This window comes from Nonomuraea sp. NPDC048916, from assembly GCF_040649575.1.
In the GTDB taxonomy this organism is placed as follows: domain Bacteria; phylum Actinomycetota; class Actinomycetes; order Streptosporangiales; family Streptosporangiaceae; genus Nonomuraea.
Genome location: NZ_JBEZFS010000004.1, coordinates 113,621 through 168,562 on the forward strand (window position 1 = coordinate 113,621; position 54,942 = coordinate 168,562).

Annotated in this window: 56 protein-coding genes, 1 pseudogene and 1 riboswitch (2 of these 58 only partly in view); of the genes and pseudogenes, 31 read left to right on the forward strand and 26 right to left on the reverse strand. The window is 71.9% G+C overall.

The features are described from left to right. Both AB0C16_RS05050 and AB0C16_RS05055 read left to right on the forward strand, forming a co-directional pair. Window positions 1-916, forward strand: partial view of a Ppx/GppA phosphatase family protein gene (locus AB0C16_RS05050; protein ID WP_357679006.1) — the 3' portion only. It extends 35 nt beyond the left edge of the window; only the last 916 of its 951 coding nucleotides appear in the window; its start codon lies beyond the left edge, outside the window; it ends in the stop codon at window positions 914-916. A gap of 56 nt (window positions 917-972) precedes the next feature. Further along, window positions 973-1,128, forward strand: coding sequence for a hypothetical protein (locus AB0C16_RS05055; RefSeq protein ID WP_357679008.1), 156 nt, complete (start codon window positions 973-975; stop codon window positions 1,126-1,128). Here the strand turns inward: AB0C16_RS05055 and AB0C16_RS05060 are convergent. Together AB0C16_RS05060 and AB0C16_RS05065 are read right to left on the reverse strand one after the other, a co-directional pair. Further along, on the reverse strand, window positions 1,103-1,546 hold the full coding sequence (locus AB0C16_RS05060; RefSeq protein ID WP_357679010.1) for an ATP-binding protein: 444 nt from the start codon (window positions 1,544-1,546) through the stop codon (window positions 1,103-1,105). The two genes, AB0C16_RS05055 and AB0C16_RS05060, sit on opposite strands and share 26 nt — an antisense overlap. A gap of 63 nt (window positions 1,547-1,609) precedes the next feature. Beyond that, entirely contained in the window at window positions 1,610-2,155 is a 546-nt protein-coding gene (locus AB0C16_RS05065; RefSeq protein WP_357679012.1) for a helix-turn-helix domain-containing protein, read from the reverse strand. Window positions 2,156-2,492: 337 nt separating this feature from the next. Here AB0C16_RS05065 and AB0C16_RS05070 point away from each other — a divergent pair, with 337 nt between their 5' ends. After that, window positions 2,493-2,843, forward strand: a complete 351-nt coding sequence (locus AB0C16_RS05070; protein WP_357679014.1) for an MFS transporter — start codon at window positions 2,493-2,495, stop codon at window positions 2,841-2,843. Here AB0C16_RS05070 and AB0C16_RS05075 read toward each other — a convergent pair. Beyond that, window positions 2,803-3,123 (reverse strand): STAS domain-containing protein, encoded by a 321-nt coding sequence (locus AB0C16_RS05075; RefSeq protein ID WP_357679016.1) that lies wholly within the window; start codon window positions 3,121-3,123, stop codon window positions 2,803-2,805. The genes AB0C16_RS05070 and AB0C16_RS05075 overlap by 41 nt on opposite strands. 68 nt (window positions 3,124-3,191) lie before the next feature. Here AB0C16_RS05075 and AB0C16_RS05080 point away from each other — a divergent pair, with 68 nt between their 5' ends. Next, on the forward strand, window positions 3,192-4,130 hold the full coding sequence (locus AB0C16_RS05080) for a GNAT family N-acetyltransferase (protein WP_357679018.1): 939 nt from the start codon (window positions 3,192-3,194) through the stop codon (window positions 4,128-4,130). A gap of 54 nt (window positions 4,131-4,184) precedes the next feature. Here AB0C16_RS05080 and AB0C16_RS05085 read toward each other — a convergent pair whose 3' ends face one another. The 6 genes from AB0C16_RS05085 to AB0C16_RS05110 all read right to left on the reverse strand — a co-directional run bounded on the left by AB0C16_RS05085 (window position 4,185) and on the right by AB0C16_RS05110 (window position 10,715). After that, entirely contained in the window at window positions 4,185-5,207 is a 1,023-nt protein-coding gene (locus tag AB0C16_RS05085) for a hypothetical protein (protein WP_357679020.1), read from the reverse strand. Between the two features lie 121 nt (window positions 5,208-5,328). Further along, on the reverse strand, window positions 5,329-6,630 hold the full coding sequence (locus tag AB0C16_RS05090; protein WP_357679022.1) for an AAA family ATPase: 1,302 nt from the start codon (window positions 6,628-6,630) through the stop codon (window positions 5,329-5,331). After that, the gene (locus tag AB0C16_RS05095; RefSeq protein ID WP_357679024.1) at window positions 6,627-8,054 is read right to left on the reverse strand and encodes a hypothetical protein; all 1,428 of its coding nucleotides are present in this window, start codon (window positions 8,052-8,054) and stop codon (window positions 6,627-6,629) included. The genes AB0C16_RS05090 and AB0C16_RS05095 overlap by 4 nt, the downstream gene beginning before the upstream one ends. A gap of 64 nt (window positions 8,055-8,118) precedes the next feature. Next, the gene (locus AB0C16_RS05100; RefSeq protein ID WP_357679026.1) at window positions 8,119-9,219 is read right to left on the reverse strand and encodes a hypothetical protein; all 1,101 of its coding nucleotides are present in this window, start codon (window positions 9,217-9,219) and stop codon (window positions 8,119-8,121) included. Beyond that, a complete protein-coding gene (locus AB0C16_RS05105) occupies window positions 9,216-10,022 on the reverse strand; it encodes a hypothetical protein (protein WP_357679027.1) in 807 nt (268 codons plus the stop codon). The genes AB0C16_RS05100 and AB0C16_RS05105 overlap by 4 nt, the downstream gene beginning before the upstream one ends. 84 nt (window positions 10,023-10,106) lie before the next feature. Then, complete coding sequence (locus tag AB0C16_RS05110) at window positions 10,107-10,715, reverse strand: class I SAM-dependent methyltransferase (RefSeq protein WP_357679028.1); 609 nt, start codon at window positions 10,713-10,715, stop codon at window positions 10,107-10,109. 172 nt (window positions 10,716-10,887) lie between these two features. Between AB0C16_RS05110 and AB0C16_RS05115 the strand changes: the two genes are divergently transcribed. Next, window positions 10,888-11,316 (forward strand): hypothetical protein, encoded by a 429-nt coding sequence (locus AB0C16_RS05115; RefSeq protein ID WP_357679030.1) that lies wholly within the window; start codon window positions 10,888-10,890, stop codon window positions 11,314-11,316. A 132-nt stretch (window positions 11,317-11,448) separates the two neighbouring features. On the opposite strand, the gene AB0C16_RS05120 is transcribed toward AB0C16_RS05115, so the two are convergent. Together AB0C16_RS05120 and AB0C16_RS05125 are read right to left on the reverse strand one after the other, a co-directional pair. Then, window positions 11,449-12,495 carry a phosphotransferase family protein gene (locus tag AB0C16_RS05120; RefSeq protein ID WP_357679032.1) on the reverse strand — a complete coding sequence of 349 codons (1,047 nt, stop codon included), beginning with the start codon at window positions 12,493-12,495 and terminating at the stop codon, window positions 11,449-11,451. Next, window positions 12,492-13,682 (reverse strand): acyl-CoA dehydrogenase family protein, encoded by a 1,191-nt coding sequence (locus tag AB0C16_RS05125; RefSeq protein WP_357679034.1) that lies wholly within the window; start codon window positions 13,680-13,682, stop codon window positions 12,492-12,494. Before AB0C16_RS05125 ends, AB0C16_RS05120 begins: the two co-directional genes overlap by 4 nt. A gap of 52 nt (window positions 13,683-13,734) precedes the next feature. Between AB0C16_RS05125 and AB0C16_RS05130 the strand changes: the two genes are divergently transcribed. Beyond that, a complete protein-coding gene (locus AB0C16_RS05130; RefSeq protein ID WP_357679036.1) occupies window positions 13,735-14,115 on the forward strand; it encodes a DUF6285 domain-containing protein in 381 nt (126 codons plus the stop codon). Here AB0C16_RS05130 and AB0C16_RS05135 read toward each other — a convergent pair. Continuing rightward, the gene (locus tag AB0C16_RS05135) at window positions 14,085-14,744 is read right to left on the reverse strand and encodes a carboxymuconolactone decarboxylase family protein (protein ID WP_357679038.1); all 660 of its coding nucleotides are present in this window, start codon (window positions 14,742-14,744) and stop codon (window positions 14,085-14,087) included. The two genes, AB0C16_RS05130 and AB0C16_RS05135, sit on opposite strands and share 31 nt — an antisense overlap. After that, complete coding sequence (locus tag AB0C16_RS05140; protein ID WP_357679040.1) at window positions 14,744-15,292, reverse strand: VOC family protein; 549 nt, start codon at window positions 15,290-15,292, stop codon at window positions 14,744-14,746. Before AB0C16_RS05140 ends, AB0C16_RS05135 begins: the two co-directional genes overlap by 1 nt. Window positions 15,293-15,370: 78 nt before the next feature. On the opposite strand from AB0C16_RS05140, the gene AB0C16_RS05145 reads away from it, so the two are divergent. After that, window positions 15,371-16,288, forward strand: coding sequence for an SDR family oxidoreductase (locus AB0C16_RS05145; RefSeq protein ID WP_357679042.1), 918 nt, complete (start codon window positions 15,371-15,373; stop codon window positions 16,286-16,288). Here AB0C16_RS05145 and AB0C16_RS05150 read toward each other — a convergent pair. Next, window positions 16,236-16,856 carry a WYL domain-containing protein gene (locus AB0C16_RS05150; protein ID WP_357679291.1) on the reverse strand — a complete coding sequence of 207 codons (621 nt, stop codon included), beginning with the start codon at window positions 16,854-16,856 and terminating at the stop codon, window positions 16,236-16,238. The two genes, AB0C16_RS05145 and AB0C16_RS05150, sit on opposite strands and share 53 nt — an antisense overlap. Between AB0C16_RS05150 and AB0C16_RS05155 the strand changes: the two genes are divergently transcribed. Continuing rightward, the gene (locus AB0C16_RS05155; RefSeq protein WP_357679292.1) at window positions 16,822-17,097 is read left to right on the forward strand and encodes a twin-arginine translocation signal domain-containing protein; all 276 of its coding nucleotides are present in this window, start codon (window positions 16,822-16,824) and stop codon (window positions 17,095-17,097) included. The genes AB0C16_RS05150 and AB0C16_RS05155 overlap by 35 nt on opposite strands. Before the next feature lie 71 nt (window positions 17,098-17,168). Here AB0C16_RS05155 and AB0C16_RS05160 read toward each other — a convergent pair. From AB0C16_RS05160 to AB0C16_RS05170, 3 genes and pseudogenes are all read right to left on the reverse strand, one after another. Further along, window positions 17,169-17,270 (reverse strand): annotated as a pseudogene (locus AB0C16_RS05160) (helix-turn-helix domain-containing protein); the annotation flags it as partial. Then, window positions 17,270-18,859, reverse strand: coding sequence for a CocE/NonD family hydrolase (locus AB0C16_RS05165; protein WP_357679044.1), 1,590 nt, complete (start codon window positions 18,857-18,859; stop codon window positions 17,270-17,272). The pseudogene AB0C16_RS05160 and the gene AB0C16_RS05165, both read right to left, overlap by 1 nt. A 48-nt stretch (window positions 18,860-18,907) precedes the next feature. Continuing rightward, the gene (locus AB0C16_RS05170) at window positions 18,908-20,344 is read right to left on the reverse strand and encodes a glycosyltransferase family 39 protein (RefSeq protein WP_357679046.1); all 1,437 of its coding nucleotides are present in this window, start codon (window positions 20,342-20,344) and stop codon (window positions 18,908-18,910) included. 237 nt (window positions 20,345-20,581) lie between these two features. Between AB0C16_RS05170 and AB0C16_RS05175 the strand changes: the two genes are divergently transcribed. The 5 genes from AB0C16_RS05175 (at window position 20,582) to thyX (ending at window position 26,509) form a co-directional block, all read left to right on the forward strand. Then, the gene (locus AB0C16_RS05175) at window positions 20,582-22,720 is read left to right on the forward strand and encodes an anthranilate synthase component I (RefSeq protein WP_357679294.1); all 2,139 of its coding nucleotides are present in this window, start codon (window positions 20,582-20,584) and stop codon (window positions 22,718-22,720) included. A 41-nt stretch (window positions 22,721-22,761) separates the two neighbouring features. After that, window positions 22,762-23,907 carry an amidohydrolase family protein gene (locus AB0C16_RS05180; protein WP_357679048.1) on the forward strand — a complete coding sequence of 382 codons (1,146 nt, stop codon included), beginning with the start codon at window positions 22,762-22,764 and terminating at the stop codon, window positions 23,905-23,907. A gap of 55 nt (window positions 23,908-23,962) precedes the next feature. Continuing rightward, on the forward strand, window positions 23,963-24,856 hold the full coding sequence (locus tag AB0C16_RS05185; protein ID WP_357679050.1) for an ATP-binding cassette domain-containing protein: 894 nt from the start codon (window positions 23,963-23,965) through the stop codon (window positions 24,854-24,856). Then, entirely contained in the window at window positions 24,856-25,638 is a 783-nt protein-coding gene (locus AB0C16_RS05190) for an ABC transporter permease (RefSeq protein ID WP_357679052.1), read from the forward strand. The genes AB0C16_RS05185 and AB0C16_RS05190 overlap by 1 nt, the downstream gene beginning before the upstream one ends. Before the next feature lie 103 nt (window positions 25,639-25,741). Then, window positions 25,742-26,509 carry an FAD-dependent thymidylate synthase gene (thyX, locus tag AB0C16_RS05195; protein WP_357679054.1) on the forward strand — a complete coding sequence of 256 codons (768 nt, stop codon included), beginning with the start codon at window positions 25,742-25,744 and terminating at the stop codon, window positions 26,507-26,509. 130 nt (window positions 26,510-26,639) lie between these two features. Here the strand turns inward: thyX and AB0C16_RS05200 are convergent, their stop codons facing one another. Continuing rightward, window positions 26,640-26,948 (reverse strand): hypothetical protein, encoded by a 309-nt coding sequence (locus AB0C16_RS05200; RefSeq protein ID WP_357679056.1) that lies wholly within the window; start codon window positions 26,946-26,948, stop codon window positions 26,640-26,642. Between the two features lie 3 nt (window positions 26,949-26,951). Then, on the reverse strand, window positions 26,952-28,031 hold the full coding sequence (locus AB0C16_RS05205; RefSeq protein ID WP_357679058.1) for an exo-alpha-sialidase: 1,080 nt from the start codon (window positions 28,029-28,031) through the stop codon (window positions 26,952-26,954). A gap of 142 nt (window positions 28,032-28,173) precedes the next feature. On the opposite strand from AB0C16_RS05205, the gene AB0C16_RS05210 reads away from it, so the two are divergent. Then, complete coding sequence (locus AB0C16_RS05210; protein WP_357679060.1) at window positions 28,174-28,965, forward strand: helix-turn-helix transcriptional regulator; 792 nt, start codon at window positions 28,174-28,176, stop codon at window positions 28,963-28,965. A 124-nt stretch (window positions 28,966-29,089) separates the two neighbouring features. Further along, entirely contained in the window at window positions 29,090-29,956 is an 867-nt protein-coding gene (locus tag AB0C16_RS05215; protein WP_357679062.1) for an alpha/beta hydrolase, read from the forward strand. 169 nt (window positions 29,957-30,125) lie between these two features. Here the strand turns inward: AB0C16_RS05215 and AB0C16_RS05220 are convergent, their stop codons facing one another. The 5 genes from AB0C16_RS05220 to chvE all read right to left on the reverse strand — a co-directional run bounded on the left by AB0C16_RS05220 (window position 30,126) and on the right by chvE (window position 36,266). Further along, window positions 30,126-31,244: a globin domain-containing protein gene (locus tag AB0C16_RS05220; protein WP_357679064.1), complete on the reverse strand. Its 1,119-nt coding sequence runs from the start codon at window positions 31,242-31,244 to the stop codon at window positions 30,126-30,128. 290 nt (window positions 31,245-31,534) lie between these two features. Next, window positions 31,535-32,302: a GNAT family N-acetyltransferase gene (locus tag AB0C16_RS05225; protein WP_357679066.1), complete on the reverse strand. Its 768-nt coding sequence runs from the start codon at window positions 32,300-32,302 to the stop codon at window positions 31,535-31,537. Window positions 32,303-32,341: 39 nt separating this feature from the next. Then, on the reverse strand, window positions 32,342-33,589 hold the full coding sequence (gene mmsB / locus AB0C16_RS05230; protein WP_357679068.1) for a multiple monosaccharide ABC transporter permease: 1,248 nt from the start codon (window positions 33,587-33,589) through the stop codon (window positions 32,342-32,344). Between the two features lie 6 nt (window positions 33,590-33,595). Next, window positions 33,596-35,125, reverse strand: a complete 1,530-nt coding sequence (gene mmsA, locus AB0C16_RS05235) for a multiple monosaccharide ABC transporter ATP-binding protein (protein WP_357679070.1) — start codon at window positions 35,123-35,125, stop codon at window positions 33,596-33,598. 13 nt (window positions 35,126-35,138) lie between these two features. Next, complete coding sequence (gene chvE, locus AB0C16_RS05240) at window positions 35,139-36,266, reverse strand: multiple monosaccharide ABC transporter substrate-binding protein (RefSeq protein ID WP_357679072.1); 1,128 nt, start codon at window positions 36,264-36,266, stop codon at window positions 35,139-35,141. Between the two features lie 402 nt (window positions 36,267-36,668). On the opposite strand from chvE, the gene AB0C16_RS05245 reads away from it, so the two are divergent. Genes AB0C16_RS05245 through AB0C16_RS05255 form a run of 3 tightly spaced genes read left to right on the forward strand, consistent with a single transcriptional unit; the run spans window position 36,669 to window position 39,070 of the window. Beyond that, on the forward strand, window positions 36,669-37,355 hold the full coding sequence (locus tag AB0C16_RS05245; protein WP_357679074.1) for a gamma-glutamyl-gamma-aminobutyrate hydrolase family protein: 687 nt from the start codon (window positions 36,669-36,671) through the stop codon (window positions 37,353-37,355). Between the two features lie 9 nt (window positions 37,356-37,364). Continuing rightward, window positions 37,365-38,294 (forward strand): alpha/beta hydrolase, encoded by a 930-nt coding sequence (locus AB0C16_RS05250; RefSeq protein WP_357679076.1) that lies wholly within the window; start codon window positions 37,365-37,367, stop codon window positions 38,292-38,294. After that, on the forward strand, window positions 38,291-39,070 hold the full coding sequence (locus tag AB0C16_RS05255) for an enoyl-CoA hydratase/isomerase family protein (protein WP_357679078.1): 780 nt from the start codon (window positions 38,291-38,293) through the stop codon (window positions 39,068-39,070). Before AB0C16_RS05250 ends, AB0C16_RS05255 begins: the two co-directional genes overlap by 4 nt. Window positions 39,071-39,422: 352 nt before the next feature. On the opposite strand, the gene AB0C16_RS05260 is transcribed toward AB0C16_RS05255, so the two are convergent. Both AB0C16_RS05260 and AB0C16_RS05265 read right to left on the reverse strand, forming a co-directional pair. Next, window positions 39,423-40,604 carry an acyl-CoA dehydrogenase family protein gene (locus tag AB0C16_RS05260; RefSeq protein ID WP_357679080.1) on the reverse strand — a complete coding sequence of 394 codons (1,182 nt, stop codon included), beginning with the start codon at window positions 40,602-40,604 and terminating at the stop codon, window positions 39,423-39,425. A 26-nt stretch (window positions 40,605-40,630) separates the two neighbouring features. Continuing rightward, window positions 40,631-41,221 carry an SAM-dependent methyltransferase gene (locus tag AB0C16_RS05265; RefSeq protein ID WP_357679082.1) on the reverse strand — a complete coding sequence of 197 codons (591 nt, stop codon included), beginning with the start codon at window positions 41,219-41,221 and terminating at the stop codon, window positions 40,631-40,633. 130 nt (window positions 41,222-41,351) lie between these two features. Here AB0C16_RS05265 and AB0C16_RS05270 point away from each other — a divergent pair, with 130 nt between their 5' ends. The 13 genes from AB0C16_RS05270 to AB0C16_RS05330 all read left to right on the forward strand — a co-directional run. Then, window positions 41,352-42,962 carry a histidine kinase gene (locus AB0C16_RS05270; RefSeq protein WP_357679084.1) on the forward strand — a complete coding sequence of 537 codons (1,611 nt, stop codon included), beginning with the start codon at window positions 41,352-41,354 and terminating at the stop codon, window positions 42,960-42,962. Beyond that, window positions 42,959-43,657, forward strand: a complete 699-nt coding sequence (locus AB0C16_RS05275; protein WP_357679086.1) for a response regulator transcription factor — start codon at window positions 42,959-42,961, stop codon at window positions 43,655-43,657. The genes AB0C16_RS05270 and AB0C16_RS05275 overlap by 4 nt, the downstream gene beginning before the upstream one ends. Before the next feature lie 63 nt (window positions 43,658-43,720). Next, window positions 43,721-44,146 carry a hypothetical protein gene (locus tag AB0C16_RS05280; RefSeq protein WP_357679087.1) on the forward strand — a complete coding sequence of 142 codons (426 nt, stop codon included), beginning with the start codon at window positions 43,721-43,723 and terminating at the stop codon, window positions 44,144-44,146. A 10-nt stretch (window positions 44,147-44,156) separates the two neighbouring features. Then, the gene (locus tag AB0C16_RS05285; protein WP_357679089.1) at window positions 44,157-44,750 is read left to right on the forward strand and encodes a phosphoribosylanthranilate isomerase; all 594 of its coding nucleotides are present in this window, start codon (window positions 44,157-44,159) and stop codon (window positions 44,748-44,750) included. Window positions 44,751-44,933: 183 nt separating this feature from the next. Beyond that, complete coding sequence (locus tag AB0C16_RS05290; RefSeq protein ID WP_357679091.1) at window positions 44,934-45,515, forward strand: CDP-alcohol phosphatidyltransferase family protein; 582 nt, start codon at window positions 44,934-44,936, stop codon at window positions 45,513-45,515. A 4-nt stretch (window positions 45,516-45,519) separates the two neighbouring features. Further along, complete coding sequence (locus tag AB0C16_RS05295) at window positions 45,520-48,024, forward strand: mannose-1-phosphate guanyltransferase (protein WP_357679093.1); 2,505 nt, start codon at window positions 45,520-45,522, stop codon at window positions 48,022-48,024. A gap of 258 nt (window positions 48,025-48,282) precedes the next feature. Then, on the forward strand, window positions 48,283-48,795 hold the full coding sequence (locus AB0C16_RS05300; RefSeq protein ID WP_357679095.1) for an FHA domain-containing protein: 513 nt from the start codon (window positions 48,283-48,285) through the stop codon (window positions 48,793-48,795). A 23-nt stretch (window positions 48,796-48,818) separates the two neighbouring features. Beyond that, on the forward strand, window positions 48,819-49,445 hold the full coding sequence (locus AB0C16_RS05305) for a MerR family transcriptional regulator (RefSeq protein WP_357679097.1): 627 nt from the start codon (window positions 48,819-48,821) through the stop codon (window positions 49,443-49,445). Between the two features lie 108 nt (window positions 49,446-49,553). After that, a complete protein-coding gene (locus AB0C16_RS05310; protein ID WP_090771501.1) occupies window positions 49,554-50,024 on the forward strand; it encodes a bifunctional nuclease family protein in 471 nt (156 codons plus the stop codon). 147 nt (window positions 50,025-50,171) lie between these two features. After that, window positions 50,172-50,792: a MerR family transcriptional regulator gene (locus AB0C16_RS05315; RefSeq protein WP_357679099.1), complete on the forward strand. Its 621-nt coding sequence runs from the start codon at window positions 50,172-50,174 to the stop codon at window positions 50,790-50,792. A gap of 18 nt (window positions 50,793-50,810) precedes the next feature. Beyond that, a riboswitch (glycine riboswitch) is annotated at window positions 50,811-50,901 on the forward strand. A gap of 152 nt (window positions 50,902-51,053) precedes the next feature. After that, on the forward strand, window positions 51,054-53,924 hold the full coding sequence (gene gcvP / locus AB0C16_RS05320) for an aminomethyl-transferring glycine dehydrogenase (RefSeq protein ID WP_357679100.1): 2,871 nt from the start codon (window positions 51,054-51,056) through the stop codon (window positions 53,922-53,924). Window positions 53,925-54,060: 136 nt separating this feature from the next. Further along, window positions 54,061-54,858, forward strand: a complete 798-nt coding sequence (locus AB0C16_RS05325; RefSeq protein WP_357679102.1) for a tetratricopeptide repeat protein — start codon at window positions 54,061-54,063, stop codon at window positions 54,856-54,858. Window positions 54,859-54,899: 41 nt separating this feature from the next. Beyond that, window positions 54,900-54,942, forward strand: partial view of a hypothetical protein gene (locus AB0C16_RS05330; protein ID WP_357679104.1) — the 5' end (the start) only. 104 nt of this gene lie beyond the right edge of the window; 43 of the gene's 147 nt are visible here — the first part of the coding sequence; its start codon is at window positions 54,900-54,902; its stop codon lies off the right edge, out of view.

The window sequence follows — 54,942 nt, forward strand, 5'->3', positions numbered from 1 at the left end:
CGTCCATCTCCTCGTCGTCGACGCCCACCGCGGTGCCCGGCCCATCCCCGCCTACTCCCACAAGGAGGAGATGCGGCTGACCGAGCACCTCGACGAGGCCAACGAGCTGTCCGCCGAGGGCATCGACCTGCTCGGCGCGTTCGTCGAGGAGGCGCTGGGCATCGCCGAGGACAAGGGCGTCGAGGACTTCCTGGCCTTCGCCACCTCCGCCGTCCGCGAATCCGCCAACGGCGAGCACGTGCTGGCCCGGATCGACGACCGCTGCGGCGTCAACATCGAGGTCCTGTCGGGCCGTGACGAGGCCAGGCTGACGTTCCTGGCCGTGCGCCGCTGGTTCGGCTGGTCGGCGGGGCGGCTGCTCGCCTTCGACATAGGGGGCGGCTCGCTGGAGATCGCGGCGGGGTTCGACGAGGAGCCCGACGTGGCCGTGTCGCTGCCGCTGGGCGCCGGCCGGCTGACCCGCGACTGGTTCACCACCGACCCGCCCTCGCCCGGCGAGGTGCGCGGCCTGCGCCGCCACGTACGCGCCGAGATCGCCCGCAAGGTCGGCGACGTGGTGCGCTTCGGCGAGCCCACCCGGGCCGTGGCCACGTCCAAGACCTTCAAGCAGCTCGCCAGGATCGCCGGAGCGGCCCCGTCCGGCGACGGCCACTACGTCTCGCGTTCGCTGTCGCGCCAGGACATGGCCGACTGGGCGGTCAAGCTCCCCACGATGACAACGGCTGAGCGGGCCGGGCTGCCGGGAGTGTCGGACGGGCGGGCAGAGCAGCTGGCGGCCGGGGCCCTGGTCGCCGACGCGGCCATGGATCTGTTCGAGGTCCACCGGCTGGAGGTGTGCCCGTGGGCGCTGCGTGAGGGCGTCATCCTGCGCCGCCTGGACCTGCTGCCGAGCCGTCTCGACCTCGCCCCTCGGTAACCGTGACGTACCCTCAAAAGAGGTATAAGTCCTGGTTGTCCGGAAATAGTGGGCTGATGTTGGCCATCCTCGGCATGATCGCTTCGCTGGCGATCGCCTTCTCCCTGATGCTCGTGGCCCTCTTCGTCGTCTCGGTCGTCGTGCTGATCACGCTCGCGCTGGTGGCGGGGGCGACCCGCCAGAACGTCATGCGGGGTGGTCGCTCGTCATAAGGGGCGGTCCCGCGGCGCCCGGCACGAACGTCAGCCGCTTCTCCAGGCACACCATCGCCCCCTGCTCGGGCCTGCTGGTGAAGCGGACGTCGTCGGCCAGCGCGCGCATGATCTGCAGCCCCCGGCCGTGCTCGGACCCGGCCGGCGCCTCGCGCACCTTGCCGGGGTCGAATCCGCTCCCGGTGTCGATGACCCTGATCACGCACAGATCGTCATAGACTCCCGCGGTCACGGTGTATTCGTCACTGTGTGCGGCGTGCCTGATCACGTTGGCGCACGCCTCGGTGAGCATGAGCTCGATGTCGTCGCGGACCGGCGGATCGACGCCCAGGGTGCGCAGGGCGCCTTCGAAGATCTGCCTGATCAGCGGGACACTCGCCGCATCCCTGGGCAACCGGAGCGCTATCGTCGTCTCCACCGCGTCTCCTCCCGTTCGGATGCGTGGAGCAACCTGCCCACGATCGGCGATCCCAATCACCGGCTACGCCTCCAGCAGCCGGAGCGCCACCTCCACGGAGGCGTCGGTGATCTCGTCCTCCGACAGCGTCTCGTCGTGGGCCATCCACTTGCCCGCGTGCAGCGTGAACAGCGCCATCGACCGGCTGATGCGCGTGGCGAGCGGATCACCGGGCTCGCTCATCCGCGTGGTCAGCTCCAGCATCACCTCCCGCATCCGCAGGAGCTTCGGATGCTCGCGCAGCGCGGTCTGGTTGCGCTCCAGGAAACGGGCGATCTCCATGTAGCGGCTCCGCTTCAGCTGGTCCGCGTAGCGCAGGACCAGCTGACGTCGCGCCTCCGGCGTGCGGGGCTGCGCCCTGAACCAGGCCAGCAGCTCCTCGATCTCCGCCACACGCAGGTCGACCAGGCCGGCGACGATGTCGTCCTTGGTCTTGAAGTGGTAGTAGAGCGCGGCCTTGGTCACGCCGAGCTCCTCGGCGATCTCCCGCAGGGAGGTCGCCTCGTAGCCCTGCTCGGTGAAGAGCCTGAGCGCGATCTCCTGGATTCGGGTCCGCGTGTCTTCCCGCACTGTGCACCTATTTCGACTTGACGGCCGGCAAGTAAGTATGCAGTTTATCGTATGCTTGCCGGTCGGCAAGTAAGCAAGATCGCAAATAGGGGGTGCCCATGGATGAAGCAGCCAGACGCCGTCGCGAGGTCATGGTGGTCCTGCCCGGGCTGATGCTCGCGATGATCCTGGCGATGCTGGACAACATGGTCGTGGGCACGGCCATGCCGCGCATCGTCGGAGAGCTCGGCGGGCTGTCGCACCTGTCCTGGGTCGTCACGGCGTACGTGCTGGGCACGACCGTCTCCACCCCATCTGGGGCAAGATCGGCGACCTCTACGGCCGCAAGACCATCTTCATGGTCTCCATCGTCATCCTCATGGCGGGCTCCGCGCTCTGCGGCATGGCGGGCTCGGCCTTGTTAGGCGGCCCCGAGGGCGGCATGGCCGAGCTGATCGGCTTCCGGGCCCTGCAGGGCCTCGGCGCCGGCGGGCTGATCGTCAACGTCATGGCCATCATCGGCGACCTGGTCCCGCCCCGCGAGCGCGGCCAGTACCAGGGCATCATGGCGGCGGTCATGTCGCTGCGCCGAGGAGGCGGAGAGGACGGCCGGCGGCGGCGGCCGGATGGACCCGGCCGCGCTGGCGCAGCTGGCGCCGCCGGTCCGGTCAGAGCGGCGGCAGCACCAGCAACTGGTCGAGCGCGGTGATCCGCAACATGCTGCGCAGGTGGGGCGTCAGCGCCACCACGTGCAGGGCCGCGTCGGCGAGCTCGGCCTGCTGGTGCAGCCGGATCAGCGCCGCCAGGCTGGAGGAGTCGATGAACGACAGCTCCGACAGGTCGACCTCGAGCACGCGGTAGCCGGCGGCGGGCGCCAGCGCCGCCAGTTGCGCGACCGTGTCATAGGCGAGGTCGCCCCGCAGCGCGAGCCGGACGGTCGCCTGGTCCGGCGTCGCGATCTCGATCTGGAGCGGCCTCTTGTCAAGCACACACCCAGCCTAACGAGCGGCCGGAAAACCAGCGGCGCTCCGGTCGAGGGTTGTGCAAAATCCCCACCATGGAATCAATCAGACGGCCACGGGCCGAGGACGCCTCCGTCATCCACCAACTCGTGACCGCTTCTGACATCGACGTCATCGGCCAGGCCGACTCGACCCTCGACGACATCGCCGACCAGCTCGCCGAGCCCGGCTTCGACCTCGAGCGGGACGCCTGGCTGAGCCACGACGACGACGGCCGGCCCAACGCCTGGGCCTGGGCGTGCCGCAACGGCGACAGCGACCTGGTCGACATCGAGGTGATCGTCCGGCCGGGCGCCGACCCGTCCGGCGACCTGGCCGGCCGGCTGTGGCGGACGGTGCTCGGGCGGGCCGGCGAGCTGGCGCGCGAACGCGGCCACGACGGCGCCACCGTCGACATCGGCATCTACCGGGCCGACGAGGCCAGGCAGGCGCTGGCCCGACAGCACGGGTTCGAGCCCGGCACCAGCTACCACCGGCTCCGCATCGACCACGACGGCCCGCTCGACCCGCCCGCCCCACTGCCCGGCCTGACCCTGCACACCGGCGAGACCGACGACGTGCGCCGCGAGGCCCACCGGATCCACCAGGAGGGGTTCGCCGAGCACTTCGGCTTCGTCCCGGTCGACTACGAGCAGTGGCACGAGCGCAGGCAGGCGCAGAGCGTCACCGACTGGAGCCGGCTGACCGTCGCCAGGATCGACGGCCGCCCGGCCGCGGTCGCGATCGGCAACGACCAGTTCGTGAGCGACGAGGGCTGCGGCTACGTCGCCACGCTGGCCGTGCTGCCCGCCTTCCGGGGGCGCGGCCTGGGCCGCTTCCTGCTGCGGCACGCCTTCGCCGCCGACGCCGCGCGCGGCCGCAAGGGCACGATCCTGCACGTCGACTCCAACAACGCCACCCCCGCGCTCGACCTCTACCTGTCGGCGGGCATGCGCCTGGTCCTCGTCATCGACATCTGGCGCCGCCGGATCTAGTCCGCCGGATCCGGCGACCGTGCGACCTCGCGGCCCCCGCGACCGTTGGTCGCGTCAGCCGCGGCGGACGAAGTTCACGCGCTCGAGATGCGGCTCGTACTCCGCGGGGCCGGCGATCAGCCTCTCCTTGATCAGGTCGAGGTCGGCCCCACCGGACAGGGAGACCCGCTGGTAGACGACCTGCCCGCGGGAGCGCTTTCGCTGCACGATCAGGTGCGTGTCGTCGTACCAGCCGGCGATGGCGTGGATGTCGTCACCGATCCGGCGGACGATCCTCCCGGTCGACGCCTCGACGACGGCGATCCGGCCTCCGTCGTCACCCCCGCGGACGAACGTGGCGAACAGCTTGCCCGACGGCGAGAACGGGGTGACGGTGTGCCATTCGTCCAGGGCGCCGACGCCCGTGTAGAACCTGCGCCGTTCCCCGCGCAGGTCGTAGACGGCGATGCGGAGCCCGCCCGGAGCCACGCCGGGTTCGTCGTGCATGGCCATCACCCGGCCGGCGTCGCCGGCGAAGTAGAAGCGGTGGGCGCGGCCGATGTCCCAGAAGGCGACCCGATGCCGGGGCCCCGTCCTGACCAGCCGGGGAACGCGGTCGGCCACGTTCAGGGTGACGAACCCGATGATCGTCAGGCTGCCGTCGGAATGCGGCCGGTACGCGGTCAGCAGCAGGGTGCGGCCGTCCGAGGACCACTCCGGAGAGGTCACGGGGGCGGGCAGGCGAACCTTGTACGTGCGGCCGCTCCCGCGGTCCATCAGGTCGATGGTCTTCACCGGGACCCACAGGCGGTTGTCCGGGATCCCCGCGACCCACCTCTCACCCGGTGCCACCAGCGCCTCGCGATAGCGCGTCTTGACGAACCGGCCTCCCTCGCGCAGATACCCGTAATGCCCCTGACCCGCGTCGAAGACCAGTGAGTACGAAGCCAGCACCGGCCCCCGAGCCGTGTCCCGGACCTCGCCCGAGGTGCCGGCGAGCTTGACCCGAGGCTCTGACGCGGCCGGGTGCGCGGCGGGTGCGCCGGCGACGGCGACCACCATGGCCGCTAACGCGGCGACGACGGATTTGACGAACATATGCCCCTCCTTATCCCACTGATCAGACACGCGTCCGGGGCGTTCGGTTCGACGTCGCCCCCTTCCGTGTTCGAATTCGGTGGGACGAACGGGGACGTCTGAGAAGCCGCGCCGACACCGGCTAGACCCGGTGGGCGGACAGGTGGTCGAGCACCGACTGGTTGGCCTCCCAGCCGTCGGGGAACTTCACCGGCACGCCCAGCTGCACGGTCTCGGCCGACGGGTGGGCGTCGAGCAGCTCGGCGATGCCCGCCCTGGCCACCACCACGCAGGCGTGCCGGTGCCGCGAGGCCAGCACGCACAGCCGCCCCGACTCCAGGTGGAACGCCGTGGCGTCGCGCCGCCCCGACAGCGGATGCAGCACGATCGTCACGTCGTACTCGCGTCCCTGCAGCCGGTTGGCGGTGTCGACGGTGATCTCCGGCGGCAGCCCGGCGGCCCTGATCGCCGCCACCTGGTCGCGGTGCGCGGCGCCGACCGCGATCCGGTCAGCCGTCACCGGCCGCTCGCCCTGCTCCGAGCCAGCCACCGCGCCGCGCTGCAGCAGCCGCGCGGCCAGCAGCGCCACGGCCCGCACGGCCTCGCCGTCGGTCCGCACCGTGTGCCGGTCGGGCAGCTCCAGCAGCGCCCACCCGGAGCGTGCCGCCTCCTCCAGCGCCCGGTCGTGCACGGTGCCCATGCCGCCCGTGGACAGCTCCAGCCGCCGATCGCCCGGCCCGGTGCCGGACCGGAACCCGGTGAACGGGTAGAACGCCCGCGACACCACCGGGGCCGCCGAGGCCGGCAGCCGCCACGACACCGGCAGCCGGTGCACCGGCAGATCCGGGTTGTGGCGCAGCAGCACCGACACCGCGCTCTGCAGCGGATCCCACGACAGCCCGGACCAGCGGTCGCCGTCGACGACGGAGAACGGGTCGAGCTGGCCCGGATCGCCCACGAACAGCGCCCGCTCGAACAGCCCGGCGATGCGCAGCAGCTTGTCGGACCGCATCTGGTAGGCCTCGTCCACGATCGCCCACGGCCAGGTGCGGCCGGAGATCCACGCCCACTTGTCGGCGGTCGCGATGACGATGTCGGGATCGCCCAGGTCCTGGACACGGGTGCCGACGGTGACGCCGGGCAACTCCAGCAACCGCGCCGGCGGCACGTAGCCGCTCGCCGACAGCCGCCCCACGGTCAGCCGGGGGTGCCCGGCCGAGATCCGGGAGATGAGGTCGTCGACCTGCTCGTTGGTCTGCGCCACGATCATCAGCGGCTCGCCGGTCGCGGCCAGGTGCGCCGCCGCCCGCACCACCAGCGTGGACTTGCCCGCCCCCGGCGGCGAGTCGACGACCACGCCGCGATGCCGGGGCAGGTCGGCGAGCACGTCCCGGATCACCTGCTCGGGACTCCTGGGAGCCTCCTCGGCCGGCTCGGCGGTCACGACCACTCCTCCAGGGCGTCCTCGTCGGTCGGAACGTACTCGCGTGGCGGCCCGCCGTGCGTCCACGGCGTCGCCTCCGCCTCGGGCAGGCCGGGCGAGCCCTTGAAGTCGTCGGTCAGCGAGGTGTAGCAGACCCGCTCGCCCACCTCGGGCACCGACCCCGGAGCGGGTGTCTTCGACCGGCCCATGCCCTTGGTGATCTTCAAGGTGACCCGGCCGTCGCGGGCCGACACCAGCTCGGCGCCCTGCTCGCGTCGCTGAGGGGTGCCGAGCGCGGTGCCCGGCGCGAGTCGTACGGGATCGTCGGTCTTGATCACCACGAGCGGGCGGAGCTTGCGGGAGCGGCCCTCGCCCTCGACCCGGCCGGGGTCGGACTCGACCACCTCGCCGGCGAACGCCTCGCCGGTCAGCCGGTATTCGGCCATCACCAGCGGGTCGTCGTAGGCGCGCTGCACGTCGTAGGCGGCCTGGGCGCGTTCCATGCGGGCCAGCCGGGAGGCGGCGGCGATCGCGCCGTCGCGCCGGGCCTGCGGCGGCGCCCCCTCGGCGATCTGCGCGGCCATGCCGCTGAACGAGCCGCGGTCCTGCTCCCACCGCTGCGCGACGCCCGCGCCCGCGGGCAGACCGCCGAGCAGGTCGATCGCCTGCCACATGAGCCGCCAGGTGGGTTCGAGCTGGCCGCGGAGCGCCTCGGTGACGCGTTCGGCCGACCCGCTCTCGATCGCCGGTGCCAGCACCTCGGCGTCGAACCCGGGATCGGTGGCCGGACCGGCCGGCGGCCAGATCAGCGGGTCCTCCGCGTCGTCGCTCGGCCCCTCGGTGATCCAGCCGGTCAGCGCGGCCAGGTTGGCGTCCTCCAGCCCGCTCTGCCCGCTCGCCCAGTGCCTGCCGAGCTCCTCGGTCGCGGCCAGCGTGAGCGACGATCCCGGATAGGCGGCCCGCTCGGCGAAGTAGGTGAGCCAGCGGCCGAGCATCGGCACCCCCTCGGGCACCGGATAGGGGCCGTCGGGGCGGCGGAAGCGCGTGGACCGGCCGAGCAGCCGGGTGAACGCCACGCCCGCGGGGTTCGGCACGACCAGTTGCGGCGCGTCCAGCACCCGCTCGTAGGGGTCGGCGTTTCTGCGCTCCACCGTCTCCGTGCCGCTCAGGAACCCCTCGATGTACGGCAGGAGCAGCCCGGCCAGCTCGGCGGCCCAGGCGAACCGCAGGTCGCGGTTGCGCGGCTGGGTCACGACGAGCAGGTGAGGCGTGGCGCGCTCGGTGCCGAGCATGGCGGCGAGCGGCGCGGCGGCCTCACCGGACAGCTTCAGCGGGATGAACACCATCGGCCGCGCGGACAGGTGGCAGTGCCGGACGGTCGCGATGGGCTGCGCGATGCCCTCGTCGATGGCCCGCAGCCGGGCGAGGGAGGTGAGCAGGCTCACGGGCGCTCCCGGACGCCCCGCGCGGGGGGCGAGTCGGGCCGGCCGGCTCCCGGCGGCGCGGAGGTCATGCGAGGCACTCCTGGCGCAGCCGCTCGGCGTTGCGGAGCAGGCGGGCGATCTCCTCCTGCCCTTCGGCGGGATCCCGGGTGCCGTCGGCCAGCCCGAGCGCCTCGGCGACGGAGGCGACGCCGCCCAGCTCGTCGCGGACCTGGCGGCCCAGCAGGTCGGAGGCGCCCTCCTGGCGGGCCTCGTCGCGGCAGAAGAAGCACAGGTCGCAGGCGGACAGGCAGTCGGGCGCGTAGCGGGCGGTGGCCCGGCGCAGCGCGTCGGCCAGCTCGGCCGGCGGCCGGGTCGGCAGCCCGTCCTCGCCCGGCAGCAGGTCGAACGACAGGTCGGCGGGCAGGTCGGCCACCAGGCTGTCGAGCCCGGTCATCCGGGACAGCTGCCGCTGGAGCACGGCCAGTTGCCTGCGCACGTCGACCAGCGTCGCGACGGGCCGGTTGGCGAAGTTCTCCGGGCAGACCAGCACCACGTCGTGCGCCACCCGCAGCGGGTCGTGGCCCAGCTCCTGCAGCAGCCGCCGCAGGGCCAGCACGTAGACGGCCGCCTGCCGGGCCGCGGCCGCCACCGCCGCCGGGTCGGCCTGCCCGTCGATCACCGCGAACGACTTGATCTCCACGATGTGGAACCTGCCGCCCACCTGGAAGGCGACCACGTCGGGCTCCAGGTAGGCGGTGTGCCCGGCGATCTCCAGGCTGAGCAGCGGGTGGTCGTAGACCGTGCCCGCGTCGAGCCCGTCGCGGGCCGCCCGGTCGAACAGCGCCCGCGTGTGGGCGTGGCGCAGGTGGGCGCCGACGTTCTCCACGTCGTGGTAGGCCACCTCGGCGACCGGCAGGCCGAGCAGCTCACGCAGCATCCGCAGCAGCTCGGCGCATCCGTCGGCCTTGACCAGCGACTCGAACACGTTGCCCCGGGTGATCGCGAACGGCGACTGGCCGAACGGCGCGGGGAAGCCCAGGTGCCGGGCGGCGGCGTCCTTGTCGATTCCGGCGCCGTCCATCAGCGCCCTGCGCGTGCAGCCGGGGTTGGCCGCGAGCGCGGCTATCGCCCGGGCGTCGTGCGGCTTCTGCTGCGTCGTGCCCCGCAACGCGTCGAGCCGGTTCATCGGCCGCCTTTCGTGGTCGTGTCCCTGGCGAGGGTGCTCAGCGTAGCGGCGCCGAACAGCCGCGCCGCGTCACCGAGCTGCGATGTCGCGCGTTTCGCCAGCGTGTCGCGGTCACGCGTGTCGCGCTCGGCGTGCACGGCCAGCTCCGCGGCCGCCGCCTCGATCACCTGGCCGGGGTCGGGCGGGCCGAGGTCGCTCCGGCTGCCGCCGGGGATGTTCCGCGCCATCCTGGCCAGCAGCCGGGCCGCCCGCGGATCGTCGGTCAGGTGCCGCGCCACCGCGATGGCGCAGGTCAGGAAGTCGACGCGGGGGCTGAGCGGGCCCACCATCCTGCGTGCCAGCGGCCACGTGCTGACCGAGAGCAGGCCGCGGGCGGGGGAGAGGCGGTCGGTCAGCGCCGCGCACAGGTAGTAGGGCCTGCCGTACGGGGAGGCGCGGAACGAACGCTCCTCGTCGCGCCGCGTGCTGGTCAGCTGGTTGCCCCGGAGCGTGCCGCCGAAGAACGCCTCGCCCACGGCGACGATCAGCCTCGGCTGGGCGGGGGCGCCGAGCAGGGTGAGCGCCTGGTGCACCTGCTCGCGCACGGTGACGAGCCGCGGCGCCGGCTCCCTGACGGCACGTGGGACGGGCTCCGGGCCGGGCTCGCCGCCGTCGCTCACGAGGGCGTCCCAGGTGCGCTCGGCCCCGCGCAGCTCGGCACGCAGCACCCGCGCCGTGGCGGTGTCCCTGACCCGCATCGCTCCGCGCACGCCGGCTCGGAGCTCGTCGATCCGCCTCTCGAGCTCGTCCAGCCGGTCACTCATGGCCGCGAGCGTAACAGGAGTTCCAGTATTTACCAGTAATCCGGCAAAGAGCTGGAGGTGATCTACAACGTAAAGGGCGTGGGTCTAGCCGGTCGGCACGGCCAGCACCCAGGTGCGATCCCCGGTGAGGAACCGCTCCAGCCGCAGGCCAGACTCCGCCAGGGCGTCGGAGAGCTCCTCGTCCGTCAAACGCCGGGAGGCGAACGACTGGGTCCACACCTTCGCGCCGTACGTGCAGCGCATGGTCGCGTTGAACAGGCCGGGGGAGACCTCCTCCACCGCCGCCAGCTCGATGGTCAGGTCGCCCTCGGTCCGGCCCTGGCCGGCGTGCCAGGTGTCGTGCCGCTCCGGCGGCAACCACTGGATCAGCACCGAACCGCCCGGGGCCACGTGCCTGGCGCAGGCGTCCAGCAGCCCTCGCCGGTCCTGCTCGCCGGCCGTCTGCACGAGCTGGGAGGCCAGCATGACGGCGTCGAAGCGGCGGTCGAGCCGCACGTCCTGGATCCGGGCCCGGATGGTCTCCGCCCCGCGCACGCAGGCCAGCATCTCGGCCGACTCGTCCACCGCCACCACCTGGTAGCCGCGTTCGACCAGCGGGTGCGTGACCCGGCCCACCCCCGAGCCGAACTCCAGGATCGAACCGCCCGCCGGCACCACCCCGGCCACGATCTCGGGCTCGCCGTTGGGTCTCATGAGCCGGTAGAACTCCACTGAAGAGCCATCACGGGTGATGGCGCCGGAACCTGTGCCGCTGTTCGATGTGATCCCCATGAATCGACACCTATCATCCTCGCGTCGTGGCGGCATCCGGATCAGGTCCCCGGATCGTGACACGCGAGGGGCCGGCAGGGTGGACGATGCTGCCGTGTCCCGTGAGATGCGCCATCTGATCGGCGTCGTGGCAGGTCTGGCCGCGCTGCCTCTCGTCTACTACCTGACCGAGGCCGGCGCCAGAGGGCTGCGCGCCGCCAACGCCGCGTTCAGCCCGGGGCCGTCGGGGCTCGGCTACCTGATGGTGGTGGCGGCCATCGTCTCCGTGCTCGCCGTCTGGCCGTGGCTGTCGCCCCTCGCGGCGCTGACCTGCGGGCTGCCGCTGGCCCTCGCGGGCTGCCTGTTCGCGCTCGACCTCGACGCCGCGACGGGCCTGGCGGCCACCCTGCCCCGGCTGGCGCAGTCCGCCGGCGAGCCGCCGGGCACGCTGGCCGGGGCGACCGGGCTGTACGCCGTCATCGGCGTGTCGCTGGTGCTCTCGGCGCTCGCCCCGCATCGCCTGAGATCGATCCGCGGCCGGTGAGCGGCCGGACTGCCGTAGTCCAGGGTGAGACAGCTCGCGGACGCCCATCATCGGCCGTCTTCACCAGGCCGGACGCCCGCGGAACGGTCACCGGAGCAGCGTCCGAGCGAGCGCCTCCGAGCGCAACGGGTTTCAGCCGAGCAACTCCAGCAGGTCCCACTCGTTCTCGCACACCCTGCGCCCGATCGCCGCCAGCTCCACCGACCCGGCGCCGCCGCGCAGGTGCCGCATGGTCTGCATGACGCAGATGACGCCCCACTTGAGCACGCCGAACGCCTCCCACCAGCGCAGCGCCTCGCGGTCCACGGGCTGCCCGCTCGCCTTCTCGTACGCGCTGACGAGGTCGTCGTAGCCGCCGAACCCGCCGACCGGCAGCGGCGAGCCGAACCGCCACGCCTTGACGCACAGCCAGCCGAGGTCCTCGAGCGGGTCGCCGGCGTGGGCCAGCTCCCAGTCCAGCACCGCCCTGATGCCCTCCGGGCCGACGATCAGGTTGCCGTTGCGGAAGTCGCCGTGCACCACCGTCCGCCGCCCGCCCGGCGGCCGGGTCGCCGCCAGCCGCCGCAGGGCCAGCTCGAACACCGGATGCGGCTCGCCCGTCAGGTCGAGCAGATCCCGCCACTGCCGCAGCGGATCGTCGTCCCGCGCCAGACCGTCCACCACGGCGCCCCCACCCTCATCGGCTCCGGCCCGTGCCGGCGGGTCGGCTGCGGCCCGTGCCGGCGGGTCGGCCGTGACCTGCGGCAGCGCCGACAGCGGCATGCGGTGGATCGCGGCGAGCGCCTGCCCGCACTGCGCGGCCAGCCTCGGCCGGGCCTCGGCGTACGCCTCGTCCCGCAGGATCCTGCGCGGGATGGTCTCACCCGCGACGCGGGTCATCAGGATGTAGGGCCCCGCGGACGCGACGATCCGCGGCACCGGCACCCCCGCGTCGTGGGCGGCCCGCATCAGCGTCGCCTCGGCGGCCAGCGGGGAGCCCGCGTCGAGCGTCGCGCCGGGGGAGTCGAGGCGCAGGATCAGCTCGTGCCGCTCGCCGTCCGGCGTGGCCGCGTCGAGCGCCCATGTCTCGCGCGACGCCCCGCCGGGCAGCCGGGCGCTGAACGCGATCGTCGCCCCCGCTCCGAACACCTCGCGCACCAGCGCCTCGGCGTCGAAGGGGTGAGCGTGTGCGGTGGTCATCGCAGGCCGAACTCCCAGTTGCCGCCCGCCGCGTAGACGCCGAGGATCCGCCGGCCCACCGAGTCGATGTGCACCTCGTCCGGCCCGTCGTAGATCCGCCCGGCGCGCGCGTGCCGGTACATCCGGTCGAGCGGCGTGTCGCCGGTCAGCCCCATGGCGCCGTACACCTGGATGGCCCGGTCGATCACGTTGTGCAGCGTGCGCGCGCCCACCACCTTGATGGCGCCGATCTCGACGCGGGCGTCGGAGCCGGCGTCGACGGCCCGCGCGGCGTTGAGAGTGAGCAGCCGGGCCGCCTGGATCTCGGCGTAGGAGTCGAAGACGTGCTGGCGCATGAGCTGCTTCCTGGCCAGCGGCTCGCCGAAGGCGGTGCGTTCGTGCAGCCTGCGGCACATCAGGTCGAACGCCCGCTGCGCCTGACCGAGCCAGCGCATGCAGTGGAAGATCCGGCCGGGGCCGAGCCGCTTCTGGGCGATGACGAAGCCCTGCCCGCGCGGGCCGAGCAGGTTGGCCGCGGGCACCCGGACGTCGTCGTAGCGGACCTCGCAGTGGGCGCCGTCGAGGCCGAGCACCGGGGTGTCGCGCACGATGGTGTAGCCCGGGGTGTCGGTCGGGACCAGGATCATGGAGAACGCCAGGTGCGGCGGCGCGTCCTGCTCGGTGCGGCACATCACGGTCGTGTACGCGGCCTGTGACGCGCCGGTGGTGAACCACTTGTGCCCGTTGATCACCCATTCGTCGCCGTCGAGCACGGCGGCCGTCCGCAGCTGGGTGGGGTCGCTGCTCGACACGCTCGGCTCGGTCATCGCGAAGCTCGGCCAGATGTCGCCCCGCACCAGCGGCTCCAGGTAGCGCTCGCGCTGTCCGGGGGTGGCGTGCTCGTGCAGCATCAGCGAGTCCTGCAGGGTGAACGTGCCGAGGGCGAGCTGGCCGAACTCGCTGCGGCCCTGCACCTCGTTGACGTACACGTAGTCGAGGAACGGCAGCCCGCCCCCGCCGAGCTCGCGCGGGTGGCCGAGCGCCCACAGGCCCTCCTTCTTCGCCTCCCGCCGCAGTTCGTCGAGTGCCGAGGCGGCGGCGGGGCCGCCGCCGTGCAGCACGGCCTCCGCCGGCTCCACCCGCTCGGTCATGAAGGCGTGGACGGCGTCGCGGATCGGGCGGACGCTGTCGGGGACGGCGAAGCTCATGAGAGGATCTCAGCCGAAAATCGTTGCCGGGTCAACGGATAAGGGGTCCCTTATGTCACAGGACGCGCAGCCGGCGATCCCCGCGCCGCACGACGTGCCCACGGCCGCGCAACTCGTGGCCGCGGTGCGCGACTTCCTGGCCGCCGACGTGCTGCCGGCCGTGGACGGCCGGGTGCGCTTCCACACCCGGGTGGCGATCAACGTGCTGGGCATGGTCGAGCGCGAGCTCGAACTCGGCCCCGCCCAGGCGCGGGAGCACGCCGTCCGCCTGGCGCGGCTCGGCGTGTCCTCGGACGCGGAGCTGGCCGCCGCGATCCGCGAGGGGCGCCTCGACGGCGACGGCGCTCTCGGCCCGCTCCTGGCGCAGGCGGTCCGCGCCAAGCTGGAGGTCGCCAACCCCGGCTACCTCGGCCCGGACCTCCCGGGCGGCTGAGGCCCCGGGCCGCCGGTCAGGTCGTCGGCGATGTCGCGGGCGCCGTACCCGTCGGGCGCCGGGACCTCCACGATCGGGTCGGGCCGGTCGTCGAACTCCAGCCGCAGGGCCCGCGCCATCGTCGCGTGCATCTCGTACAGGCAGGTGATGTAGGTCAGCTCCAGGATCTGCTCGTCCGGCAGGTGCCGTTTGAGCACCGCGAACACCTCGTCGTGCACCCGCCCGCCGTCGAGCACGAGCGCGTCGGTGTAGGCGAGCACGGCCCGTTCCAGCTCGTCGAACAGGTCGCTGACGCCCCAGTGGGCGATCGCCGCCACCTTCTCCTCGGGCACGCCGAGGGCCCGCAGCTGCTTGCAGTGCTGGGAGTAGACGAACTGGCTCTGCCGCGCCCACCCGGCCCTGGTCTGGCCGAGCTCGCGCAGCACCGGGTCGAGCCGGGAGTCGCGGTAGAGCTGGAAGCCCTTGACGCAGTGCCGGAAGATCGCGGGGTCGAGCGCGAACACCGTCCACCAGTCGCCGGGCGAGCCGGTCGCCGTGCCCTGCCTGCCGGGCTCGAACAGCCGGTCGTTGAAGAAGGTGACCACCGGGTCGGTCATCTCCTCGCGCGGCACCTGCCGCAGCCTCGGCATCAGACCGTCCTGTCGGCGGCGGTCTTCGGCTCGTGCCGCACGTCGCCCGGCTGCCCGACGGGGCGGGTCCAGGCGGCGAACTCGACCAGCACGCCGTCGGGGTCCTTGAAGTAGATGGACCGGACGAACACCCCGTCGTGCATCTTCGGCGCCACGCCGAACTCGCTGTCGTCGTGGTTGAGCAGCACGCCCACGTCGATGCCCTTGGCGACGAGGCGGTCGCGGTACTCCTCGATCCGCTCGGGCGGCACGTCGAAGGCGATGTGGTTCATCGATCCCACCGCCGACAGCATCTCGCCCCGGTCGGGCAGGTTCTTCGGCGCGGACACGCCCGGCACGCCCTCCGGCGCGTCGGGGAACCAGAAGAACGCCAGCGCGTTGCCGCCGCCGCAGTCGAAGAAGAAGTGCTGGCCCCAGCCCATCGGCAGCTCGATCGTCTTGATCAGCGGCATGCCCAGGACGCCGGAGTAGAAGTCGACGGTCTGCTTCATGTCCGAGCAGACCAGAGCGATGTGGTTGACCCCGTGGAGCTCGAATTCGCTGTTCATAGTAACTAAGTGCTTATCACAGGCGTCCGGCAAAAAACATGACATGAGATGTCCTCTTTACCGGGCAGGATCACCCGCATGATTGCACTGGTAGCGGGGGCGACCCGCGGAACCGGACGGGGCATAGCGCGCGAGCTGGGCGCGATCGGCGCGACCGTCTACTGCACCGGCAGGACCACCCGCGAGCGGCGTTCGGAGATGAACCGGTCCGAGACGATCGAGGAGACGGCCGAGCTGGTCACCGCGGCCGGCGGCACCGGCATCGCGGTCCAGGTGGACCACCTCGAGAGCGACCAGGTCAAGGCGCTGGCCGACCGGATCGAGAGCGAGCAGGGCCGCCTGGACGTCCTGGTCAACGACGTCTGGGGAGCCGACGCCCTGTGGAACTGGAACACGCCGGTCTGGGAGCAGGACCTGGACAAGGGGTTGCGGCTGCTCAGGCTGGGGATCGACACCCACATCATCACCAGCCACCACCTGCTGCCGCTGCTGATCAAGGGCGGTGACGGCCTGGTCGTGGAGGTGACCGACGGCACCTGGGACTTCAACGTCAGCCGCTACCGCGAGTCGCTCGTCTACGACCTGGCCAAGATGGCGGTCAACCGGCTCGCGTTCGCGCAGGCCCACGAGCTGCGCCCGCACGGCTGCACCGCGGTGGCGATCACGCCCGGCTTCCTGCGCTCCGAGGCGATGCTGGAGCACTTCGGCGTCACCGAGGACACCTGGCGCGACGCGGTCGCCAAGGGGGCCGACGCCGCGTTCGCGGTCTCCGAGACCCCCGCCTACACCGGCCGGGCGGTCGCCGCCCTGGCCGCCGACCCCGATCGGCGGCGCTGGTCGGGCCGGTCGGTCTCCAGCGAGGAGCTGGCCCTGGCGTACGGGTTCACCGACGTGGACGGCAGCAGGCCCCAGGTGTGGAGGTACCTCACGGACGTCGGCTACCTCACGGACGCCGCGGAGACGGGCGCCGCCCCCGACCCGGAGGACTACCGATGAGGCCGGACCGGCCCGGCGACCCGGACGACCACCGCCAGCCGGCCGTGCGGGCCTGACCGGTCCCGTACAGGCCGGACATCCGGGCGGCGGCCTCGGCGGCCAGCGCCCGGAGCTGCGGCGGCCCGAGCACCTCGGCCTCCGGCCCGAACCTCAGCACCTGCCCGTAGGCCACCTCGACCGACTCGACCGCGAGCCGTACGGTGCCGTCGGGCCGGAGCGAGCCGAGCGCACCGGCCAGGGCGGCCGGGTCGGCGATGTGGCGGAGCAGGCGCACCCCGCGCGGGCTGAGCCGCAGCGTGATCTCGGTCCGCAGCAGCGACCGGGTGAACCAGGCCGACTGCTCGGCCCAGAACGCGGCCAGGTCGAAGCCGGAGTCCCGGTCGAAGCCGGCCTCGCCGACCTCGACCGGGCCGAACCGGTCCACCCGGAAGATCAGGAACCTCGAACGCGAGCGGGCCGCCAGATACCAGGCGCCCGCCTTCAGCACGAGCCCGTACGGCTCCAGCGTCCGAAGCCGCTCCTTGTAGGCGGCGGTGACCAGGCGGTCGTTCCACACGGCCCTGGCCAGCGGTGCGAGCGCGGCGGGCGGTGGGTCGTCGCCGGCGAACCAGCCGGGGGCGTCGAGGTGGAAGCGCTGCGCGGCGGTCGCCGGGGCGTCGCGCAGACCGGGGGAGAGCGCGGCGGCGGCCTTCAGCCGGGCGGTCGCCGCCACCTCGTGCAGCCCCATCTCGCGCAGCGCCGCGGGCACCCCCGACAGGAACAACGCCTCGGCCTCGGCCCGGTCCAGGCCGGTCAGCCGGGTCCGGTAGCCGTCGAGCAGCCGGTAACCACCGCCGCGTCCCCGGTCGGCGTAGACCGGCACACCCGCCTCCGACAGCGCCAGCACGTCGCGGTGCACGGTCCGCTCCGACACCTCCAGCTCCCTGGCCAGCTCGGCCGCCGTCATCCCGCCCCGGCCCTGCAGCAGCAGGACCAGCGACATCAGCCGCGCGGCGCGCACAGCGGCAGCAGCACGGCGGACGGGCGGGCGGGGGAGTGGAAGACCTCCACGTCGGCGGGCACCATCGGGCCGCCGGCGGCGAAGTGGTGGCCGGTGCCGGGATTGCGGGCGATCGTCGGATAGGCGCCCGCGGCCACCTGCACCCGGATCCGGTGGCCGCGCCCGAACCGGTGCCCGATCGGCCACAGGTCCACCGCCACCCGGCGCACGCCGTCGGCGTCGGCGGTGTCGCCGGGCCCCAGCCGCCGCACGCCCTCGGCCAGGTTGAGCGACCTGCCGTCCGGGTGCACGTCGCACAGGCGCACCACCACGTCCACGTACGGCGTGCTGGACCGGACGAACAGCTCGGCCGAGACCGGCCCGATCATCTCCAGCTCCGAGGCCAGCGCGGGAGAGCTGTAGACCAGCACGTCGCGCCGGGCCTCCAGGCGCCGCTGGTCGCGCGGCCGGGAGTCGGCCAGCAGCACCGGCCCGCCGATCACCGGCGTCGGATGCTCGGGGTGGTAGCGGAACCGGTCGGGCTCCGACTCGGCGGGGACATCCGTGCCCAGCCCGAACCCCGGCCGCAGGTGCCAGCGCTGAGTCCGCGTGCCGGGCACCGGCCAGTCGGGGTAGTCGCGCCACTCGCGCGCCCCCGTCACGTACAGCCGCACCGGCTGCTCGCGCAGCCCGGAGTCGTCGCCCAGCAGGTGGGCCCGGAACCACGCCAGCGACTCGGCCATCGACGGCCGCCCGTGCCGGGTGTCCACGTGGTACCACGGGCCGATCGTCAGGTAGGGCCGGTGCCCGGCGGCCCGCATCGCCAGGTAGTCCTTCAGCTGCCACGGCAGGAACACGTCGTACCAGCCGCCCAGCATGGTGACCGCCGCTTTCACCTCACCCACCCTGGGCGAGAAGTCACGCTTGTTCCAGTACGGCGCGGCCGGGTCGGCGTGGTGGGCCAGCAGGTCCCGGTAGAAGCGCAGCGGCCGGCCGGCCGACACCAGGTCCAGCTCCGACACCGGCCGCCCCGACAGCACGGCCCGCCGGGTCAGCCGGGGCGCGGTCAGCACGGCCGTGCCGCCGAACCGGCGCGACATGGCGTCGGTCAGCGTGGTCCAGCTCAGCGCCGACTCCAGCGCGAACGCGCCGCCCACGTAGGCGGCGTCCCTGAACTGCGAGGCGGTGATCTGGGTGGCCATCGCCTTCAGCTCGGGCCCGGCCTCGGCGGCGACGGCCCACTGCGTGTAACCGAGGTAGGAGGGGCCGAACATGGCGAACGACCCGCCGTACCAGGGCTGCTCGCGCAGCCACGCGATGGTGGCCAGGCCGTCGTCGCGCTCGTCGCCCAGCGGGTCGAGCAGCCCGCCGGAGCCGAAACCGCCCCGGCAGCTCTGGATCACGACCTGGAACCCGTGGCGCGCGAACCCCCGGCCGTACATCCACCCGAACAGCCCGCGCCTGCCGTAGGGGGAGCGGATCAGGATGGCCGGGGGCCGGTCCGACCCGGCCGGGGCGTAGCGGTCGGCCAGCAGGGTCACGCCGTCGGGCATCGGCACAGGCAGGTCACGCTGGAGCCGGACGTGTCGCATGACCTACCAGTAACAGATGCCGCCCGGAATGTGGTAGCCCGGGGGTGTTCAGTTCCAATGCTGGAAATCTGGCCAGGTGGTGCTCCACGGCCGCCGGAGCCCCCGGCACAGCCACACCGTCATGCCCTGCTCCTCGTTGTCGATCCCGGCGCCGTTGTCCACCCGCGCCCGGGGCTCGCAGGTGTCGAAATCCTCGCGACGGCCGGTGTTCACCAGGATGGCGACGGTGCCCGACTCGGGCGGCGGGCCGTACTCCCACAGCTGGTTGTGACCGGAGTAGACACGCGGCAGGCCCGCCCGCGCGAGCGAGCCGTGCTCGCCGTAGTTGCCGGTCACGATCACCGCCCTGGCCTGTTCGCCGGGCGGCAGCGAGCGCAGCACCCCGGTCACCGCGGCGTCGAACTCCGGCCAGCCGACCGACTCGCGCGCCACCTCGTTGATCGCGGGCACGGGGGTGGCGGCCAGGACGGCGACCGGGATCAGCGGCAGCGCGATCACCGCCGAGCCCAGGCCGTTGAACACCAGGGACACCCGCGCCTGACGTGCCCTGCCGAGCCCGGCCTCCTGCGCGCTCACGCACCCCGCCGCGAACAGCAGCAGGATGAGGCCCGCCGTGTAGTCGAAGCGCCCCCCGCTGACCAGCGTCGCCACAGCGGTGACGGGGTAGGCCACGGCCAGCGCCCGCACCCGGCGGTCGCGCCACAGCCGCCACCAGCCGAAGGCGCCGATCACCGACACCACCGGCCCGAACAGGATCAGCTGCATGGGCGCGAACATCAGCCGCATCTCGCCGCCCTTGTCCTCGCCGAGCGCCTCCGCCATCGTCAGCTGCGGCCAGTCATGGGTGGCCTGGTAGATCAGGTTGGGGGCGGCGAGCGCCAGCGCGATCGCGGCCCCCGCCCACAGCCAGGGGCTGATCAGCACCCTGCGCGGCCCCGCCAGCAGCAACCCGGCGGCCAGCCCCAGCACCAGCATCGCGATCAGGTACTTGTTGTACGTGGCCAGACCCAGGACCAGGCCGACGGCCGCCCACCACCGGGGCTGCCCGCGCAGCAGCGCCTTGACCGCGAACAGGATGCCCGCGGCCCAGAACGGCAGGTCGAAGCTCGCCGTCAGCACGGTGTGGCCCACGATGAGGGTGTACGCGCCGGTGGCGGTGCCGAACGCGGCCAGGGTCTGGGCCGTGCCCCCGCCGCCGAGCTCGCGCGCGATGAGCGCGACCAGCACCACCAGGATCCCGGCGGCCAGCGCGGGCAGCAGCCGGAACGCGACCAGCGAGTCGCCGAACAGCGCGTCGGACAGCCTCACCAGCAGCGGGGTCAGCGGCGGCTGGTCGACGTACCCCCAGGCGGGATGGTCGGACAGGAAGAGGAAGTAGAGCTCGTCACGGTGGTAGCCGTAACGGCCGCTGACGGAGATCAGGATCGCGACCAGGGCGACCGCGATGGACGTGACCGGCCGCCAGGCCGGTGGGGGGCGTTCCATGCCCGAGAAGCTAGCCGACCTTCGTGAGCCGTGACCGCGAGCGTGCCGCGTTGCGTGATCTTGTGTGTGGCGGCTACCCTGGGGGGCATGCGAAGTCGCGCCGAGCTCCAGTGGTGGCGCCGCTCCTAGGCGGCGCGATACTCGCATTTCAACGGACGGCCGCCCCGGATGGCGGCTTTTTTCGTGTCCGCCCCCGGGGCTCATCATTTGACGGCTCACATCGACAAGGGGCAGTACGTGGAGACGAGCGGATATACCAGCGGATATGTCACGGCCGGCGGCATCGGCGTCGAGCGCGAGACGCGCGAGGTGTCGGAAGAGGCGCTCGAGGAGATCGTGACGGCCCTGGGCGAGAGGCGCGGCGGCGCGTTCTCCTCCGGCATGGACTATCCCGGCCGCTACAGCCGATGGGCGTTCGGCTACGTCGACCCCTGCCTGGAGCTGGTCGCCAGGGGCCGCACCATCTCCGCCAGGGCGCTCAACGCGCGCGGCAGGGTGATCCTCCCCGCCGTGGTGTCCTGCCTGCTGGCCGCGGGCAAGCCGGTCGAGGAGCCGACGAAGGACCGGGTCGAGGTCCACGTGCCGGAGTCGGAGGACCTGCTGCCCGAGGAGATGCGCAGCCGCAGGCCCACGGTGTTCACCGCGATCCGCGAGGTCATCGCCGCCTTCCGGGGCGACGACCCGCACCTCGGCCTCTACGGCGCCTTCGGCTACGACCTGGCCTTCCAGTTCGAGCCGATCCGGCAGGAGCTCGTCCGGCCCGACGACCAGCGCGACCTCGTGCTGCACCTGCCCGACCGGCTCATCGTGATCGACCGGCAGCGCGAGACCTGCCTGGAGCACCGCTACGAGTTCACCGCCGACGGCGCCACCACCCGTGGGCTGGAAAGGACCGGCGACGTCACCCCGCCCACCGCCCCCGCCGAGATCCCGGCCGACCCGGTGAAGGGCGCCTACGCCAAGGTCGTGGCCGCCGCCAAGGAGAAGTTCAAGCGCGGCGACCTGTTCGAGGTCGTCCCCGGCCAGGTCTTCCACGCCTCCTGCGCCGACCCGGCCGCCTTCTACCGCGGCCTGCGCCACAGCAACCCGGCCCCCTACGAGTTCATCATCAGCCTCGGCGAGGGCGAGCACCTGGTCGGCGCCTCGCCCGAGATGTACGTACGGGTCACCGGCGACCGCGTCGAGACCTGCCCCATCTCCGGCACGATCGCCCGCGGCAGCAACCCGGTCGAGGACGCCGAGGCCATCCGCACCCTCCTGTCCAGCGTCAAGGAGGAGTCGGAGCTGACCATGTGCACCGACGTCGACCGCAACGACAAGTCGCGCGTCTGCGTGCCCGGCTCCGTCCAGGTCATCGGCCGCCGCCAGATCGAGCTCTACTCCCGCCTGATCCACACCGTCGACCACATCGAGGGCCGGCTGCGCCCCGAGTTCGACGCCCTCGACGCCTTCCTCACCCACATGTGGGCCGTCACGGTGACCGGCGCGCCCAAGACCTGGGCCATGCAGTTCATCGAGGACCACGAGGCGACCACCCGCAGGTGGTACGGCGGGGCGATCGGTTTCATCGGCTTCGACGGCTCCATGAACACCGGCCTGACCCTGCGCACCGCGCAGATCAGGAACGGCGTCGCCACCGTCAGGGCCGGGGCCACCCTGCTCTTCGACTCCGACCCCGCCGCCGAGGAGCGCGAGACCGAGCTCAAGGCCAGCGCCCTGCTCGGCGCGCTCGCCGCCGTCAACGAGCCGCACGCGGCGCCCGTCCCGCCGGTCAGGGAGCAGCCCGGCCAGGGCATGAAGGTGCTGCTCGTCGACCACGAGGACTCCTTCGTCAACACGCTGGCCGACTACTTCCGCCAGGAGGGGGCCGAGGTGGTGACGCTGCGCCACGGGTTCCCCGCCGAGACGATCGACGAGCTCGCGCCCGACCTGGTGGTGCTCTCACCCGGCCCCGGCTGGCCGTCCGACTTCGGCATGTCGGCGCTGATCGGCCAGATCTACGCCCGCGACCTGCCGGTCTTCGGCGTCTGCCTCGGCCTGCAGGCCATGGTCGAGCAGGCGGGCGGCTCGCTGGAGCTGCTCGACCACCCCGAGCACGGCAAACGCGGCCAGGTGACGCGGCTCGGCGACAGCGCGCTGCTCGACGGGCTGCCCGCCGAGTTCACCGCGGCCCGCTACCACTCGCTGCACGCCAAGCGGCCCGGCGTCGTCGGCTTCACCGCCACCGCCCTCACGCCCGACGGCAACGTGATGGCGATCGAGGACACCCGCAACCGCCGCTTCGCCGTGCAGTTCCACCCCGAGTCGATCCTCACGGCCGAGGGCGGCGCGGGCGCGAAGGTCATCGCGAACGTGCTGCGGCTCTCGCGTCGGTAAAACCACCCCGGGAGCATGCGGCGACCCCCTAGAGTCTCCGCATGCTCCCCGTAGACCTTCCCGACACGGTGCGTGAGGCCCTGCTCGCCCCGCTCGTCGACCACCACTGCCACGGGGTGCGCCGCGACGACCTGTCCAGAGCCCCCTTCGAGCTGCTGATCAGCGCAGGCGGAGGGCCCGCGCCGCCCGGCACCACCCACTTCGACACCCCGATCGGCGTCGCGATCCGCCGCTGGTGCGCTCCCGTGCTCGACCTGGAGCCGCACGTCGCCCCCACCGTCTACCTCGCCCGGCGGGCCGAGCTCGGCGCCGACGAGGTCAACCGGCGGCTCCTGCGGGCGGCCGGGGTGCTGGCGTTCCTGGTCGACACCGGGGTGGAGGGCGGCGAGCTGCTGTCGGCCGCCGAGCTGGGCCGGCTCGGCTCCGCCGTGGCCGACGAGATCATCCGGATCGAGCAGATCGAGCAGGACGTGGCGGAGGTGGCCGAGGTCGCCCTCGACTACATGGACAGCCTCGCCGAGGAGCTCGCCGCCCGGGCCGTCAGGGCCGTCGGGATGAAGACGGTCATCGCCCACCGGTGCGGCCTCGGCTTCGACCCGTCCAGGCCGAGCCGCGGCTCGGTGCTCGCCGCGGCCAACCGGCGGCTGTCCGACCCCAAGGAGCTGCTGACCGACCCGATCCTGCTGCGCCACCTGCTCTGGACCGCGGTCGACGTGGCCAGGGAGCGCGGGCTGCCCCTGCAGTTTCACACCGGCCTCGGCGACACCGGCGTCGGCCAGCACCTGGCCGACCCTGCGCGGATGACCGGCTTCATCAGGGCGCTGCAGCCGCTCGGGGTGCCGGTGATCCTGCTCCACTGCTACCCCTACCACCGCCAGGCCGCCCATCTGGCCAACGTCCACCCGCACGTGCACGTCGACGTGGGGCCCGCCCTCACCCGCAGCGCGGCCGGGGCGTGGCGGGTGATGGACGAGCTCCTGGAGCTGGCGCCGTTCCACAAGCAGATGTTCGGCTCCGACTGCGCCGGCGTGGCCGAGACCTGTCACCTGGGCGCGCTCCACTTCCGGCGCTCGCTGGGCGGGGCGCTCAAGGCGCGGCTCGACGCGGGTGAGTGGAGCGCCGCCGACGCGGCCCGCGTGGCCCACATGGTCGGCTCCGGCAACGCCCGCCGCGTCTACCGGTTGTGATTTCCTCCTCCGGGAGGAGGTGCGGCTCGTCCAGACTTCGCCATAATCGCCCACGATGAGTGCGATCGAGATTCGAGACCTGGGCAAGTCATTCGGAGCCGTGCGCGCGGTCGACGGCGTGTCGTTCACGGTCGAGCCGGGCACGATCACCGGCTATCTGGGGCCCAACGGCGCCGGCAAGACCACCACGCTGCGCTGCCTGCTGGGGTTGGTCACCGCCGACTCCGGGACGGCGCTGGTCAACGACCGGCGCTACGTCGAGCTGCCGCACCCGCTCAGCGAGGTGGGCGCGGTGCTCGAAGCCACCAACTTCCATCCGGGCCGCACGGCCCTCAACCATCTGCGGATCATCTGCACCGCGGCCGGGCTGCCTCTCGCGCGCGCTGACGAGGCGCTCGAACAGGTCGGTCTGGCCGACGTCGCCGGCAAGCGGGTGATGGGCTTCTCGCTCGGCATGCGGCAGCGGCTGGCGCTGGCCACCGCCCTGGTCGGCCACCCCCGCGTGTTCATCCTCGACGAGCCCGCCAACGGGCTCGACCCGGCCGGCATCCAGTGGCTGCGCGGCTTCCTGCGTCACCTGGCCCACGAGCGGGGCGCCGCGGTCCTGGTCTCCAGCCACGTGCTGGCCGAGGTCGAGCAGACCGTCGACAACGTGGTGATCATCGCCAAGGGCCGTCTTGTCCGCCAGGGGAGCCTGGCCGAACTCGTCTCCAACGGCGACGCGGCCATCCGGGTGCGCACGGCCACCCCCGGGGAGCTGGTCCCCGCCCTCGAACGGGCCGGCGCCACGGTCACGCAGGCCGACGGTTTCCTGCGGGTGACCGGGCTCGACGCCGAGCGCATCGGCCAGATCGCGTTGGACGAACGGGTCGTGCTCACCGAGGTCGGCCAGGAGCGCAGCGACCTGCAACACGTCTTCCTGGAGCTGACCGGGGAAGGGGAGAGCTGATGAGGCTGATCCGCGCGGAGCTCCAGAAGCTCACCACCACCCGCCTGTGGTGGGTGATGCTGGCCGTCACGGTCGCCTACGCGCTGCTGCAGCTGGGGCTCACCATCGGCTTCGCGGGAGTGACCGGTGACCAGCCCGGCGCCCCCGCGATCCCCGGCCGCGACACCCGGGAGTTCCAGGATCTCCTGTGGGGGCTCGGCGCGGGCGGCGCGGTCTTCCCGATGGTCCTCGGGGTCGTCATGATGACCTCCGAATACCGCTACCAGACCATCACCAGCACGTTCCTGACCACGCCCAGGCGGGCGCGGGTGGTGGTCGGCAAGCTCGGCGCGGGCGTCGTCGTGGGCCTGGCGTTCGGGCTGGTCGTGCTGGCGCTGACCGCGGTCGCGGTGGTGGTCACGGTGTCGATCGCCGGTGGCGAACTGGCCTTCACCGGGGCGACCGCCAGGATCGTCGTGGGCACGCTGGCCGTGCTGATGCTCTACACGCTGTTCGGCATCGGGCTCGGCGCGCTGATCCGCAACCAGCTGGGCGCCATCATCGCGGCCGTCGCCTGGGTCTTCGTCATCGAGGCCGTCGTCAGCGCGATCCCCGCGCTGCAGCCGGTGGGCAAGTGGACGCCCGGCGGCGCCGCCGCCGCGCTCACCAGCAGCGGCGTGGACCTCGGCCTCGGCACCGACTGGCTGCTGCCGGCCTGGGCCGGTGGCGTGGTGCTGCTCGGCTACGCGCTGGTCTTCGCGGCGGTGGCCTCGACCACCACGCTGCGCCGCGACATCACCTGAGCCGCGAGCCCCGAGCCCCGAGCTCTCGGGCCCGAGACCTGTGGAATCCCGGGCCCGAGACCTGAGGCCGGAGTCGCGTGCGAGCTCCTGACCTGGTTTGCTGGTGGCCGTCACATCAACCGAGTGGGGGCTCCGCATGCACGCCGTCGAACCGGAGATCGAGATCAAGTTTCGTAGCGACATGGACGTGGAGTTGGTCAAGTCCGCCGCGTCCGATGTCGACGTGTTGTGGGCCGCACGCGTCTCCACCAAGGGGGAGAGCTCGCTGGCCGAGGTCGAAGCCGACCCCGAGCGGTCCAAGGGCCTGATCAACTTCCTGATGAGGGACCGGCACGGCACGCCGTTCGAGCACTCGTCGATGACCTTCTACGTCAGCGCGCCGATCTTCGTGTTCCGTGAGTTCATGCGGCACCGGACTTTTTCCTACAACGAGGAGTCCGGCAGATATCGGCAGCTGGTCCCGGTCTTCTATGTGCCAGGGCCCGATCGCAAGCTGGTCCAAGAAGGCAGGCCCGGCAAATATGTCTATACCAGCGGCACTCCCGAGCAGCACAAGCTGGTCACCGAGGTGACCCAGGAGAGCTACCGGCAGGCCTACCACGCCTATCTGGAGATGCTCGAGGCAGGAGTGGCCCGGGAGGTGGCCCGCACCGTGCTCCCGGTCGGCCTCTATTCGTCGATGTACGCCACGTGCAACGCCCGCGCTCTGATGAACTTCCTGTCACTGCGTGTCAAGCGCGAGGACTCCGCGTTCCCCTCGTTCCCGCAGCGCGAGATCGAGATGGTCGCCGAGCAGATGGAGGAGCTGTGGGCGGGGCTCATGCCCCTGACCCACGCGGCCTTCGAAGCCAACGGCCGCGTCTGTCCCTGACACCTGACGATCCTCACGAACCACCGGTGGCGGGTGATCTCTCGATCGTGGTGACCGGGCCGGTGGGGGCGCCTGACGGTGGCCTGCCGAAAGGGCGCTGAGGCAGGACCCGCCTGCCCCAGCGCCGGGTTCAGGCGAGCGTCGGCATCACGTAGACCTCGGCGCCCGGCGGCAGCGCGCAGTCGAGGCTGCCGAGGCCGCGGGCGTCCTCGCCTGAGATGATCATGCTGATATGCCGGCGGATGCGGCCGTACTCGTCGCGCAGCCGTTCCTCCAGCAGCGGGTGGGTGCGCCGGAGCGTGTCGAGCGCCGAGCCCAGCGTGGGCGGGGTCTCGGTGTCGGCGCCCACGGCGAAGACCTTGACCTCGCTCCGGCCGCTCACCCAGCGCCGCAGCGAGCCGGGCAGCACGAACACGACCATCGTCACGGGCTTGGCCATCGGCTACAGCACCGCCGCGCGCACCGAGAGCACGTCGGGCAGGTGCCGGGCCACCAGCGACCAGCTGTCGCCGTCGTCGCGCGAGGCGTAGACCTCGCCGTCGCGGGTGCCGAAGTAGACGCCCGCGTCGGAGGCGGTCATCGCGTCGCGCAGCACGGCCGCGTGCACCGGCGGCTCGGGCAGCCCCCGGCCGGACGCCCGCCAGGTCGCGCCCGCGTCATCGGTGCGGTAGACCCGCAGGCGGTGGTCGACGGGGGTGCGGTCGATGTCGGCCCGCAGCGGCAGCACGTACGCGGTGTCGGGCCGCGAGGGGTGCACCACGATCGGGAAGCCGAAGTCGGACGGCAGCGACGCGCCGATGTCGTGCCAGGAGCCGCCGAAGTCGTCGCTGCGGTAGACGCCGAAGTGGTGCTGCAGGAACAACCGGTCGGGGCGCGACGGGTGCATGCCCACCTTGTGCACGCACTGCCCGAACTCGGGATACTGCTGCCCCTCGGGCAGGAAGGGCGCCCGGATCCCCTGGTTGGCCGCCTCCCAGGACAGCCCGCCGTCGACGGTGCGGTAGAAGCCGGCCGCCGACACCGCGATGCCCATGATCTTGGGGTCGGACGGGTGCGGGATGATCGTGTGCAGGCAGAGCCCGCCGCCGCCCGGATGCCAGTGTTCCCGGTGGGGGTGCTCCCACAGGCCCTCGACGAACTCGTAGGTGGCCCCGCGGTCCTCGGAGCGGAAGAGCGCGGCCGGCTCCGCGCCCGCCCACACCACGTCGGGCTCCGCCGGCGACGGCGTCAGCTGCCACACCCGGGTGAGCGTGGCACCCGTCTTCTCAGGGAAGGCGACGGGTGGTCGCGGCGCCTCCTGCCAGGTCGCGCCGAGGTCGTCGGAGTAGGTCACCGAGGGCCCGAAGTGGCCGTACTCGATCCCGGCGAGCAGCCGGGGGACGGCGCCGCGCGTGTCGATCGCCACCGAGGTGACACCGACCGTGGAGAACCGGATCGGCTCGACCTCGAACGCGCCGCCGTTGGCCGAGCGGGCCAGGAACAGGCCCTTGCGGGTGCCGATCGCGAGCATCACATCACTCATGCCAAGCTCCCATCGCTCCTGTGTTCGCTTTCCGGCCATCGTGTCACGCCATCGCGGAGGCCGCCGAGAGCTGGGAGATTTGCCGCCGGATTACCCGCCAGGTAATCGTGGCGCTTCCCTCCCTGTCCTACTGTTTTGCGGTATGGGAGCGCTTGCCGTACAAGATGAGGCTTTTGGTGATTTGTTGCGATCGTGGCGGCAGCGCCGCCGCGTGAGCCAGCTGGATCTGGCGATCGAGGCCGACGTGTCGTCCCGGCACCTCAGCTTCCTGGAGACCGGGCGGGCCCGGCCGAGCCGCGAGATGGTGATGAGGCTGGCCGAGGAGCTGGAGGTGCCATTGCGGCACCGCAACCGGCTGCTGGTCGCGGCGGGGTTCGCGCCGGTGTTCCCCGAGCGCGAGGTGCGCGCCCCCGAGATGCGCACCGTACGGCAGGCGCTGGACAAGATCCTCGCCGGGCACGAGCCGTACCCGGCCCTGGTGGTGGACGCGGCCTGGAACCTGGTGGCGGCCAACCGGGCGGCCGGGCTGTTCATGGAGGGCGTGCCCGCCGAACTCCTGAAGGAGCCGGTCAACGCGATGCGGCTGTCGCTGCACCCCGACGCGATGGGCGGCCGGCTGGTGAACCTGGCGGAGGTGCGCGCGCACCTGCTGCACCGGCTGCGCAGGCAGGCGGAGGTGTCCGGCGACGGGCGGCTGGCCGAGCTGCACGACGAGCTGGCCGCCTACACCTATCCGGGGGTGGACCTGAACGTGGCGCTCGTGCCCGGGCCCGCCGACATCCTGGTGCCGCTGCGGATCAGGCACGGCGACCGGATCCTGTCGATGTTCACCACGATCGCGACCTTCGGCACGCCGGTGGACGTGACGGTGTCGGAGCTGGCCATCGAGACGTTCTGGCCCAACGACGAGGAGACCGCCGCGGCCTTCCGCTGACCGGAAGACAGCCGGCCGCGGTCGCGGATCGGCGATGCTGGACGTCCCCATCAAAAACCGACCGGCCGACGAGTTTCGCCGGCTCCCGGTGTCTACATCACAGGCATTGGAAAGGAGCACGCACATGAGCGAGCCCAAGACCCACACCCTTGAGGTGCCCGGCGGCATCCTCCACTACGACGTGCGGGAGGCCGAGGCGGGCGGCGCGCCGGCCCTGCTGATGATCGGATCGCCGATGGACGCCAGCGGCTTCGCCGCCCTGGCCGGGCACTTCCGGGACCGTACGGTGGTGACCTATGACCCGCGCGGGATCGGGCGGAGCGAGCGGACCGACGGCGCCGGCGAGTCGACACCCGAGCAGCACGCCGACGACCTGCACCGGCTGATCACCGCGCTCGGCGGCGGGCCGGTGGACATCTTCGCCAGCAGCGGGGGCGCCGTCAACGCCCTGGTGCTGGTGGCCCGGCATCCGGAGCAGGTGCGCACGCTCGTGGCGCACGAGCCTCCGGCCGCCCAGGCCCTGCCGGACCGCGAGCACGCGCTGGCCGCGGTGGCCGACATCCGCCGGACGTACGAGCGGGACGGCTTCGGGCCGGCCATGGCCAAATTCATCGCGGTCAGCAGCCTGCGGGGCGAGATCCCGGCCGATCTCGCCGATCGGCCCGCTCCGGGCCCGGCCGATTTCGGACTGCCGACCGAAGACGACGGTTCCCGCGACGACGTGCTGTTCAGGCAGAACCTCATCACCTGTACGCACCACGAGCACGACTTCGACGCGCTGCGCGCGTCGTCGACCCGCGTCGTCATCGGCGTCGGAGCCGAGTCGGAGGGGGAGATGGCCCACCGCGCGGGCGTGGCGGTCGCCGAACGGCTGGGCACGGCGCCCGTGACCTTCCCCAGCCACCACGGCGGTTTTCTCGACGGCGACTTCGGCATGAAGGGTGACCCGGACGCCTTCGCCGTCACGCTCCGCCAGGTCCTGGCCGAGTAGGGTCTGGGGCCGATCGCCAGCCGCCGCGTTGCGCCCTTCGCCTGGCGACACACGGCGCATCACGCCGCCCATCACGACCTGGGCTGCGGAAGAGCGACAGGTCCAGCATGGGACCGCCTCGCCGGTGGCCTCGACGCGAAACCAGCGCCGAGCCGCCGGCGCCGGGCGCCTACCGCTCGCCGTGCACGATGTCACGGTGGATGCGCGACAGGGGCACGCCGTCCGTCTGCAGCCGCCGGACCGTCTCGTTGACCATGGAGGACGGCCCGCACACGTACACCTCGTGCTCGGTCCAGGAGTGGAAGCGCCGCGTGACCTCCGGCAGGGTTCCGCGCATCCCCTCGTAGCCCGGCTCGTCCGACACCACGGGCACCACGCGCAGCCACGGGAAGGACGACTCCATCCGGATCAGGTCGGGCAGGTCGTACAGCTCCTCCGCCGTGCGCGCGCCGTACAGCAGGTGGATGTTGGGCCGGCGGCCCGACTTGATGACCTGCTCGATGATGGCCTTCAGCGGCGCCAGCCCGGTGCCGCCCGCCACGCAGAGCAGGTCGCGTGTGCCGCGTTCCGGCGGCGCCATCGTGCCCATCGGCGGCCCGGCCATGACGGTGTCGCCGATGCGGGTGTCGCGGATCAGCGTGGTCGAGACCCAGCCGCCCGGGATCGAGCGCACGTGCAGCCGGATCGTGTTGTCCACGCGTGGCGCGTTGGCGATGGAGAAGGTCCGCCACACGCGCGGCCAGCGCGCGGTCTGCACGTTGATGTACTGGCCCGCGGTGTAGGGCAGGCGCTGGGTGGGCCGCAGCGTGATGACCGCGATGTCGCGGGCCCGCCGTTCGTGGTCGACGACCTCGGCCAGCCACCACGCGGGCGACACCCCGGCGTCGGAGTCGGCCGCCTCGATCATCAGGTTGGCCGCAGAGCGGTAGGCGGCCACCCAGGCGGCCTCGATCTCGCTGGTCCAGATGTCGGCGGCGAACCTCCTGACCGTCGCCAGCAGGGCGTTGCCGACCGCGGTGTAGTGCTCGGCGACCACGCCGTACTTGCGATGGTCGCGCCCCAGTTGGCCGAGGAAGCAGGCGAGGCTGTCGGGGCTGTCGAGGCTCCACACGATGCGGGTCAGGGCGCCGAAGAGCCGGTCGCGCTGGACGTCCATGGCCGGCGGGAACATGCTCCGCAGCGGCGGGCTCTCGGCGAACAGCCGGCCGTAGAAGTAGGCGGCGGCCTTGTCCGCCACCGGCTCGATGACGGAGAAACTCTCCTTTACCAGGCGCGGATTCAACGACATGTGCCTAATCAACCCCACCCTATTGACCGGAATCATATTCCGGTCGCGTTGTTCCACCTCCCTGACGGCTCCGGGTGTCGAGCGTCCGGCGGGCCCCGGCTCATCCGAGCGCTCGAAATCGAGTCTTACACCACTACCTGGGCGTCACAACCGTTTCACCCCAATAGGGGGTAAGCAGAGCTATGTGTAACGGTAGCGTTATTTTCGGTGACGGATGTTCCGCTCATTTCGGATGCGATAAGTGAATGTTTGTCGTATTCGTATTTACGGCCATTTATCCAGGAAAATGACTATGGCCGGTATATGTACGGAGTCGTAGTGGTCAGCGGTGTGAACCCGAGGCGGCGCAGGATCGGGCGGCTCTGGTCGGCGGCGTCCACCTGGAGGTAGCCGTAGCCGCGCTCGGCGGCGACGCGGACCCGGTAGGCGACGAGGGCCTGATAGATCCCGCGCCCCCGCCAGGCCGCCACGGTGCCCCCACCCCACAGGCCGGCGAACTCGGTGCCGGGGGTCAGGTCGATCCGAGCCCCGCTCACCGGCCGGTCACCGGCCAGCGCGACCACCGCGACCATCGTGTCCGGCTCCCGCGTCAGCCGGTCGAGCAGTTGCCGCCCCAGCTCGGGCCGGGCCTCGCCGAACGCCTGGTCGTGCGCCTCCATCAGCAGCTCCACCCCGGCCGCGTCGGTGACCGGCACCAGGCGGACGCCGTCCGGCGGCCGGACGTCCGCGGACAGGCCGGAGACCGGGGCGACCATCAGCGTCTCGGCCGGGTCGGGCACGAACCCGGCCGCCCGCAGCCGCCGCCCGAGGTCGGCCGGCCGGTCGTGCCCGTAGAGCTTCCACTCGAACTCGAGGCCCAGCGCGCTGAAGTGGCGCACCTGGGCGGCGATCGCCGTGTCCGCGCCGGCCTCGTCGAGATCGGACCAGACGACCGTGTTCGACTCGCCGGTCTGCCGCACCACGCCGTCCACGCGCTCGACGCGGACGCCGGGGCCGTCGGGCCGCGCCTCCCGCCGCATCTGCCGGTCGAACAGGGCCAGCACCACATCAAGATCCATCCGGCCATCCCAGCACCAGGATGGGATCCGGGCAACCCGTTAACGGGCCGCGCCCGCCCGCCGCTTGGTCCACACGTCGAAGGCGACCGCGGCGAGCAGCACGATGCCCTTGACCAGCATGACCCGCTCGCTGGGGGAGCCGATCAGCGACATGCCGTTGTTGATCACGCCCATGATGAGGCCGCCGGTGATCGCCCCGACCACCTTGCCGACACCGCCCTGGACCGCCGCCCCGCCGATGAAGGCGGCCGCGATCGCGTCCAGCTCGAAGGAGTTGCCCGCGGTCGGCCCGGCCTGGTTGAGCCGCCCGGCGAAGATGATCCCCGCCAGGGAGGCCAGCACCCCCATGTTGACGAAGATCCAGAACACCATCGACTTGACCTTGATGCCGGACAGCACCGCCGCCTGCAGGTTGCCGCCGACCGCGTAGATCCGCCGGCCGAACACCGACCGGCCGGCCAGCACCGAGTAGCCCAGCACCAGGACGGCCAGCAGCACCAGGACCCACGGCAGGTTCCTGAACCGGGCCAGCTGCACCACCACGGCCAGGATGAGCGCGGCCGCCGCGACCAGCTTCACCGCGAACACGGCCATCGACTCGACCTCCTGCCCGTAGCCCGCGCGGGCGGCGCGCGTCCGCCACCGGGACGCCGCCATCCCGGCCACGGCCAGCAGCCCCACCAGCAGGCTGAACAGGTCGGCGCCGCCCAGCGGGCCGAGCCCGACGTTGCCCAGGTAGCCGTCGGTGAAGCCGTTGGACAGCGTGCGCACCGCCTCCGGGAACGGGCCGATGCCCTGGTTGCCCAGCACGGTCAGGGTCAGCGCGCGGAACAGCAGCATGCCCGCCAGCGTGACGATGAACGACGGGATGCCGAAGTAGGCCACCCAGAACCCCTGCCAGGCCCCGATGAGACCGCCCACGACCATGGTGATCGGCAGCGCGACCGGCCAGGGGATCCCGTAGCTCACCATGAGCACGGCCGACACCGCGCCGGTGACCGCCACCACCGAGCCCACCGACAGGTCGATGTGCCCGGCGATGATGATCAGGATCATGCCGATGGCGAGGATGAGGATGTAGGAGTTCTGGACGATGATGTTCGAGATGTTCTGCGGCTGCAGCAGGGCGCCGTCCGTCAGCAGCGAGAACAACGCGATGATCAGGGCGAAGGCGATGTAGATGCCGCTCTGCCGGATGTTGACCGGCAGCCGGCGGGGCCGCCGCCCGCCCCGCCCGTCGTCCGGGGCTCCCACCGAGAGGTCGGCGGGCGTGGTGCTGCTGCTCATCCGGGTCTACTCCTGTCCCATGGTCATGTGGTACATCAGGCGTTCCTGGGTCGCCTCCCCACGCGGCAGCTCACCGGTGACGCGGCCCTGCGAGAGCGTGTAGATCCGGTCGCACAGGCCGAGCAGCTCCGGCAGCTCCGAGGAGATGACCAGCACCGCCTTGCCCTCGTCGGCCAGCCGGTTGATGATCGTGTAGATCTCGTACTTCGCGCCGACGTCGATGCCCCGGGTGGGCTCGTCCAGGATGAGCACGTCGGGGTCGGTGTAGATCCACTTCGACAGCACGACCTTCTGCTGGTTGCCGCCGCTGAGCTTGCTCACCAGGCTCTGCACGCCCGGCGCCTTGATGTTCATGTCGCGCCGGAACCCCTCGGCGACCCGGTACTCCTCGTTCTCGTTCACCCAGCCGCGCCGGCTCAGCCGTGACAGGCCGGCCGCCGAGATGTTGCGCTTGATGTCCTCGACGAGGTTGAGCCCGAAGCGCTTGCGGTCCTCGGTGGCGTAGGCGATGCCGAGGCGGATGGCGTCCCGCACGTCGCGGATCTCCACCGGCCGGCCGTCCTTGTAAATCCGCCCGGAGATGCCGACCCCGTACGTGCGCCCGAAGACGCTCATGGCCAGCTCGGTCCGCCCGGCGCCCATCAGCCCCGCCAGCCCGACGATCTCGCCTCTGCGCAGCGTCAGGCTCGCCCCCGAGACGATCCGCCGGCCGGGCTGGGCGGGGCTGTGCACCGTCCAGTCCTCGATGCGCAGCACCTCCTCGCCGATGCGGGGCTCGTGCGGCGGGAAGCGGTGGTCCAGGTCGCGGCCCACCATGCCGGAGATGATCCGGTCCTCCGACACCTCGCCGCCCGCCATCAGCAGGGTCTCGATCGTCCGGCCGTCCCGCAGGATCGTGATGGAGTCGGCGATCGCGATGATCTCGTTGAGCTTGTGAGAGATGATCACGCACGTGATGCCCTGGTCGCGCAGGTCGCGCAGCAGGTCGAGCAGGTGCGCCGAGTCCTGGTCGTTGAGCGCCGCGGTCGGCTCGTCGAGGATGAGCAGCCGCACCTCCTTCGACAGGGCCTTGGCGATCTCCACGAGCTGCTGCTTGCCCACGCCGAGGTCCGACACCTGGGTCACCGGGCTCTCCGGCAGGCCGACGCGCTCCAGCAGCCGGGCGGCCTCGTGGTTGGTCCGGTTCCAGTCGATGAGCCCGCGGGTGGCCTGCTCGTTGCCGAGGAAGATGTTCTCGGCGATGGACAGCTGCGGGCACAGCGCCAGCTCCTGGTGGATGATGACGATCCCCGCGTCCTCGCTGTCCCTGATCCCGCCGAAGCGCCCCGGCCGGCCGTCGAAGTGGATCTCCCCGTCGTACGTGCCGTGCGGATACACCCCCGACAGCACCTTGACCAGGGTCGACTTGCCGGCGCCGTTCTCCCCGCAGATGGCGTGGATCTCGCCGCGCCGCACCGAGAGGCTGACCTTCTGGAGCGCGTGCACTCCGGGGAACTCCTTGGTGATCTCCCGCATGTGCAGGATGTCGTCGCTCATCGGCCGTCGCCGCTCAGCCGAGCTGCGCGGCGGTGTAGTAGCCGGTCGCGACGAGCGCCTCCTGGTAGTTGCCCTTGTCCACGATCATCGGCTCCAGCAGGTGCGACGGGACCACCTTGGTGCCGTTGTCGTAGTCCGTGGTGTTGTTGACCTGCGGCTCGCCGCCCTTGAGCACGGTGTCGGCCATGGTGACGGTGACCTTCGCGAGCTCGCGGGTGTCCTTGAAGATGGTGGAGTACTGCTCGTCGCCGATGATCGACTTGACCGACGCCAGCTCCGCGTCCTGCCCGGTCACGACCGGGTACGGCTGGCCGGCGGTGCCGTAGCCGTTGCTCTTGAGCGCCGACAGGATGCCGATGGACAGCCCGTCGTACGGCGACAGCACGCCGTCGACCTTGCTGTCACCGGTGTAGGTCTTGGTCAGGATGTCCTCCATCCGCTTCTGCGCCGTGGCCGGGTCCCAGCGCAGGATCGCGACGGTCTTGAAGTCGGTCTGGCCGCTCCTGACGGTCAGCGTCTTCTTGTCGATGTACGGCTGGAGCACCGACATGGCGCCCTTGAAGAAGAAGGTGGCGTTGTTGTCGTCGGGCGACCCGGCGAACAGCTCGATGTCGAACGGCCCCTTGGCGCCGCCCTCGGACCCGTCGGCGTTCAGCAGCTTCAGGCCGATGAGCAGCGAGGTCGCCTGCTGGACGCCGACCTTGAAGTTGTCGAAGGTCGTGTAGTAGTCGACGTTCGGGCTGTTGCGGATGAGCCGGTCGTAGGCGATGACCGGGATCTTGTTGTCGGCCGCCTGCTGGAGCTGGGTGGTCAGCGCGGTGCCGTCGATCGAGGCGACGATCAGCAGCTTGGCGCCCTTGGTGATCTGGTTCTCGATCTGGTTGACCTGCGTGGGGATGTCGTTCTCGGCGTACTGCAGGTCGACCTGGTAGCCGAGCTTCTCCAGCCCGGCCTTGACGTTCTCCCCGTCGTGGATCCAGCGCTCGGAGGAGCGCGTCGGCATCGTCACGCCCACCAGCGCGCCGCTGGTGTCGCCGGAGCCGGCCTGCTTGTCGATCGTCTTCTCGCTCGACCCGCACGCCGTGACGGTGGCGGCGAGTGCGAGTGCCGAGACGACCGTCGCGATCCGTCCGAACCTCATGCTGTGTCTCCTTGCGAAGTAGCGGGCACGCGGAGGCCGGCGGGACCTCCTGCCACGACCTGTTGTTAGCGCTCACATCGACAGGCGTTCCATGGGGTGGATGATCCGCGAACCGAGCGCGCCGGGGCGCGCGGGGCGGACTTCCAGCCTTGGGCCCCGAGTGTTATCGCTAACAATTTGCCTGTCAACGGCGTGAGGTAACGTCTCGGGAACAAGGAGCCGCGAGGCTGACGGCGCGGCTTGACGAAATGTCATGAGTGATCAGATTTACGCCTTGGACGGCAGTGACGGGACGGGGATCTCCGAGAGAGGTGACATAACCGAAATGGAGTGCGCCATGATGGGCAGTGGCCGTCGCCCCGCAGATGGCGGCACGCCTTCTGCACGCCCCCTGGAGATCGCATGTCCCGACCGCTGATCGGCATCACCGCCTACTTCGAGGCCGCCCGCTGGGGTGACTGGGTGCGCGAGGCGGTGATTTCGCCACCCGCCTACGCCAAGGCGGTCGAGCGGGCCGGCGGCGCCCCCGTGGTGTTGCCGGCGCTCAACCTGCACGCGATCGGCGACTACGTGCGCGGGCTGCGGGGAGTGGTGCTGGCCGGGGGCGTCGAGGTGGGCGCCGCCGCCTACGGCGACGAGCAGGACGAGCGGGTGGCCGAGGCACAGGCCCACCGCGACCGGTTCGAGCTGGCCCTGGCCCGGGCCGCCGTGCAGGCCGACATCCCCATCCTGGCCATCGCCCGCGGCATGCACGTGCTCAACGTCGCGCAGGGCGGCACCCTCATCCCGTGGCTGCCCGCGATGCTCGACCACGACCGGCACGGCGAGCCGGGCGCCACCCACGTGATCCAGGTGAGCATCTCCAGCAAGCTCGGCAAGGCCGTGGGCGACCGGGTCGAGGTGGTGGCGCCGCACGTGCAGTCGGTGCGCCGGCTCGGCACCGGGCTGCTCGCCGTGGCCTGGGCCGACGACCAGATCGTCGAGGCCGTCGAGCTGCAGGGGCACCGGTTCGGCGTGGGCGTGCAGTGGCATCCCGAGCGGGGCGAGGATGCCGGGTTGTTCGATGCGTTCGTGGAGGCGGCCCGCTAGGCTGCGATCATGCCGCTGCACCCCCAGGCGCAGGAGTACGTCGCGCTCTACCCGTCCGACCTCGGCGCCGACCTGGCCACGCTGGACCTGGCGACGATCCGGGAGCTCCGGGCGCACGACGGCCTGGCCGCCCACCGCGGGCCGCTCACGCACCTGCCCTTCGTCCGCGACGAGGAGGCCGAGGGGGTGCCGATCCGGATCTACCGGGCCGACCGGGGCGACGGCGCGCTGCCCGTGGTGGTCTACTTCCACGGCGGCGGCTGGGTGTTCGGCAGCGTCAAGCGCAACGACGCCCTCGGCCGCGACCTGGCGATCCGCACCGGCGCGGTGGTGGTGTCGGTCGACTACCGGCTGGCCCCCGAGCACGCGTTCCCGGCCGCCGCCGACGACGCGTGGACCGTGGTGCGCGACCTGTTCGCCCGCCCCGCCTTCTACCAGAGCAACGGCGCGGTCGCGGTGCTCGGCGACAGCGCCGGGGGCAACCTCGCGGCCGTGGCCGCCTGGCAGGCCCGCGACGCCGGGCTCACGCTGGCCCACCAGGTGCTCGTCTACCCGGCGCTCGACCTGGCGATGGACACTCCCAGCTACCGCGAGTTCGCCACCGGCTTCGGCCTCGACGCCGAGGAGATGGCCTGGTTCGCCCATCAATACTCCCGCGACGCCGACCCCGGCGACCCGCGCCTGTCGCCGCATCGGCTGCCGTCCCTCGGCGGGCTGGCGCCCGCGACCGTGGTGACCGCCGAGTGCGACGTGCTGCGCGACGACGGCGAGCGCTACGGCGAGCGGCTGGCCGCGGCCGGGGTGCCCGCCGAGGTGCGCAGGTTCGAGGGCGCCGTGCACGGCTTCTTCGGCCTGCCCGGCCTGTTCGACCAGGCCATCGAGGCCCGCGCCTACGTGGCGGGCCGGCTGTGCGAGGCTCTTGCGAAGGCGGCTCCGTGACGTACGAGAAGCTCAAGACCGACATGCCCGAGACCGGCGTGCTGCGCGTCACGATCAGCGAGCCGCGCAGGCTCAACGCCGTCGACATGACGGGCCATCGCGAGCTGGCCGAGATCTGGCGCGACGTCGACCGCGACGACTCCGTCAGGGCCGTCGTCGTCAGGGGAGAGGGCGAGGCGTTCTCCGCTGGCGGCGACCTTTCGATGATCGAGGAGATGACCCGCGACCACGCCACCAGGCTGCGCGTGTTCGGCGAGGCCCGCGACATCGTCTACAACGTCCTCAACTGCTCCAAGCCGATCGTCTCCGCCATCCAGGGGCCGGCGGTCGGGGCCGGGCTGGCGATCGCGCTGCTGGCCGACATCTCCGTCGCCGGCCGCACCGCCCGCATCATCGACGGCCACACCAGGCTCGGCGTGGCCGCCGGCGACCATGCCGCGATCGTCTGGCCGCTGCTGTGCGGGCTCGCCAAGGCCAAATACCACCTGCTGCTCTGCGAGCCCGTCACCGGCGAGCAGGCCGAGCGGATGGGCCTGGTCAGCCTCTGCGTCGACGACGACCGGGTGCACGAGACGGCCATGGAGATCGCCGTCAAGCTGGCCTCGGGAGCCCAGGAGGCGATCAGGCTGACCAAGTACGCGCTCAACAACTGGCTGCGGATGGCCGGGCCCTCCTTCGACGCCTCGCTGGCGATGGAGTTTCTCGGCTTCACCGGCCCTGACGTGGCCGAAGGTGTGCGGGCGCTGAGGGAGAAACGACCGCCCTCGTTCTCGTGACGAGGTGATTGGGCCGCGACCCTGGGTAGGCGCAGTCTGCATGACAGTCAAGGCCGGCGCGGCCCTGCCACCGCACCGGCCCGGCGAGGGAATGCCTGTCGGCCGAGGTCCAGAAGGCAGGCCCCGGCCGGCGGAACGGGGGGCGCGCCGGGGGACGGCTCGCCCGCCGGCGTGCACGAGACGGCGAGGGGAGACTTGGCGAGGGGAGATTTCGCGGGGGGAGACTTCGCGAGGGGAGACTTCGCGAGGGGAGACGGCAAAGGGAGACAAGGGGAAGGGAACGGCGCCATGACCGCGGACGTCGACGCCGTTCCGCGAAGGCACGAGGGCCTTGGGCAGGCAGGCCCGCAGGTCAGAAGCTGCGGGGCAGCCCCAGCACCTGGGTCGCGAGGTAGTTAAGAAGCAGCTCCTCGGTCACAGGTGCGACCTTCCCGATGCGGGCGTCGGTGAGAAGCCTGGCCACCGGATACTCCAGCGAGTACGCCATCCCGCCGTGCGTCTGGAAGGCCGCGTCGGCCGCCTCCCAGGCCGCCTGCGACGCCGTCAGCTTGGCGATGTTGGCCTCCATGGCGCAGGGAAGGTGCCGGTCGAAGCTCCAGGCCGCCTTGTAGAGCATCAGGCGGGCCAGCTCGATCTTGGCCTTGACCTGCGCCAGCGGGAAGGCGACGGCCTGGTTGGCGCCGATCGGCCGGCCGAACACCTCGCGCTCCTTGGCGTACTCGACCGCGACCCGCAGGGCCACCTCGGCCCCGCCGAGCGCCGAGGCGGCCAGCAGGATCCGCTCCGGGTTGAGGATGTCCCAGAGCACGGCGGCGCCCTGGTCGACCTGGCCCACCACGCTGGAGGCGGGCACCCGCAGGTCGTCGACGAAGACCATGTTCGACGGCGTGGTGTTGGCGCCGAGCTTCGGGATCGGCTGGTAGGTCAGCCGTCCGGCGGCGACCGCGTCCGGCACGTTCACCAGGAACACCGTGAGCCCGTTGGTGCGCGGCTTGGCCTCCGCGGCCGGGATCGTCCGGGTGACCAGCAGCATCCAGGTGGCCCGCTGCACGCCGGTGATCCAGATCTTCTGCCCCTTGATCACGTAGTCGTCGCCGTCGCGCCTGGCCGAGGTGCTGATGGCCAGCGAATTGGAGCCGGCGTCGGGCTCGGTCAGCGCGAAGCAGGTCTCCACCTCTCCCGTGGCGAGCTTGGGCAGCAGCTCGGCCCGCTGCTCGGCCGAGCCGTGCCGGGCCAGGGTGAGCGCGCCGAACCCCGGCGTGAGCACGTAGGTGAACGCCGAGCCGCCCGCCGCGCCCGACGCCGACAGGGTCTCGGTGGCCACCGCGAGCTCCAGCAGACCCTGGCCGCCTCCGCCGTACTCCTCGGGCACGGCGAGACCCAGCCAGCCGCCCTTGGCCAGCTCCGCCCAGACCTCCTCGGGCCAGCGCTTGTCGGCCTCACACCGCTGCCAGTAGCCGAGGTCGTATCGGGAGCAGATGTCGCCGACCCCGCGTCGCACGGCCAGGGCGCTCTCGGTAAGGGTGAAGTCCATCACGCCATGGTAGAACCATGTTCTGTTCAGGGTCGAGGTCTGCGCGCGTGCAAGACGAACGCCGGAGGGGCGTTGCGCCACACGGTGCGGCCCGGCACGACCTCCTCGAACCGCTCGGCCAGCAGCGCGCGGAAGCGGCGGGCCGAGGCCAGCGGGATCGCGTGGATGTAGGAGAAGGTGGTGAACGCCCCGTCGGGGCTCATCGCCGAGCCGACCGCGTCCAGCAGGTCGTGCTGCAGCTTTTCGGGGAAGGCCGCCCAGGGCAGCCCGCTGATCACCACGCCGGCCCGGGGCAGCCCGCGCCGGGCGAGCAGCCGCGACAGCTCGGCCGCGTCGCCGTGGACCACGTCCACCTCGGGGAAGCGGCTCGCGAGCCGGCCGGCCATCGCCTCGTTGAGCTCCACGGCCAGATGGTGGCCGCGGCCGTCGAGCTTACGCTGGATCTCCGCGGTGAACGGGCCGGTGCCGGGGCCCAGCTCGACCACGATCGGCTCGCCCCGCTCGGGGACCGGGGCGCAGACCGAGACGGCCAGCCTCCGCGAGCTGGGGGCGATGGCGCCCACCAGGCCAGGGGCGCGGAGGAACTGGCCGAAGAGCAGTGCGGTGTCGTTGGACATGATCCGAAAGTAGAGGGGAGATCGCAGAGGGCCACTCCGCCGAGGGGACGTGCTTTCGGCCACTAGGAGGAGGCCGGGTCCTCCGGCCGGAGGATCGGGAAATCCTATCGCCCGGGATAGCGTGTGCACCATGCGTTGGCGTGGTGTGCCGCTCGACATCCTGCTGGCGGTCTCGGGAATCGTGCTCGACCTGCTGCTGTCGGGCAAGGCGGGCGGCGAGCACCAGCCGGCCCTCATGACGGTCGCGATGGCCGTCCTGGCCGGGGCCTCCATGGGGTTCGTCAGGCGGTGGCCGTTCGCGGTGAGCCTCTACCTCGCGGCCTTCCTGATCTTCGCCCACCAGGTCGGCTCCTTCACCTCCAACACCGCCCAGGTGCTGCTCTGCGTCGCCGTCGGATCCGTCGCCCGCCGGTGCGCCTGGCGCTTCGTCGGCCTGTCGCTGGCCGCCGCGATCATCGCGACCGCGACCCACCTGACCGGCCCGGGCATCGCGTTCACCACGCACGGCTGGCTGTTCAGCGCGCTCCTGCCCCTCCTGCCCGTCGTCATCGGCGGCTACCTGCGCGGGCCCGCCGGACGGCTGGAGAACGGCGACGTCACGCCCGACGTGCTGCTGGGCGGCGGCGGGGTGGCCATCGCGGTGCTCAGCACGTGGACCGACTGGCACAGCGGCGCGCTGCCGGTGTGGCTGACCGGGACGCTCGCCGTGTTCGCCGGGCTCTCCCTCGGCGTGACCAGGAGGATGCCCGGACTGGTCTTCGTCTTCCAGGGCGTGCTGCTGATCGCCGCCGACCGCTACCTCGGCGAGGTGGTCAACACCTGCCTGGTCCTGACGCTGATCGCGCTCGGCGTGTTCGCCTTCCGGGTGGCGTCGTGGACCTGGACCGTCGCCGCCTACCTCGCGGGCTGCCTGCTGGCCGCGACGGCGGTCGTGGTCGACGCCGGCGCCGACGTCACGCCGTTCCGGGCGGCCGTGCTGATGGCGCTGGTGGTCACGCCCATCGCGATCGGCCGCTACCTCGGCGTCCGGCAGGCCGTGGCCGCCGCCGAACGGCTGCGCGCCGGCGAGTCGGCCCGCCTGGCCGTCGCGCAGGTGCGCGCCGACCAGCTGGCCGAGCGCGAGCGCATCGCCCGCGAGGTGCACGACATCGTCGCCCACCACGTGGGCGCGATGGTGCTGCGGGCCGGCGCCGCCCGCTACGCCGCGCCGGAGGGGCCGGTCGCCGACGCCCTGGGCGACATCCGCGACACGGGCCACCAGGTGCTGGAGGACCTGCGCGGCCTGCTCGACGTGCTGCGCGACCCCGAACGCCGGCCGGGGCTGCTGGCCGACCCCGCCGACGTGGTGCGCGAGTCGGCCGAGCGGATGACCGCCGCCGGCCTGCTGGTGGACCTGAGCCTCGACCCCGCCACCGACCAGGCGCCGCTCGTGGCCCGCGCCTCCGCCGCCCGCATCGTCCAGGAAGGCCTCACCAACGTGCTCAAACACGCCGGACCCGGCACCGAGGTCCGGGTCACCCTCGAAGCCGTGGACCAGGGCCTGGCGATCGAGATCCGCAACGGCCGCCCGCCCACCGCCCTCGAACGCCTGCCCTCCTCGGGCCGGGGGCTCGCGGGCATGCGCGAGCGGGTCCGCGCGCTCGGCGGCACGCTCACCGCCGGGCCCGACGAGGAGGGCGGCTGGCGGCTGGCCGCCAGCCTGCCCGCCAGCCTGCCCGCCGCCGCCCGGAGCGCCAGGTGATCCGGGTGCTGGTCGCCGACGACCAGGCGCTGGTCCGCGCGGGCGTGCGGATGCTGCTGCAGGCCGCCGGCGACATGGAGGTCGTCGGCGAGGCCGAGGACGGCGCCGAGGCCGTGCGCCTGGCCGGACGGCACCTGCCCGACGTGATCCTGATGGACCTGCGCATGCCCAGGGTCGACGGCCTCGAGGCGATCAGGCGCCTCCTCGCCGTCCGGCCCGGCAGCAAAATCGTCGTGCTCACCACGTTCTCCGAGGACGCCGACGTCCACGCCGCGCTGCGCGCCGGCGCGGTCGGCTTCCTGGTCAAGGACGACGAGCCCGAACGCATGGTCGACGCCGTGCGCCGGGCCTCGGCGGGGGAGCAGCTGCTCGGCCCCTCGGTGCTGCGCCGCGTCGTGGAGGGCTTCCTGGCCGCCGGGGAGCGGGCCGCCGCGCCCGTGCCCGCCGGGCTGACCGAACGCGAGCTGGAGGTGCTCGCCCTGGTCGGCACCGGCCTGTCCAACGCCGAGATCGCCGAGGAGCTGCACGTCGGCGTCACCACGGTCAAGACCCACATCGGCGCCGCGATGGACAAGCTGGGCCTGCGCAACCGCATCCAGGCGGCCGTCGTCGCCCACCGCAGCGGCCTGGTGGACGAAGCGTTCCGTCCCGTACGTCATCCGCGGGGCGGATCGCCGAATAATCCGGCAGGCTGACGACCGGCCGCGCCCCCGGCCGCGACCATGTGGTCCTCACCGTTCCGGGAAAGGACCACACCCATGCACGAGACCACCGCTCCGGCCGCGCCCGACATGGCGCGAGAGGCCCGGCAGGTGCCCGCCGGACTCCTGTACGGCCTGCGCATCGCGGTCGTCGCGCATGCGGCGGCCATCCTCGTGGCCGCCTCACTGGCCGGCCAGTCGGTGGCGTCCGGCGAGGCGCTGACCGAGGCCCACGTCATGGCCGGGATGGTCGTGCACCTCGTCGGGCTGGCCCAGATCGTCTTCGCCGTGCTCGTCTGGCGGCCGGGACACGGCGCGGGCTGGCCCGCGCTGGCCAGCGTCGTGCTCTTCCTGGCCGGGATGGCCCAGCACGTCACCTGGTCCTGGCTGGGCGCCCACCTGCCCAATGGCGTCGTCATGTTCGGGCTCATCACCGCGTTGCTGATCTGGGCCTGGTCGCCGGGAGCCACCAGGCGCAAGTAATCTCGGCGGTGTGTATGTGAAGATCTGCGGCCTTCGCGAGCCCGAGCACGTGACGGCCGCCGTCGAGGCGGGCGCCGACGCCGTCGGCTTCGTGCTGACCGGGAGCCCCCGCCGGGTGACGCCCGAGCGGGCGGCCGAGCTGGCCCGGCTGGTGCCCCCCCACGTGCTGACCGTGGGGGTCTTCCGCGGGGAGGACCCCGCCACGGTGCGGGCGGCCACCCTGGCGGCCGGGGTGCGCGCGGTCCAGCTGCACGGGGCCCATCCGCACGACGACTTCACCGCGCTGAAGGACCTCGGCCTCACCCTGGTCAGGGCCGTCGACGCCGGGGCCGACCTGCGCTGTGGCGCCTACGACGAGCACCTGCTCATCGTCGACGCGCCCCGGCCCGGCTCTGGGGAGCCGTGGGACTGGGCCGCCGTGCGTGGCCGCCCCTCGGGCCGCTGGATGCTCGCGGGCGGGCTCGGCCCGTCCAACGTGGCCGAGGCCGTCGCCGCCGCCGCGCCCTGGGGGGTCGACGTGTCGAGCGGGGTCGAGGTGGCGTCCGGGGTCAAGGACGCGGCACTGATCGCGAAGTTCGTCCGGGCGGCGCGCGGCGCGGGCTGAGCGGGAGCGCACGGGCTGACCGGGCGTTCGGCGCGGTTCGGCATGAGCGGGCGTGCGGCCCGCGGTGGCGAGATCGGCCGCGGGGGCGTTCGCGTGCGCCCCGAGGCGCGGGGCGGTGAGGTGGCCGCGATGGGCCACTGGGCGGCCCGCTGTGGCCGCAGGTGACGCAGTAGGGTCTGCTGCGTGAGCGAAACTTCCGCCGAGGACCGCATCTGGACGATTCCTAACCTGTTGAGCTTCCTGCGCCTTCTCGGCGTGCCTGTGTTCCTCTGGCTGGTTCTGGGGCCGAAGGCGGACGGCTGGGCCATCGCGGTCCTCGCCGTCGCCGGGTTCACCGACTGGCTCGACGGCGTCATCGCTCGCGCGTTCAACCAGACCAGCAGGCTCGGCCGGCTCATCGACCCGGCCGCCGACAAGCTGTACGTCTTCGCGACGATCCTCGCGCTGCTGCTGCGCGACGTCATCCCGTGGTGGCTGGTGGCCGTCATCCTGGGCCGCGAGCTCTTCGTCGCCTGTTTCATTCCCGTACTACGCAAGCACGGCTATAAGGCACTTCAAGTGCATTTTCTGGGCAAAGCCGCCATGTTCAGTCTCATGTACGCCTTCCCCTTGCTGTTTCTTGCCTCGCACGTTGGTTGGTATGCCGATATAGCGCGAATTGTCGGATGGGCGTTCGCGCTCTGGGGAACAGGTCTGTACTGGTGGGCAGGGTTGCTGTATGTGATACAGGTGCGTCGGCTCGTAACTGCGACCTCTAAGGAGTGATCGGGTGAAGGCGGTCGTCATGGCGGGCGGGGAGGGGACTCGGCTGCGTCCGATGACCGCCAACCAGCCCAAACCCCTGCTTCCCGTAGTCAACCGCCCGATCATGGAACACGTGCTGCGCCTGCTCAAGCGCCACGCGGTCACCGAGACCGTCGTCACGGTCCAGTTCCTGGCCGCCCTCGTGCGCAACTACTTCGGCGACGGCGACGAGCTCGGCATGAGCCTGCAGTACGCCACGGAGGAGCTGCCCCTCGGCACGGCCGGGAGCGTCAAGAACGCCGCCGACCGGCTACGCGACGATCGTTTCCTGGTCATCTCCGGCGACGCTCTCACCGACATCGATTTGTCGGATATGGTCCGGTTTCATCGTGAAAATTCGGCTCTTGTCACGATTGGCCTGAAACGAGTTCCGAACCCGCTCGAATTCGGGATCATCATCGTCGACGAGTCCGGCCGGGTGCAGCGCTTCCTGGAGAAGCCCACCTGGGGCCAGGTCTTCTCCGACACCGTCAACACCGGCGTCTACGTCATGGAGCCCGAGGTCCTCGACCGGGTCGCGGCCGGCCAGCCCGTCGACTGGTCGGCGGACGTCTTCCCCGAGCTGCTCGAGAGCGGCGCCCCCATCTACGGCTACATCGCCGACGGCTACTGGGAGGACGTCGGCAGCCACGACAGCTACCTCAAGGCCCACGCCGACGCCCTGTCCGGCCGGGTCAGGCTGGACATCGGCGGCTTCGAGCTCTCACCGGGCGTCTGGGTGGCCGAGTCCGCCTCGATCGACACCGACGCGGTGCTCAAGGGCCCGCTGCTCATCGGCGACTACGCCAAGGTCGAGGCGGGCGCCGAGCTGCGCGAATACACCGTGCTGGGCAACAACGCGGTCGTCCGCGAGGGGGCGTTCCTGCACCGGGCGGTGGTGCACGACAACGTCTACCTCGGCCCCGGCACCCACCTGCGCGGGTGCGTCATCGGCAAGAACACCGACGTGATGACCGGCGCCCGCATCGAGGAGAACGCGGTCATCGGCGACGAGTGCGTCATCGAGCCCGAGGTGTACGTCTCCAGCGGCGTCAAGATCTACCCGTTCAAGACCATCGAGGCGGGCGCGGTCGTCAACACCAGCGTCATCTGGGAGTCTCGCGGCCAGCGCAGCCTGTTCGGCGCCAAGGGGGTCAGCGGCCTGGTCAACGTCGAGATCACCCCCGAGCTGTGCGTGCGGCTGGCCAGCGCCTACGCGACCACCCTGAAGAAGGGCGAGCACGTCGTCACCGCCCGCGACTCCTCGCTGGCGGCCAGGGCGCTCAAGCGGGCCGTGATCAGCGCGCTCACCGCCAGCGCCATCAACGTGCTCGACCTGCAGGCCGCGCCGCTGCCCGTGGCCCGCTTCCACACCTCCCGTGAGTCGGCCGCCGGTGGCATCGCGCTGCGCACCAGCGCCGGCGACCCGCAGAGCGTGGACATCGTGATCATGGACGACCGGGGCGCCGACCTGCCCGCCGCCGCCCAGCGCAAGCTGGAGCGGGTCTTCTCCCGGCAGGAGTTCCGCCGGGCCTTCCCCGGCGAGATCGCCGAGCTCGCCTATCCGGCCAGGGTCGTCGAGGACTACGCGCACGAGCTGCTGCGCCGCGTGGACATGACCGGCATCCGCGACATGAAGGTGGTCGTCGACTGCGCGGGCGGCACCTCCTCGCTCGTCCTGCCCACCTTGCTCGGCCGCGTCGGCGTCGAGGTGCTCACGGTCAACGCCCGGCTCGACGACGCCTCGCCCACCGAGACGCTCGCCGAGCGCCGCCGCGACCTGCAACGCCTGTCTGAGCTGGTCAGCTCCTCGCGGGCGGCGTTCGGGGTCCGCTTCGACCCGGTCGGCGAGCGGATCGCGCTGGTCGACGAGATGGGCCAGCTGATCGGCGAGGAACGGGCCCTGCTCGTGGTGCTCGACCTGATCGCCGCCGAGCGCAGAGGCGGCCGGGTGGCGCTGCCCGTGACCACCACCAGGGTCGCCGAGCAGGTCTGCCGCTTCCACGGCGTGCAGGTGCAGTGGACCTCGACCGCGCTCGACGCGCTCACCTCCGCGGCGGCCGGCGACGACATGATCTTCGCCGCCGACGGCCGGGGCGGCTTCGTCGTGCCGGAGTTCACCCCGGCCATCGACGGGCTGGCCGCGTTCATGCGGCTGCTCGGCCTGGTCGCCCGCACCCGGCTCTCGCTCAGCCAGATCGACGCCCGCATCCCCGAGGCCAAACTGCTCAAACGGACCGTGCCGACGCGCTGGGCGGCCAAGGGCGCCGTGATGCGCTCGGTCATCGAGGCGGCCGAGGCCGACTCCGACGGGCACCGGATCGACACCACCGACGGGGTGCGGGTGGTGGGCGACGACGGCAGCTGGGTGCTGATCCTGCCCGCCGCCACCGAGCCCGTCACCGACCTGTGGGCCGAGGCCCAGGACGTCGACACCGCCCAGTCTCTGCTGGAGCGGTGGGCCCGGATAGTCGAGGACGCGGCGTCCTAGAGTAATATCACCGTCTGTGATCTTGACCGGACGCTCGCGCCGGGGCCTGCATGATCGTATTGTGGAAACGCGCGGCGGCATGGACCTCCGGGCTCGGGCGGCGGTAGCTTTGTCACCGTCCGACCTGTCGTCCAGCGCCCCGCCTTGACCTTTGCCGTTCAGCAGCGTAAGTTGCGGCATTCGCAAACTTGAAGAGCGAAGCGAGGCGCGCCCCGAGCACCGTCGCCGCGTCTTCGCGGTAGGAGGCCGAGCCGATCGATGCCGAGCGTCTACTGCACGCAGTGCGGGCACGCCAACCCCGAGGATGCCCGTTTCTGTTCCCGTTGTGGGTCACCGCTGACCAGACCCGAGGTCGCCGGGGACACCACGTCGACGATCTCCGTCGCGGGAATCGAGGCGTACGAGGCTGAGACCGGTGACATGCTCCTGGCCGAACGGGCGCTGGTGGAGCAGTTGCCGCCCGGCACGGCGCTGCTCTCCGTGACCAGGGGCCCCAACCAGGGCAGCCGGTTCCGGCTGGACAAAGACCTGACGACCACGGGGCGCCACCCCGAGAGCGACATCTTCCTCGACGACATCACGGTCTCGCGGCGCCATGTCGAGTTCTACCGGCACCGCGGGGGCCAGTTCTCCGTGCGCGACGTGGGCAGCCTCAACGGCACCTACGTCAACAGGGAGCGCATCGAGGAGGTGCCGCTGCACTCCGGCGACGAGGTGCAGATCGGCAAGTTCCGCCTTGTCTTCCTGATGCGGACCGCCGCGGGCGCATGAGCTCGCAGGCGGCACGCTCGCACATGAGCATCGGGGAGGTGCTCGCGCTCCTGCAGGGCGAGTTCCCCGACGTGACGATCTCCAAGATCCGCTTTTTGGAGGGTGAGGGCCTCATCGAGCCCGAACGCAGTCCGTCGGGCTACCGCAAGTTCACCCATCTGCACGTGCAGCAGTTGCGCTACATCCTCACCGAGCAGCGCGACCACTACCTCCCGCTGCGGGTGATCAAGGACAAGATGGCCGAGGAGCTCGGCCGCCCCCGCGCCGTGCAGGAAAACCGGGAAGTGCTGCTCAGCCGCGCGGAGCTGCTGGAGGCGGCGGGGCTCGACGAGGAGACCCTCGCCGAGCTCGAGGACTACGGGCTGCTCGCCGCCCGGGCCAGGCGCTACGACCAGGACGCGCTCGACGTGGCGCGCAGCGTAGGCGCACTGGCCCGTTTCGGGCTGCACGCCCGCCACCTGCGCGCGGTCAAGGCGGCGGCCGAGCGTGAGAGCGGCCTGGTGGAGCAGGCGGTCGCGCCGATACTGAAACGGCGCGCGCCGGGGGCCATCGGCGAGGCCGACGAGGTCGCCAGGGAGCTGACCTCCCTGCTGCTCGACCTGCACGCCGCCCTTGTGCGCGCGGGCGTGCGCGGCGTTCTGGGGCGATGAGGCGGACCAGCGGGACATTCGAGGCCCGCCGGGTGTTACGTTGAAATGCAGAAGCGGACCAGAAAATGAGCCGTGCCGGGTCACCGGCCGGTCGATACGGAGCAGCCCGTGTTGCAGATGGAGGTCGTGGGCGTTCGGGTAGAAATGCCCACAAATCAGCCGATCGTCTTGCTCAAGGAGGCACACGGGGAGCGGTTCCTTCCTATATGGATCGGCATGACCGAAGCAACGGCCATCGCGCTGGCCCAAGCGGAGGAGCCACCTCCCCGGCCGCTCACGCACGACCTTTTCCGAGACGTGCTGAGCGCGCTGGGCGTCGGCCTGCGTGCCGTCAACATCGTCGCCTTGCGCGACGGCATCTTTTTCGCCGATCTGGTCTTCTCCAACGGCGTGGAGGTGAGCGCGCGGCCGTCCGACTCGATCGCGCTCGCCCTGCGCACCGGAGCGCGCATCTTCGCCAGCGAAGAGGTCGTCCAGGAGGCAGGGGTGATCATCCCCGACGACCAGGAGGACGAGGTGGAGAAGTTCAGGGAGTTTCTTGACACGATCACTCCCGAGGACTTCGGCAGGGCGGGGTAGGTATTTCAGTGCATTTACGCTTCACGACGCGCCGAGCCGGATCGTTGACTGAGCATGGTCACGGTCCTACGGTGCAAGTGAAACCCGTGGTCGCCCTTTACGAACCCCCAGATCAGACCATGGGATGAGAGAAAGCCGGAGGTCCGCGTGGCGGTCAGCAGCGGCGAGGGAAAGACGGCCGGCCAGGAAGATCCGGTGCGGCGTGAGAGTGCGCGGCAGCGTGCCGGAGAGCAGGGGCTGCTCTTCGACGAGCAGCCGGCGACGCTGCCGATGGACATCGGCTACCGTGGCCCGACCGCCTGCTCGGCGGCCGGCATCACCTACAGGCAGCTCGACTACTGGGCGCGCACCGGCCTGGTCGAACCCACGATAAGAGCCGCTCAGGGCTCGGGCTCGCAGCGCCTCTACAGCTTCCGCGACATCCTGGTGCTCAAGGTCGTCAAGCGACTGCTCGACACCGGGGTCTCCCTCCAGCAGATCCGCACGGCCGTCCAGCACTTGCGTGACCGCGGAGTGGCCGACCTCGCGCAGATCACGCTGATGAGCGACGGCGTCAGCGTCTACGAGTGCACCTCGGCCGACGAGGTGATCGACCTGCTCCAGGGCGGTCAGGGCGTGTTCGGCATCGCGCTCGGCCGGGTCTGGCGCGAGGTCGAGGGCTCGCTCGCGGAGCTGCCGGGGGAACGCGCGGCGGTCGCGGACACCGTCCCGGCCGACCATCCCGCTGACGAGCTGGCCCAGCGGCGACGGGCTCGCCGCACAGGGTAGTAATCTAGGACAAGCTGGCAACCCCGTGCGGGAGAGTCCCCGGCCAGACCGGGGCGCCGAAGGAGCAACCTCCCCGGAATCTCTCAGGCACCCGTACCGCTCGGGCGAGGCAACTCTGGAAAGCAGGCGCGTCCGCCAGGCGCGTCTCACCGACGGTGCAAGCCCCACGGGGTGAAGCTCTCAGGTCGACATGACAGAGGGGGAGATCCGGCACTCGTCCGCGCTCTGGCGCCGGTCTCCACAGCCTCGGGAGGCATCTCCATGACCGACCTGTCACTTCCGCCGTTCTCGACCCGGCACATCGGCCCCTCGGAGTCCGAGCGGCGGCGCATGCTCGAGACCGTGGGCTTCGAATCGGTCGCCGACCTGGTGGCCGTGGCCGTGCCCGAGGGCATCAGGACGAAGGACCGGCTGCTGCTGCCCCCCGCGGCGAGCGAGCACGAGGCCATCGCCGAGCTGCGCGCCCTGGCCGATCGCAACCGCGTCCAGACCTCCATGATCGGCCTGGGCTACCACGACACCATCACGCCCGCGGTCATCCGCCGCAATCTGCTGGAGAACCCCGGCTGGTACACCGCCTACACGCCCTACCAGCCCGAGATCTCGCAGGGCCGTCTCGAGGCGCTGCTGAACTTCCAGACCGTGGTGACCGACCTGACCGGCCTCGACGTGGCGGGCGCCTCGCTGCTCGACGAGAGCACCGCCGCCGCCGAGGCCATGACGCTGGCCCGCCGGGCCGGCCGGTCCAAGAGCGTCGTGTTCGTCGTCGACGCCGACGCGCTGCCGCAGACCAAGGCGGTGCTGGCCACCCGCGCCGAGCCGCTCGGCATCACGCTCGTCGAACACCCCCTCGACGGCGACCTGCCCGAGTGCTTCGGGGTGCTCGTGCAGTATCCGGGCGCCTCCGGCCGGCTGCGCGACTTCCGCTCGCTCGCCGCCGCCGCGCACGCCTCGGGCGCCCTCGTCGTGGCCGCCGCCGACCTGCTGGCGCTCACCCTGCTCGCCGCGCCGGGCGAGCTCGGCGCCGACATCGCCATCGGCTCCTCCCAGCGTTTCGGCGTTCCGTTCGGCTTCGGCGGCCCGCACGCCGCGTACATGGCCGTGCGCGAGGGGTTGCAGCGGCAGATGCCCGGCCGCCTGGTGGGCGTCTCGGTCGACGCCGACGGCGGGCCCGCCTACCGGCTGGCCCTGCAGACCCGTGAGCAGCACATCCGCCGCGAGAAGGCGACCAGCAACATCTGCACCGCCCAGGTGCTGCTCGCCGTCATCGCCGGGATGTACGCCGTCTACCACGGCCCCGACGGGCTGCGCCGCATCGCCTCCCGGGTGCACCGGCACGCCGCCGTGCTGGCCGAGGGGCTGCGCCGGGGCGGCGTCGAGGTCGTGCACGGCGAGTTCTTCGACACCGTGCTGGCCCGCGTGCCCGGCCGTGCCGACGACGTCGTCCGCCGGGCCGCCGAGCGCGGCGTCAACCTGTGGCGGGCCGACGCCGACCACGTCTCCGTCGCCTGTGACGAGAAGACCACGACCGCCGAGATCCGACAGGTCCTCATGGCCTTCGGCGAGGCGCTCGGCCACGAGGCCGCCATCCGGGCCGAGCTCGCGGAGCTCGACGGCCTGGCCGCCGGCGCCGGGGTTGACAGGCTGCCCGGCTCGCTGGCGCGCGAGTCCGGCTACCTCACCCACCCGGTCTTCCACAGCCACCGCTCCGAGACCGCGATGCTGCGCTATCTGCGCAGGCTCCAGGACAAGGACATCGCGCTCGACCGGTCGATGATCCCGCTCGGCTCGTGCACGATGAAGCTCAACGCGACCACCGAGATGGAGCCCATCACCTGGCCTGAGTTCGCCGCGATCCACCCCTACGCGCCCGAGGAGCAGGCCGCCGGCTACCTCGAGCTGATCAGGACGCTGGAGGGCTGGCTGGCCGAGCTCACCGGCTACGACGCGGTCTCCATCCAGCCCAACGCGGGCTCCCAGGGCGAGTTCGCCGGGCTCCTGGCCATCCGCGCCTACCACCGGGCGGGCGGCGACACCGGGCGCGACGTGTGCCTCATCCCGTCGTCGGCGCACGGCACCAACGCGGCCAGCGCCGTCATGGCCGGCATGCGGGTCGTCGTCGTGGCCTGTGACTCCGACGGCAACATCGACCTGGCCGACCTCGACGCCAAGATCGCCGAGCACGGCTCCCGGCTGGCGGCCATCATGGTCACCTACCCGTCCACGCACGGCGTCTACGAGGAGACCATCACCGAGATCTGCGCCAAGGTGCACGACGCCGGCGGCCAGGTCTACGTCGACGGGGCCAACCTCAACGCGCTCGTCGGGCTGGCCAAGCCGGGGCAGTTCGGCGCCGACGTGTCCCACCTCAACCTGCACAAGACGTTCTGCATCCCGCACGGCGGCGGTGGTCCCGGCGTCGGCCCGGTCGCCGTCCGCGGCCACCTGGCCGCCTACCTGCCCGGCCACCCCCTGCGCGACGGCTCGCCGGTCGGCCCGGTGTCCGCCGCCCCCTACGGCTCGGCCGGCATCCTGCCGATCTCCTGGGCGTACATCAGGATGATGGGCGGCGACGGCCTCACCGAGGCGACCGAGCAGGCCATCCTGTCGGCCAACTACCTGGCCCGGCGGCTCGCCCCCCACTACCCGGTGCTCTACACCGGGCGCGGCGGGCTGGTGGCCCACGAGTGCATCGTCGACCTGCGCCAGATCACCAAGGAGACCGGCGTCACCGTCGACGACGTGGCCAAGCGGCTGATCGACTACGGGTTCCACGCGCCCACCATGTCGTTCCCCGTCGCCGGGACCCTGATGATCGAGCCCACCGAGAGCGAGGACCTGGCCGAGCTCGACCGGTTCGCCGACGCGATGATCGCCATCCGGGGCGAGATCTCACGGGTCGCGTCCGGCGACTACGACAAGACCGACAACCCGCTGCGCAACGCGCCGCACACCGCCGAGGCCGTCTCCTCCGACGAGTGGGCCCACCCCTACTCCCGCACCGAGGCGGCCTACCCGGTGCGCTCGCTGCGCGACGGCAAGTACTGGGTTCCGGTACGCCGCATCGACCAGGCCTACGGCGACCGCAACCTGGTGTGCTCCTGCCCTCCGCTGGAGGCGTACGAGGACTGACCTCCGCTCCGCCCGCGGCCCTTCCCCGTTTCGACGGGGGAGGGCCGTCTCGCGTACCGGTCCGGGAGTGTCAAGCGGGCAGACATGATCAGCCGGAGTCGTTAGGCTCGGTGCGATCCCCGCCGAAGGAGCTCTCTTGACGTCTTCCGAGCTGGAGACCTCGCCTCTCGACACCGCCCGCCGCCTGGCCGAGGACGGCGACCTGGAGGGGGCCGCGGCCATCCTCGCCGAGCTCGCCGCCGACCCCGACGGGCCTGACAGGGCGCAGGCGGCCGTCGGTCTCGCCGTGGTGCTGGAGGAGCGCGGCGACGTCGAGGGCGCCCGCGCCGCGGCGCGGACCGCGCTGGCCACCGGCCATCCCGAGTTCGCCGCCCAGGCGGCCTGCCACCTGGCGCAGGGGTTCGAACGCGAAGGGCGGGCCGAGCAGGCCAGGGGCGCGTGGCAGGCGGTGCTCGGCGTCGGCACCCCCGCCTACGTCCCGCTGGCCCACCTCGCGCTGGCCCGGCTCGCCACGGAGGCCGAGGACTACGACGAGGCCGAGAGCGCGCTGCGCTCGGCCGTCGAGGGCGGCGGCGGGGAGCTGCACGCGCACGCCACGCAGCAGCTCGCCGACCTCCTGCTGGAGCGAGGGGAGCCCGGAGCGGCGGCTGAGGTGCTGCTGGACGCCCTGGAGACCGCTCCGGGTGACTCGGTGGCCCGGCTGCGGGTGCAGCTCGGCATCGCGCACCTGGAGCTCGCCTGCGCGGAGTTCGCCCAGGCGGTCGACGACGGCGGCGACGCCGCCACCAGCGGCCTCGCCATCGAGCTGCTGGCCCGTACGCTGCCGCTGCGCGGGCGGCTCGACGACGCCGACCGGGTCTGGGCCTACGGGCTCGACCACGAGGACGAGGCGCTCGCCACCGAGGTCCGCCTCCGCCACGGCCGCGGCACCTGACCCCCACCCACCCCGCCCACCCCACCTGGAACGTCCTCGCGGTGAGCTCCGTCGCCGTGCTGTGGGGGCTGCTCGTCCGGTCGC

Coding starts and splice junctions, on each gene's coding strand:
- AB0C16_RS05055 (WP_357679008.1), top strand. CDS start 973: ATGTTGGCCATCCTCGGCATGATCGCTTCGCTGGCGATCGCCTTCTCC.
- AB0C16_RS05070 (WP_357679014.1), top strand. CDS start 2,493: ATGGTCTCCATCGTCATCCTCATGGCGGGCTCCGCGCTCTGCGGCATG.
- AB0C16_RS05080 (WP_357679018.1), top strand. CDS start 3,192: ATGGAATCAATCAGACGGCCACGGGCCGAGGACGCCTCCGTCATCCAC.
- AB0C16_RS05085 (WP_357679020.1), bottom strand. CDS start 5,207: ATGTTCGTCAAATCCGTCGTCGCCGCGTTAGCGGCCATGGTGGTCGCC.
- AB0C16_RS05100 (WP_357679026.1), bottom strand. CDS start 9,219: ATGAACCGGCTCGACGCGTTGCGGGGCACGACGCAGCAGAAGCCGCAC.
- AB0C16_RS05105 (WP_357679027.1), bottom strand. CDS start 10,022: ATGAGTGACCGGCTGGACGAGCTCGAGAGGCGGATCGACGAGCTCCGA.
- AB0C16_RS05110 (WP_357679028.1), bottom strand. CDS start 10,715: ATGAGACCCAACGGCGAGCCCGAGATCGTGGCCGGGGTGGTGCCGGCG.
- AB0C16_RS05120 (WP_357679032.1), bottom strand. CDS start 12,495: ATGACCACCGCACACGCTCACCCCTTCGACGCCGAGGCGCTGGTGCGC.
- AB0C16_RS05125 (WP_357679034.1), bottom strand. CDS start 13,682: ATGAGCTTCGCCGTCCCCGACAGCGTCCGCCCGATCCGCGACGCCGTC.
- AB0C16_RS05130 (WP_357679036.1), top strand. CDS start 13,735: ATGTCACAGGACGCGCAGCCGGCGATCCCCGCGCCGCACGACGTGCCC.
- AB0C16_RS05135 (WP_357679038.1), bottom strand. CDS start 14,744: ATGCCGAGGCTGCGGCAGGTGCCGCGCGAGGAGATGACCGACCCGGTG.
- AB0C16_RS05140 (WP_357679040.1), bottom strand. CDS start 15,292: ATGAACAGCGAATTCGAGCTCCACGGGGTCAACCACATCGCTCTGGTC.
- AB0C16_RS05145 (WP_357679042.1), top strand. CDS start 15,371: ATGATTGCACTGGTAGCGGGGGCGACCCGCGGAACCGGACGGGGCATA.
- AB0C16_RS05165 (WP_357679044.1), bottom strand. CDS start 18,859: ATGCGACACGTCCGGCTCCAGCGTGACCTGCCTGTGCCGATGCCCGAC.
- AB0C16_RS05170 (WP_357679046.1), bottom strand. CDS start 20,344: ATGGAACGCCCCCCACCGGCCTGGCGGCCGGTCACGTCCATCGCGGTC.
- AB0C16_RS05180 (WP_357679048.1), top strand. CDS start 22,762: ATGCTCCCCGTAGACCTTCCCGACACGGTGCGTGAGGCCCTGCTCGCC.
- AB0C16_RS05185 (WP_357679050.1), top strand. CDS start 23,963: ATGAGTGCGATCGAGATTCGAGACCTGGGCAAGTCATTCGGAGCCGTG.
- AB0C16_RS05190 (WP_357679052.1), top strand. CDS start 24,856: ATGAGGCTGATCCGCGCGGAGCTCCAGAAGCTCACCACCACCCGCCTG.
- AB0C16_RS05200 (WP_357679056.1), bottom strand. CDS start 26,948: ATGGCCAAGCCCGTGACGATGGTCGTGTTCGTGCTGCCCGGCTCGCTG.
- AB0C16_RS05205 (WP_357679058.1), bottom strand. CDS start 28,031: ATGAGTGATGTGATGCTCGCGATCGGCACCCGCAAGGGCCTGTTCCTG.
- AB0C16_RS05210 (WP_357679060.1), top strand. CDS start 28,174: ATGGGAGCGCTTGCCGTACAAGATGAGGCTTTTGGTGATTTGTTGCGA.
- AB0C16_RS05215 (WP_357679062.1), top strand. CDS start 29,090: ATGAGCGAGCCCAAGACCCACACCCTTGAGGTGCCCGGCGGCATCCTC.
- AB0C16_RS05220 (WP_357679064.1), bottom strand. CDS start 31,244: ATGTCGTTGAATCCGCGCCTGGTAAAGGAGAGTTTCTCCGTCATCGAG.
- AB0C16_RS05225 (WP_357679066.1), bottom strand. CDS start 32,302: ATGGATCTTGATGTGGTGCTGGCCCTGTTCGACCGGCAGATGCGGCGG.
- mmsB (WP_357679068.1), bottom strand. CDS start 33,589: ATGAGCAGCAGCACCACGCCCGCCGACCTCTCGGTGGGAGCCCCGGAC.
- mmsA (WP_357679070.1), bottom strand. CDS start 35,125: ATGAGCGACGACATCCTGCACATGCGGGAGATCACCAAGGAGTTCCCC.
- chvE (WP_357679072.1), bottom strand. CDS start 36,266: ATGAGGTTCGGACGGATCGCGACGGTCGTCTCGGCACTCGCACTCGCC.
- AB0C16_RS05245 (WP_357679074.1), top strand. CDS start 36,669: ATGTCCCGACCGCTGATCGGCATCACCGCCTACTTCGAGGCCGCCCGC.
- AB0C16_RS05250 (WP_357679076.1), top strand. CDS start 37,365: ATGCCGCTGCACCCCCAGGCGCAGGAGTACGTCGCGCTCTACCCGTCC.
- AB0C16_RS05260 (WP_357679080.1), bottom strand. CDS start 40,604: ATGGACTTCACCCTTACCGAGAGCGCCCTGGCCGTGCGACGCGGGGTC.
- AB0C16_RS05265 (WP_357679082.1), bottom strand. CDS start 41,221: ATGTCCAACGACACCGCACTGCTCTTCGGCCAGTTCCTCCGCGCCCCT.
- AB0C16_RS05270 (WP_357679084.1), top strand. CDS start 41,352: ATGCGTTGGCGTGGTGTGCCGCTCGACATCCTGCTGGCGGTCTCGGGA.
- AB0C16_RS05280 (WP_357679087.1), top strand. CDS start 43,721: ATGCACGAGACCACCGCTCCGGCCGCGCCCGACATGGCGCGAGAGGCC.
- AB0C16_RS05300 (WP_357679095.1), top strand. CDS start 48,283: ATGCCGAGCGTCTACTGCACGCAGTGCGGGCACGCCAACCCCGAGGAT.
- AB0C16_RS05305 (WP_357679097.1), top strand. CDS start 48,819: ATGAGCATCGGGGAGGTGCTCGCGCTCCTGCAGGGCGAGTTCCCCGAC.
- gcvP (WP_357679100.1), top strand. CDS start 51,054: ATGACCGACCTGTCACTTCCGCCGTTCTCGACCCGGCACATCGGCCCC.